Raw genomic sequence first — 54,797 nt, forward strand, 5'->3', positions numbered from 1 at the left:
ACCGCGTCGCGGCCCGCTTGTTCTCCAGGACGTCGACCATACAGGAGTCACGGGAGTCGCAGGTAAAAATACCACCGACACTGTCAGGCGACATAATCGGCTGTGGCCTGGCCACCTGCGAGGTGGCCCGCCGCCGTGACCGACAATATAAGCCTCGCCGGTGCTGACTGAACGGCGATGACAGCTAGCTACGACGACCGGGCGCTCCTGCTCGGGGAGACGCTCGTCGTCGCGGACCTCCACGTCGGCCGGGGCACCGGCGGGAACCTCGAACTCCCGGTCGGGTCCGGCTCCGACATGGTCCAGCGGTTCCAGTCGCTCGTCGAGCGCCACGAACCCGAGGAGGTCGTCGTCGCCGGCGACCTGCTCCACTCGTTCCAGACGGTTCCCCGGTCGGTCGAGAGCACCGTGGCAGGGCTCAAAAGCGCCTGTCAGGCGGCCGGGGCACGCCTGCTTGTGACGCCGGGCAACCACGACACGATGCTCGACAGCGTGTGGGACGGCCCGACCGAGACGGCGTATCGCGTCGGCGAAACCGTCGTCTGTCACGGCCACGAGGCACCCGACGTTGACGCCGAGCGCTACGTCGTTGGACACGACCATCCGACGATCAGCATCGAGGGCCAACGCCAACCCTGCTACCTCGTCGGCAGCGGTCAATACCGCGGCAGCGACGTGGTGATGCTCCCGTCGTTCAACAGGCTGAACGCCGGCGTCGAGGTCAACGAGATGCGGGCCAGCGACTTCCAGTCCCCGCTGATCACCGACGCCGACCGACTGGAGCCGGTGGTCTGGGACGAGAGCGGGCGCGAGACGCTGTCATTCCCGCCGCTGGGTGAGTTCCGCCGCATGCTATAACGGTAAGTATTTGAGCCGCGACGGTGGACGCTGGAATATGGTTCAGACAGAAATCGCGCTGGGTCTCATCGCGATTACGCTGCTCTCGCTACTGCTGCTGTACTTCGCGACGATAAAGTACGTCTCTGAAGTCCTCGAAGGGGAGGGGCACGAACAAGAGGGAAACACGAATAGCGGCGGTCCGGCCGCATAGACCGCCGGCCCTCTTCTGGAGTCGTATCGGCGTTTCTCTTATCGAAGCAGATCAGCAGCGACTTTGCCGCTTTCCAGTGCGCCCTGTATCGCTGACCAGCGGGTGTAGTCGCCGGCCAGAACGGCGTTGCCCTCCGGCGCTGTCGGGTCCGGGAGCGACTCCCGATACCCCGGCGGCTGGGCGAACTGCGAGAGCGGGACGCGGTCGGTCCGGAGCAGTTCCAGCGCCTCGAAGCTCGCGTTCGGATACCACGACTGCAGCGCCGCCCGGACTTCAGCGGCCAGTTCCGCATCGCCTTCTTCTGGCGTTCCGAGGAACGTGGCGCTGTATAACTCCATCCCAGCGGGCGCGTACTCGCTGGCGACCGCCGACAGCGGCGCGACGGTGTTCGGTCGGTCGTCCGCCGCGTTGAGGATGATGCGCTGTCCGGTCGTCGGGGCGCGGTTCGTCGGGAGTGCGAAGTACTGGGTGACACAGCCGACGGGCTCGGTCGGGATGGCGTCGATGTCCGTCAGCTCTGCCGCAGTCTGTGGGTCCGTCGCGATGACGGCGCTCTCGGCCGTTACCGTCTCATTGCCTACCTCGGCAGTAACCTCTCCCTCGTGGGTCTCCAGCTCTGTCACGGGCGCGTCGGTTTCGATGGTCGCGCCCACCGAGCGAGCGCGGTCGGCGAGCTGTCGCGGCATCGCCTGCATCCCGTCGGCGGGGACGAATATCTCGCCCTCGCTCAGCATCTTGTAGGTGTATTCGAAGATGCTGCTGTCCGTTCCCAGCGAGCGGTCGAGGGTGATGCCGCCGTAGAACGGCGCGGCGAACCGCTCGACGAACCGCTTCGAGAATCCGTAGTCAGCGAGGTATTCCCGGATGGTCGTTCCGCCCCGGGAGAGCAGTTCGACGGGTTCGACGCCGGCCAGCTCGCGCTGGAGCCGGAACAGCCGGAGCTTGTCGGCCGTGCGAACGTCCGTGTTGAGTAGCGTCTGTGGCGCGGCCGATGGGTTCCGGAGGGGGTCCGACAGCACCGAGCGGTGGTTCGGGCTGGCGATAGTAGCTCCGGGGGTGAACGTCCGTGGAGAGAGCGCCTCAATGTCGAGCTCGCGCTTTGCCGCGGGGTAGGCGGTAAACATGACCTGAAACCCGCGGTCGAACGTGTAGCCGTCCTCGTGGGTCGTCCGGACGCGGCCGCCCACGTCCGAGCGCTGCTCGAAGACTGTCACGTCCCGGCCTGACTCCGCCAAGTGACGGGCGGCGACTAGCCCGGCGAGCCCCCCGCCGGCGACGACGACATCTGTCATACCCGCCAGTTCGACCGCCCGGGACAAGAGCGTGCTGAAGCGGGACCGGACCACACTTGGTCGTCCCGTCCACAGATGAGCACATGGAGACGACTGCGGCGTTTCGTGGCCTCATCTGCACGGCGTGTGGCGCGGAAACCGACAGCACGGCCGACCGCTGTCCCGACTGCGGTGCGGTCCTCGTCGGCGACTACGACGTTCCGGACCTGACACCCGCAGAACTGCCCGATGTGACGGGGCCGGGCCGGTACGAGCCGCTTCGGTCGTTCCCACAGGACGCGACGGTGACGCTTGACGAGGGGGCGACACCGCTGGTTCCGGTGCCGGAGCTGGCCGACGAACTCGGTGTCGAATCGGTGTACGTCAAAGATGAGGGGCGCAATCCGACGGCCTCGCTGGGCGACCGAAAACTCTCGCTCGCTGTCACCGCTGCCGCTCAGCGTGGAGCCGAGCGCGTCGCGACGCCGTCGACTGGCAACGGCGCACAGTCCAGCGCCGCCTACGCGGCTCGCGCCGGCATCGACTCGAAGGGCTTCGTCCCCTCGCGCTGCCCGTTCCTCAACAAGGCGATGGTGAACGTCCACGGCGGCGATATGCGCGTCGTCGAGGGTCGGTACGACGACGCCGTCTCGGTGTTCGACGAGGAACTCGCCGACGCGTCCGACGGCTGGGCCTCGGTCGCGCCCGGCCACCCGTTTCGCATCGAGGGAGCCAAATCAGTCGCGTTCGAGACGGCCGACGACCTCGACTGGACGGCCCCCGACGCGGTGGTCCACCCCACCGGCCACGGCGAGACGCTCGTCGGTCTCGAGCACGGTTTCCGGGCGGCAGCCGAGAGCGGCCTCACGGACTCGACGCCGCGAATCTACGCCGCACAGCCCGACTCGACGGCCGCCATCGCTGATGCCGCGAGCGAGGGCGCAAGCGAACCGGCGACTATCGAGCACCCCGACACCATCGTCGGCCCGCTTGAGGTCCCAGATCCTGCCGCCGGCGCTGCGGCGCTCGACTCGCTCGACCGCTCGGGCGGCGACGGCGTCGCCGTCTCTGACAAGGACATCCTGGCCGGCGCGGTCGACGGCTGCGAGATGGGGCCGGAAACCGGTGCGACCGGCGGGACGGCAATCGCCGGCGCGCGGGCACTGGCTGACGATGGGGCCCTCGACGATGACGATGTCGTCGTCCTGGTGAATCCTGTCGCCGGTAGCAAGGAGGCAGACCTGCTGCGCAGTCACCTCATGAGCCAGGGCATCTGAGAAATCGACCGGCAGACCCGAGAGCGGGTCCGATACCGCCGCCGATCAGGCAGGTATCCCACACTTCGATGTTGTTTATACGGCTCTGACCCATTCACGAACCTAATGCGCGTTGCAGCGTTCAGCGAACTCACCGGCCCGGACGGCGTCTCGGTTATTGACCAGGCAACCCCAGAACCCGAACGCGGCGAGGCGGTGGTCTCCGTCGAAGCGTGTGCGATCAACCGCCACGACCTCTGGGTTCTCGACGGGGATTCCGCGATGGTCGACACGGACGACTTGCCGTTTGTCAGCGGCCTCGACGTTGCCGGGACCGTCGACGCCGTCGGCGATGGCGTCATGGCTGTCGAACCCGGGGACCGCGTGGTCCTCTGCCCGAACGAGACTTGCGGGACGTGTCGCTACTGTCGCGAGGGACCGGAGAACCTCTGTGAGAACTTCTCGCTGTACCATGGCGGCCTCGCCGAGGCGGCCCGCGTCCAGGCCGACCGCCTCGTCAGGCTCCCCGACAGCGTGGCGACGGTCGACGCGGCCGCGCTTCCGACGGCCTACATGACGGCCTTACATATGCTCCGCCGAGTCAACGCCGGGCCGGGTGATCTGGTGTTCATCCCGGGCGTCACCGGCGGCGTCGGCGTTGCGGGCGTACAGCTTGCGACCGCTCTCGGCGCCCGCAGCGTCGGGACCTCTTCTTCAGCGTCGAAGCTCAACCGCGTTGAATCGCTCGGTCTGGACTACGCTATCGAGAGCACCGATCCGGACGAGATTCGGGCGGCAGTCGACGATATCGGGACGGTCGATGGCGTGCTTAATCACCTCGGTGGTGAGTACACGCAGCTTAGTCTAGATGTCCTTCGACGCGGCGGCCGGATGGCGGTCTGTGGACGGACAGCCGGTGGCACATCCGAAATCAACATTCCCGATCTGTTCCTCGGTCACAAACGCGTCATCGGGAGTACGATGGGGACACAGGGCGACCTAGAGCGGCTCGTCAGTCTCGTCGCTGACGGCGAACTCTCCCCAGAAATCGATGCAACGTACCCACTCGAAGAGACCGGTGCGGCGTTTGCAGCGATGCAGGACCGTGATAGCGTCGGCAAGCTCGTCGTGACGCCGTAGTCACTCCTAAGCCCGCGAGGGGTGTTTCTTGCCCTCAGCGACCGCCACTCACCGTGCGATGATGACTGGCACAGGCGAGTTACGGAACACTTTCTGGGCGACGTTCCCGACGACCAGCCGATCGGCCAACGAGCCGCCGTGGGTTCCGAGCACGACCGCATCGAAGTCGCCGGCTCTATTCAGAACCGCTCGCGCCGGGTGGCCCAGTTGTACCTCGGTGGTTATTTCGGCATCGTACTCGGCAGCGAGTTCGCGAGCGTCGTCGAACACCTTCTCCGCACGCTCCTCGGCGGCCGCTTCGATGTCATCTGCAAGAGCAAGTGCGGTGGCTGCTCCCCCCAACGGTGAGGGTCCGCCCACGACGTGTAAGACAGTAATCTCCGCGTCGGGATGGTTCTCAAGGGTGTACTTGAGCGCTTGTTGGGCCATCTCCGAGTCGTCCATCGGGACGAGAATCTGTGCGATCATACCGCGACTACGGGCAGACTGTGGATAAAATGGTGGTGCGCTTGCTTCAACAACCCATTACCACCGGCTGTGAACGACCTTCTATCTCGCCGGCAGTTGCTGGCGGGTACGACATCCATTGAGCGAGGCAGGCAAGATACAGTACACGTATGCAGCGTAGGCTGGGCCCAAATTCACTCTATAACAGTGTGATGGGAATCGAACGTAGTGTTAAATCAATAGCCTGTCAAACCGTGACTATGAGTCAAACGATCAACTCGATTCTCGTGCCGACCGACGGCAGTGACGGGGCACAGATAGGGGCCCGGAGAGGCATCGACCTCGCTGCCACAATCGGTGCCGACCTCCACGTACTGTCAGCGGTTGACACCCGTGACATCGAACCGGATCTGAATTCTGACGGGCAGACCGACCGGGAGCAGCTCCTCGAAGAGGAGGCAGAACGGGCGGTGGATTCCATCGCCAGACTCGCCCGGGCACATCTCTCTGGGCATATCACGACCGCCGTCGAGTCGGGTATCCCGTTCCAAGCGATCAACGACTACGTCGACGCTCGCGACATCGATCTCATCGTTATGGGGACGCAAGGACGGACAGGGTTCGAACGGGTAGTCCTCGGGAGTGTTGCAGAAAAGACGCTCCGCACCGCCGATGTCCCGATTGTCACGGTAACTCCGGACGGGGACATCGTCAAAATCGGCGATCACCTGTACGAGAACATTCTCCTCCCGACTGACGGCAGCGAGGGAGCAGAAATCGCGGTCGAGTGGGGAATCACGCTAGCTGAGGTGTTTGACGCAACGATACACACGGTCTATTCTGTCGATACGAGTCGATCCGGCGGCGCTGAGGGGTCAGCAGAGATTCACGACGCGCTTGAGCAAACCGGTCAGGCGGCACTCGAGACGGTCCATGAGCGTGCCAGAGACGCAGATGTCAGTGTCGTAGGCAACATCGCAAGCGGTCCAGCTGCACGCGCGATTCTCTCCTACAGCGAGGAACATGATATCGACCTCATCGCAATGGGAACACACGGCCGATCCGGCCTCACGCGATATCTAACCGGCAGCGTCACCGAGACCGTGGTACGTAATGCGGCTGTCCCGGTCTGTTGTGTCCCGATGCAGTGACACGCTTTTCGGGGAAACAACGCGTTCGAGAACTCTGTCTGATAGTTATGATGCACGCTGTCTCGACGCACCGGACGCGTGCTGTTTCGCAGTCGTGTACGCCTCTCTGACGCGCTTGAACTCGTCCTCGTTGCCGCCGTGGTCCGGGTGGACCTCCTTGACGCGTTCGCGGTAGGCCGATTTCACGTCGTCCAGCGACGCGTTCTGTGTCAGTCCCAGTTCGCTGAACGCCTGCACTGTCGGGTGTGGTTCATCCTCAGGGTCCGGGCCGAGGTTGACTTCAGGCGTCTCAAAGGGCAGGCGTGCGCCGAGATAGACTCCCGGCATCTCGTGTTCGACCAGTACGGGAACGGTCGGCGACCGTTCGATGCGGTAGTACGCCCGGGCGTCGAACGTGATCGCCACGTCCCGTTTCGGCAGGTAGAAGGCGACGTGTTGCCCCTCGACGAAGTGGTTCTCGGCGAACTGCTCGTCGATGGCGGTGAGGTACTCGCGAAGCTCCGCCCGGCGTCGCATCTCCCCGCCGTCTGTCGCCTGCCGGTTCGGCCGCTCGGCCGGAAACACACGGTTCGCGAGGACGAACAGTCCAGCGACGACGAGAGTCCCAGCGACACCTAACACAAGCCCAAGGACTAGCCACTCCGGCAGCATGCCCGGTTGTGTCTGCACGACCCTCCGTTAGGCTCCAGTGGTAAAGAAATTCCCGCTCTCCGGTAGCACAGCCCCGAGGTCGCCAATACCGGGACACAGGGCCCCAATCCGTATCAGCCGATGTACCTGAGGTCCTCGTCGGCGGGCGACGGGGAGTTCTGCTGTTCCATCTCCTGGATCTTTCGGACGACTTCCTCCATCTCGTCGGCACGGTCTTCTAGGGAACTGTAGTCGACTTCGAACCCGATGACCTCCTGCAGGATTTCGAGGACGGCCTGTGCGCTCTTGGGATCGACCAGATAGCCCGACGTCTCGCCCATGAGGCAACTGGCCGGCACGTCGCGGCGTTTGCTCAGGCCCAGCAGCAGGCCGGAGACGCCGACGATACCGCCGGCCGGTTCGTCCTCGCGGAAGGCCACGCCGGCGTCTCCAAGCGTCTCCCGGAAGTCTTCGGTCGTCGTCGCGCCGAGCACGTCGTACTCTTCGATGAGTTCACCCGTCGGGACGCCGCCGAGGGCGAACACCCGCTGGACGCCGAACTCGTCGGCGATGTCGAGGAACGCGTCGGTCAGGCCGTAGTGCCCTTGATTATCCTGCGCTTGATGATCCCCGGAAAGTACGAGCAGGTCCTGACCTTCTTCTGGTGTGACAGCGTGGAACTCGGCGCAGGCGAGCTGTGCCTGGCCCTCGTCGATGCTGACCTGTGGCGGGAAATGCGTCGAGTAAACGCGGCGGACGAGCTCGCTTTCGAGCTCCTCAAGCAGGTGCTCTGCGGCGAGTTTACCGACGTGGCCGACGCCGGGCAACCCCTCGACCAGCACTGGTTCGTTGAGGTCGGGGTCCGCTACGCGCTCGATGTCGAATTCGTCCATACGGCTTATTCGCGGCGGCGGCGCTTAAGAGAACGTCGATACTCGCCGTAGCTGTCTTCAGGGGAGAACGGTGCGGGTGCGCTGTTGACCGCTTCGCCCCCGCATTCCGGACAGGTATCGTCCAGCGTGTACACCGGCCGGTCGTGTTCGGATTCCCAGACGGCACAGACGTGTATATCCGATTTCATCGGTGGTGAATCACTGGAGCGACAACCGGTTTACTCGTCTTCTTCGCTGCGCTCGCGGTGGAACTGCCCCGACCCACCGTGTTGCTCAACGACTTTCGCGGCGCGGTCCGCGCTCTCTTCGAGCGCGTCTTCGGCGGTCTTGTAGTCAGGCGCTTGCACCTGAACCCGGTACTCGGGCGAGCCGACGTAGGTCACTTCGAGTTCAATCTCGTCGGGGACCTCGCCGTTGCCCTCCGCGGCCTGGAGCGCTTCCTTGATGACGTCGACGCCGTCGCTTTCGGGACAGGACAGGTCGACGTAGCCGGTGACCTGCACGTACGGCACCGAGACGTTGTTCCGGGCCGTCTGGACGATGGCGTCGATCTCCTCTTCGGAGAGGTCGACGTCTTCGAGGGCGTCCTTGCCGTGGATCGCCGCTGACTCGAACCCATCGTACATCGAGCCGAACTCCGACAACAGCTCGTTCGCGATGGCGGCGTACGTCTCGTCGTCCAGATCCTCGCCGAAGGCCAGTTCCATCCAGTTGTCGGCCTTCTGCTCGTTTTTCCACTCCTGAATCTTCTCTTTTCGCTGGTGGTCGTTGACGTCCTTGATCGAGAGGTCGATCTGCTGGGCACTCTCGTCGACGTCAAGTACCTTGGCAACGACTGTCTGCCCTTCGTTGACGTGGTCGCGGACGTTCTTGATCCATCCGCTGGCGACCTCGGAGATGTGACAGAGGCCACGCTTCCCCTCGTACTCGTCGAGGTCGACGAAGACGCCGAAGTCTTCGATCTCGTCGATCTTGCCGACGACGAGTTCGCCCGGTTCGGGCCAGCCGCTGTATTTCATCCTATCGGGCCTCGACGACGGCGGTCACTTCGCCTTCGATGTCGGCCTTGCCGCCCGTCGGGCGGGCGATAGTGTGGCCACAGACGGCACACGAAACTTCGCTCGCGGCCTTCTCGAAGAGACTCTGTTCGTTCTCGCAGTCGGGGCATTCGACGGTGATGAAGCTTCCTGCCATCGTTACTCCTGGAACTCCAGTCGGCCAGCGCGCCATCCTTCGCGGAGGTGGGCCTTCCCACACTCGCCACAGCGGTACTTGAGGTCCGTCTTCTTGGTGGGCTTGTCGCCACCCGGGACCTTCGAGAACTTCCCGTCGTTCCCGATACCGGAGTTGCGTTCGCGCTGGCGGTCGATCCACTTCATGCCCGTCTGGCGGCCACTACGGACTTTCTCGACCTCGTGTTCCTGGTGCTCGTTACAGTGCGGACAGTACGTATTGAATCGTCGTGGCATCTGCATAGATATCGGCCTTACCGAGCGATTTGACGTGCCCGCTTAAAACCCGTTTGGTTCGCACCTGCTGTGTGCCCCACAGTACCGCCCCTGCCCCGTGACTAACCACCATATTCAGTCCGTCCCCACCCCGCCACAGTGCCGGCTACTGGAACCGGGCTGACGGTCCACTAGATTCGATTCGGACCGCACCGAACACACCAGACTCAGAACCCGAGAGCAGTTCGAGATTCACCGCTTCTCCAGCAGAGAGCGACCGGAGCTTCGTCGCCAGTTCGCTGTCGATGTAGTCAACGACTTCGTAGGTCTCGTCGGCTTCGACGTCTCGGAGCTCCATCCGTCCGTCGTTGTCCATCGAGCTGACGACGACTGAGGCCCGCTCGCACGACCGCTGCTGTTGTTTCAACATATATGACTGTCGCTATTCCGGATATATAAATCTCGGCTATCAGGCTGTTAAGCATCTAGACACGATCGGTAAGAATATAAGGACATTCTAGTTACAGGTGATTCCTCGACGCTCGCTGTCGGTTACTGTGCTGTGTCGCATTCGCCTTCGAAGTCACTAAGTACGCTGTTGGCAAAGGAACGGGCATGAAGAAGCTCATTATCCACGGCGACCCGGGGCTGCGAAAGGGCGGCCGCATCGAGTACGAGGACGAGGAGTACGAGGTGTTCTCGGTCTCGCGGCAGGGCGACTGGCACGGTCCGGACCGGCCACAGCTCTGGTGTACTATCGGCTCAGAAGACGAGGAAGAGACGTTCAAGAGACAGGAGTACATCCCGATGCATCTGGACACGGACGATATCGAGGCCGAAGCCGTCACCGTCCTCCGCGAGCGCGCGCCGCCGAACGCCGAGTCCTGATCGGCCCGTTTCGCTTCTTGGAGAGCCGTCGTTCGCCCACAGTAATCCGCTTCTTTTTCAGAAGTACTCCGGCCGGACCTGATAGATCGTGACGCCGCCGGCTCGTTTCGCGACGGTGACGCCCTGTAGCTGATCGACAGTCACCTCGTCGTAGCGGGCTCGTTCGGCCGGGCCGACGTAGACGTAGCGCACGTCGTACGCTTCGAGCAGACGGCGCTGTTCGGATGCGTCGCCGGTGTAAATCGTCTCCACGTCGTCGACGCGGCGGTCGTACACCGTGTCGTTGCGGTACTGGGCCTCGTGGGTCCAGCCTGCAACGGTCGGCAGTCCGGTCAGACTCGACGGCGCGCTCGCGCCCTTGCCCTCGCTGGCGTCCCACTCGTAGTCAGCCGGGGCGGCCGTGACGATGGTCGGCCGCCCGGTCGTCGTCTCGCCGAGCCACCGGATCGCCTCGGCTTCCTCGGGATGGTCGTCGTCGAGGTACGCCAGCCCGTCCAGCGTAGGCTCGCCCGCGGCGTCGACGTGGTTCGAGAGCGCAAACACGCCGTACAGCGATGCCGAACAGATCAGCAAGGCGACGAACGCACGGACACCCACGCTCGTCCACGCTCGTCCCCGCTCGCCGCTCGGCCGCCAGCGGGTGAGCAGCCACGCCAGCACGGGGCCGGCGGCGACCCCCCAGAGCACCCACACCTGCATGTACGTCTTGAAGACGGTGTTCATCCGCCCGATGTTCTCCCTGACGAAGATGAACTCGACGAGGAAAACGAGGCCTGCGCCGGCGAGAATCAGCACGGCCTCGAAGCCGACGGGCCGGTCGCCACCGTCAGCGAGCGCCGGGACCGCATCGACGGTGCGGTCAAGCGTCGGCGAGCGCGCGAACAGCCACGCGCCCACCAGCAGGGGAACGAGCAGGCCGACGGCCGCGACATCAAGCGTCGCTGCCAGTGCCGCCGTACCCACAGTCACAAGGCCGACAATGCGGGCTGTACTCCGCCCGACGGCACGGCCGGTCTGGGCGTACAGGTACAGCCAGAACGGGGCGATGAACAGGCCGTGAACGGCCAGCAGCTCAATCAGCGAGGTCCGGTCGGGGAGAACCGCTATCTCGCGGCCGCTCGCCGGGCCGAGCCAGAACGGGAGCGACCAGAGCAGTCCCAACGCGAGGACGCCACTGGCGACGACCAGCCCCATCCCGATTCGGACCCCCTCCTGACCCGGTCCGTTCAGTCGGAGCCGCTGTCCAGCTGTTTTCGGTAGGAGCGTCGTCGGGTCTGCCGGTGCGACGGTGACAGTCAGCAGCGCCAGCCCGCCCATCGATGGGAACGACCACGTGTTCGTCACGGCCATGATGCCCGCGACGGCCGGGAGCGCGCCGAAAAGCAGTGCGAGCCGCCGTCGACGCTCGGCGGCCGGTGTCTGATAGTAGCTGAAACAGAGCGCGGCGGCAAGCAACAGGAAGCCCGTGCTCATCATATGGGCGTGCATGTCGCCGTTGAGCCAGGAGAACAGCGGGAATTCGTCGATGACCAGCGCAGCACCGGGCTCGTACGTGCCGAAATCAGCTGCCGTGTCCTCGATGACGCGGCTCGCGTCCCAGTAGCTGAACGAATCCGGCCCCGCTGCAAGCCCCTTCAGTTCGTAACCCGCCCGCTCGGCAACGCTCTGGCTCAGCCCGCCCGGCAAAAGCCAGACGACGAACTTTGCGGGTGTCGATAGGTTGCTGGCAAACCCAATACAGAACACAGTGAGCCCGGCGGCCAGCCGCCGCGGGAGGCCGCGCTCGCTCGCGACAGCGCCCGCCAGTCCGTACGCCGCCGTGACCAGCGTCGCATAAAAGCCCGCCAGCGAGAGATTGTACGCGAACTGTCCGGCGGTGCCCGTTATTCTGGTGAGAATCGCCGCAATGAGATGCCCACCGTAGTAGTACGCGACCGGCTCGCCGGCGAACCACATGTCCTTCAGTGGGAGGCTGTCAGCCCGTACGAGCGACTGCAACAGTCCGAAATCGAGGAACTTCTCGCCGCCGATTGGGACAATTGCTGGGTCGAGTGCCCGGATACCGACGACGAACAGGAACGCGACTGTGAACACGCCGGCCGTCTCGGCGTACGCTTTCAGATCCGGTGCGCTGTCGACCCGCCACATAGCTACCGTAGCCGTTGCGAGCACGGCGACACCGAGCCAGATGCCGAGCGCCAGCGAGAGGCGACCGACGAAATAGGTGACCAGCCACAGTATCGAGACGGCGACCGGGACGCCGAAGGCGAGTCCGCGGTCGGCAAAGCGTGGGAACAGCAGTCCGGCGACGGTCCCGCCAGCGTACAGTAACAGGAGGTAGAGGACGAGCCAGGTGGCGAGGAGCCCGTATTCCATCACTGAAGGGACCGGTTCGCTGGCCTATACGCTTTTTCGTTGCTCCCGCGATTATCGACTGACTAGGGACCGGTAGCTTCGAACTGTTTTTACTTCCGCCTGTCCGACTACTCGGCAATGTCGCGTTCCGTCGGGGTTGTCATTCCAGCCTACCGTCCCGACATGGATCAGCTCGGGACCTATATCGCCGCCATCGACGATGTCCTTGCCCCGCAGACAATTGTTGTCGAGCTCGATGCACCACGGGATGGCGTCCCTGTACAGCTCCGTTCGCTCCCAATCGAAGTCCACACCGTGCCCTATCGCCGTGGGAAAGGCGCAGCGATCACCGCTGGGTTCGAACGGTTGGAGACCGATGTGCTGGCGTTTGTCGATGCCGATGGGTCGACACCCGTCCGCTCGCTCGAACGGATACTGGACCCGGTCACCGACGGCCAAACGGACCTCGCTGTGGGCTCCCGTCGTCACCCGGACGCGACGGTTGCCACCCATCAGACGTTCGCTCGGCGGTTCCTCGGCGACGGCTTCGCGTGGCTCGCAGGCCAGCTGCTCGACGCGCGGCTGTATGACTACCAGTGCGGTGCGAAAGCCATCGACGCGGCCGCCTGGAACCGGGTCCGTGACCACCTGTACGAGCCTGGCTTCGCGTGGGACGTCGAACTGATCGCTATCATCGCGGCGATGGACTTGCGTATTGAGGAAATCCCCATCGAGTGGGAGGACAAGCCCGGCTCGACGGTGTCGCCGATACGAACGTCGATGGACCTGCTCGAGGCGCTGCTGACGGCTCGCCACCGATCGAAGCAACTGCGCGATGATCGCCTTCATACGGCTCTGGCTGAACACCTCGACGAACCAACCGCCCTTATCGAGAAGGACCGATGATGGACATCGAACAGCAGGTTCGACGCATCGTTCCCGACCGGTTCGAGTCGCTTGTGTCGGGCGTCCGGTTCGGCCAGTTCGTCTCCGTCGGCGTCGTCGGCGCAATCAGCGACAACACGGTGCTCGCCGTGCTTGGGCTCGCTTTCGGCGTCAGCGATATGTGGGCCAAAGCCGCCGGCGTCGAAACGGCGATTCTCGTGATGTTTCTGGTCAACGAACACTGGACGTTCTCCGGTCAGGGTGCCACCGGCCGCCGTTCGTTCGCCAAGCGACTCGGGAAATCACACCTCGTCCGGTCCGGCGGCGTCGCGGTCCAGCTTGCTATCTACTGGCTGCTCACGCAGTGGCTGACGATTGAACTCGTTGTCGCCGGAACTGATCTGTGGTTCATTGCCGCGAGCCCACTCGCCATTGGCGTTGCGATGCTGGTCAACTACGTCGCCGAGAGTATCTTTACCTGGCAGGTCCATGCGGACGAGTGAGCATAGCGCGTTACTAACTCACGGACGGCACTCGAATCACAACCCTTAATGAGGGGACCGAACTACGAGATAGTAGCGGGATGGGATAGCCAGGAGATTCCGGCGGGCTCATAACCCGCAGATCGGTAGTTCAAATCTACCTCCCGCTATATTCTGTCGCTCACAAATTCGTGAGCGACTGGTGTAGTCCAGTATATTTGAAGAAGGTCACGAGCGATCGAAGAGAGTGACGTGAACGTGGTTCAAATCTACCTCCCGCTATATTCTATTGCTCACAAATTCGGGAGTGACTGGTGTAGTCCAGTATATTTGAAGAAGGTCACGAGCGATCGAAGAGAGCGACGTGAACGTGCTTCAAATCTACCTTCTGGGACATTTCTCACGCCGTAGACTGCTTTCAGCCTGTTCACCGCTATTGCTCATTGCTGTGGAGGTACCCTTCTCTGGCCGCCGTCAGTATCCGGTATAGTGTGGCAACCAGCGCAACAACGAGCAACACGCCAAGGACCTGTACAGGCGTGTTTTGCGTCTCGAATGCCCATGGGAGCGACAGCGCTACAAACCGAACGGAGACGATGAGTCCGGCGAGGGACGTAACGGCGACCAACAGATACCGGGCAACGCGCTGCAATGCGTCGCCGCGGTCCATCGTCTCGAGCCCGTATCGCTGTACCATCGCTCCTTCCAGTGCCAGCCAGAGCGCCAGCAGTGCGGCCACACCGAATCCGACGGTTCCGAGCGGGTCCGGAAGCGTGAGCCCCGTTAGTCCGGCAACAATTTTGCTCGCGCCGACGAGCAACCCGAGCGTCAGCGGCCCAAGTAGTACAAGCGAACTGAACACGGCGGCGAAATCCCCTGCAAGGGATCGAATGGAGGGAGACACAGCAGCTAGTGTCGATTCAATCTTTTGTAAGCCTACTGGTAACTGCTGGCGGCCCGCTTTCGATTGCTACGGAAACCGTATCAACAACCGCTCTAATCGTCGCCGTGCTCGTCGACGATGGTGACCTCGCCGTCGATGACCTGAACGTTGATCAGCGTCTTGGCGTCGTACCCCGCTTCGTCGAGCTTGTTCGTCCCGTCGGCTTTCTTGATGACACAGACGATGTCGCGGATGTCCGCGCCGATGTCTTCGAGCGCGCCCGTGAGTCCGGCCAGCGTCCCGCCGGTCGAGAGCACGTCGTCGAGGACGAGCACTTGGTCGCCCTCGTACACGTCGTTGACGTACATCTCGCTCTCGGAGTAGCCGGTCACTTGGGACAGCGACACTTCCCCGTCAAGCCCGTACTGGCGTTTGCGGACGACGACGAGCGGGATGTCGGTCATCAGCGAGACGGCTGTGGAAATATGGATCCCCATCGCCGCCGGTGTGACGATCTTGTCGACGTCGTCGAGCTCTGCCTTCCGGATGATCTTGATGACGATTTCGCGCAGAAGTTCCGGTCGAAGCATCGGGACCCCGTCGCTGATGGGGTGAACGAAGTAGTGATAGCCTTCCTTCTCGATAATTGGTGCTTCGAGTAGGGACTTCTTGAGTCGGTCCATGCTGGCGGTACTACAAGCCCGTACTAAAATTCTCCGTCACCGACTCAGTAGAGCGTCAGCAACTCACCGAGTGCTCGCATCATGGGCAGGAGGTGTGTATCACCCAGTGCGTAGTACTCGACGGTCGTCAGCAGTAGAAACACAGCCGCCACACCCGTTGCAGCACCGAGAAGCACTGTACCGATCTGCCCGGCTCGGCCTTTGGAGCGCCCACTCAGTGCCCAGATGCCGAGTGGAACAGCGCTCCCAAGCGCGAGCAGCGCGTGCAACTGGAACGCTTCGCCGATGCCGTTTACTGTCACCGCGACGAGCACCACGGTCACTTGCCCGCCGATCAACACTGTCCCCGCAACTGTCCAGAGGAACAGGCGCCAGTGATCCGTGAGGCTCTTGCGTACCGCCGGGAGCCGCACGAACAGATATACGCCGAGCGGATAGAGCGGAAACAGATACCGGGCAGTCACCTGTGCGTGCAGTGGCAAGCGGCTGTTGTACAGCAGGACAACGCCGACGAAGGTCGTTATGGCGAACGCGTCCACGACGCGGTCGGCGCTGAGTGTCCGGTCAGCCATCGACGATGGCAACCGTAATCGTCGGATGACTGGGAGTGCACCGACCATGGCGACGAGAACCGGTGCCGATTCGAGCAGTGAGAGATTGACGGATTCCTCACCGGTGTTGTCGAGCGCACCGCCCGCGCTTCCCGACCGGACGAACGCGTGATACACGTCATTTGGTTGCTGCTGGAGCGTTTCGATTCCCGAAACGAGTTCTCCCCCGAGCAGCAATAGCGGCTGCATCCCACTTTCGAGGGTCCCGAGCAGAGGTGCCAGCGGCGTGAGCAACCCACCAGATCCACTACTACCGCCACTGCCACTACTTCCTCCACTCCCGCCGGCACTGCTCGCAGCATTGCTACCGAGGGAGCCGCCGCCGGAAACCAGTCTCGGCGGTTTAATCGGGGAGCCGGAGATGGCGAGATTAGTGATAATGAACGGCAGCAGGGAGAGGGCGAAGATGACGCCAATACGAGCGAGCGTTCGTGGACTGTTGTCCCGGGCTGTCGGAATATCGACCAGCGGTAGGGTGACACAGAGCAGGAGCGCTTCCGGAGCGTGTACCCACGCGTACACTCCCACCAGTGCGTAAGCGAGTGCCCGGAAGGTCTGCCGCTGCGTAATAACTGCTCCGTCTGCTGGCGTGTGGCTCCGATAGAGGCAGTACGCGATACAGACGACCACCGTCCCGGTGACGGCGTGTCGCTTCGGCACGGATGCCCAGAAAGCCAGCGGTGTCCCAGCTGTGAGCACAACAGCGCTCAGGAGCCCCAGCCGACGTGTGTGCACCCGACTGAGAAGGCGATAGAAAACCACCGGGGTAAACGCTGCGATGAGGAGATGTGTCAGCTGCAGCGCGTACAGATGGGTTCGGCCGGCGTCAAGTGGCTGTGCCAGTGTCACATTCAGCCCGAACAGCCCTAGGACTGCGACGGCACCGCCATAGAGGACCCAGTCGCCGTCGGTGTAGTAACCACACTCCACCACCAGCGCCAACAGCGCGAGCGACCAGAGCGCGACCAGCGCAATCCGGAGTTCGACGACGGCGGCGAGCAGGTCAAGTACGAGCACGAGCGGCAGCGAGAGGACAACGACGCCGTAGTTGCGTGCGTACCACTGGCCGTCGTATCTGCTCGCCCCCGGCGTCTCTAGTCCGGGGCCGTAGACCGCCTCGGTCATCGCTAGCTGTCCGTTCGAGAGGCTGTACAACCCATTCGCCAGCGTGTAGGAGTCGTTTATCAGGAACGCTGTCCGCCACAGCAGCCCGAACAGCACAACCGTCGCGAGAAACACGGTCAGGCCGAGCCGGTCGCCAAACAACACCGCGTACACCGTCTCACGGGTGTTCGACAGTACGGGCGTCCGCTGTCGGAGACGCCCGACGAACTCCGTCGCTGTCATTCGACCACCGATATCGTGACGTTGCGCATCGCCACCACGCCGTGGCCCGACCCGTCACGCTTGCTTACCGTCACTGTCCCGTTGTACTGTTCGCGTTCTATCTCCCCGTCGGTGAATGTGTCCGATGCCAGCGTCAGCGTGTACGTGTCTCCAGTCGAGTCGTCTAGAAAGTGATTCGTCGTCCGCGTGTAGCCCAGTTCCTCGATTGTAAGTTCGTAGATGAGTGTCGGCCGTCCGGTACGATTCGCGAACTGTACGCGGACCGGCGGTGTATCGAGGTAGTAGCTTGCCGCGCCGTAGGACCCTTTCTCAAGCGTTACGTCCTCCGACAGTTCGACTGCGGACACCGTGACATTGCCCGTTTCAAGTGCAACCGGTTCTGGTTCCGTTGCCAGTGTTACACCGGGGAACAGCGGGCCAGAAAGCAGTGTAACGCCGAGAATTATGGCGACCACACTGGTCATAACAGCCCGCGTTCTTTCCATTGTTACCAGCCACTAGATATCGGGCAATAAAAGTGTCGTGGCGAGATTTCTCTCGCTTGTCAGCTAGAAAAAATAAAACGAGATGATAGATTATGTCTGCGGACCAGAGTCTTGTACGGGCGCTACTGAGGAATCGCCTTCTGCCGTCTGATAAACAACTTAGGTCATAATCGTCTACTCGAGTAGGAGTCCTCTATACATCGAAAGACTTTCTTACTGGTCGTGGAGTGTGTTGACTCAACTCTAGAGGTGTCAACTATACTCACAGTACGTTTTAACCGTGAAACGCCGCCTTGAAAACCATCAAGGCTGACTGTATCGCCAGAATTCGCTGCGGCGGCGTTTGGTTATTTCAACGACAAATCAGACAAACAAAACAACCTAAGGACGCGAAACAAACTGCGTGCTTTAGTCGTCGGAGCCGGCTTCCTGCGCCACATACTCAGTCAGTGTCATCTCACGACCGCCGTAGGTATGATAGCCCGCGGAGACGCTGAGTACAACCGCGATCAGCGTGGCCCAGACCAGCGGCGGAATTGCTGTGAACGGATAGACGCCGACCCAAAGGATCGTCACGACTGCCAGGCTGACCGCACCGAGCGAGAGGTAGTACTCACGCCAAGGGAACTCGCTTCCCGGCACGATTTCGAGATAGATAGTGAGTTCCTCTGTGTGTGCAGTCTTGGAAATCGTCCCGTTCTCGTCATCGTAGTCGATGATACCCGTCTCATCCATCCGCGGGAGATGAGACTGCTGTAACGTGGTGTAAACGCGCTTCCGTTGCGCGCTCGTGACTGCAGTGTTTGGGCAGTCGTACTCCTGTGCTGCGACGTGTGACGCAAGATCACCGAGCTGTACTGGCCCGTCGTGTTCCCGTAGATACTGTAGCGTGTAGCGACGCCGTTCGTTCTGCAGGACGTCGAATATCTCGCCTTTGGAAAGGTCATCGTCCGTAGTGGATTCCGACCGTTCTACCTGCTTACTCATATTATATTCTCCAGTTCCCCACCACCCATCGCAGGGAATACAGCAGATATCAGAGTGTTCATCAGTTATAAAATCACGGGTTTTACTGTCGGAAAAAACGGCGACTACGTGAGTTTATGCGCTTGGTCCGGACGCAGTGGCGAGGGTCGCCGAGTTGTCACCTGTCGACGACTCATACACCACGCTAAAGTCGTACCCATCCCCGGTGACAGCAACTACAACCCGGTCTCCAGCAACAACTTTGCTATTGTCTGCGCTGGATGCGTAATTAGGCCATGGTTGGTTGTTATCGTTTATGTCCGCATCTTTATCTTCCCCGACATTGACATCGCCATCAAAGCCGCTGCCGCGGAAGACGAGGTTACTAGCTTTGATTGAATCTCCGCCGTCGTGAGTCACAGCGACTTCATCTACGTTCGAATCATATTCCGTACTGAAGCTAGCCTGTGGGGCCGTGTTGCTGACCTGATCGCCCAGACCGAGGACGAATGTTGCGATAACGGCTGCGAGGATGACCGTGATTGCGACCATCAGGATGACCCCGATGACCGGCGACACAGCATCGTCGTCGTTGAAGAATCGTTTGAGTTCCATTGTTGTGTCCGCACGCATCAACAGGTTCCCCTGTTATGCCGTGCTTATCGAATCGTGGCTATGGAGATATATAAGTCTGCACCTGTATTATCAGAGCCTGTAATTGCCATATTTGTTAACAGCTATTCTGGGGTGCTTGAAACCAGATCTAGCCGACCTGGTCCGCGATTATCACAGAAGATGTTTTTAGAACATCATGAAAGGGCCAGCAGTGCTACCGTAACGAAGACCGCGAGGATGAGGATGCTGAGTCCGATGCCGGCCCGCATCGGATGTACGAGGGTGTCGTCGTCGCGGAGCCGCGCAATCACGTCGTTCGGGGACGTCACCGTCCGCGTGACGATGCCCGTGGTCTGAACCACTGCGCGGTCGACGGCGGCGTACAGTTCGGTCACACCGACAACGAGCCCGCGGAAGCCATAGAAGAGGGCGGGGTTGTACACTGAATCGATGTCGGGAACGCGGCCGAGCTTCGAGAGGGGCTTCTTCGTCACCGCGAAGCCGATCAGTCCGAGGACGGCGAGGACGACTCCTTCGATGAGGTGGGGAATGGTGTAGGTCTTGTAGACGTGGTGGACGACAGCCTCGCTCGTAACGTCGAATGGAAGGATGGCGAACAGCGCCGTGTCGTACACACCGTAGATGACACAGAGCGCGGCTACGGACACCATTGCCACGCTCTGCAGACGGTTCGCGTCCGGCACACTGCCGTCGTACTCGCCGTGGAAGAACGCGTAGTAGCCGAACTTGATGAACGACATGAACGTGCCGACCCCGCCCAGCAGCAGTAGCCACTCGAGCGTATAGAACTCACCCAGCGGGAGCGGCCCCTTACCGAAGGTATAGTGGCTCCCGGAGATGATGATCCCCTTACTCACGAACCCGTTGAAGCCGGGGAAACCGGCGATAGACAGCGCTGCGATGGAGAATGCCCCCGCCGTGATCGGCATCTCCCGCCAGAGACCGCCGAGTTTCTTCAGGCTCTCCGTCCCAGTCCGGTAGATGACGACACCTGCGGTCATGAACAGCAGGCCTTTGTACAGGATGTGGTTGAACACGTGGGCGAACGCGCCAGCCTGTGAGAGGGCGCTCCCGATACCGACGCCGGCGACCATGTATCCGACCTGGGATTGGATGTGATAGGAGAGGAGCCGCCGCATATCGTTCTGGAACAGCGCGAACAGCGCGCCGAAGACTGCCATCCCGCCGCCCATGTACGCGATGGCCTCGTGGCCGTTGGGGAACGCGCGGTACATCCCGTAGACCCCGGTCTTGGTCGTGAACACGCAGAGGAACACGCTGGCGGCGATGTGTGGGCGCGGATAAGTGTCTGGCAGCCACGCGTGCAGGCCGATGAAGCCGACGTTGACACCGATACCGATAGCGGCCAGGGCGGCGGCCAGCCCGGACGTGATTCCAGCCGTTTCCGGACCGCCCGGCACTGACGCGAACAGGAACGTCTCCACCTCGACGTAGTGCCGGAGGATGGCGGCCATCAACAGCGTACCGCCCAGCCCGTGCAGCAGGGCATACCGGAAGCCGGCCCGAACCGCCTTGCCGCCGTAGTGCCACACCAGCAGCGTGCTGGTGACGGCCATCAGCTCCCAGAAGAAGATGAGCGTCAGCCAGTCACCGGCGAACACAGCCCCGAAGCTGGTCGCAACGTACGAGAGAGCGTATCCGGTCTGTGTCGTGTCGGCCTCGCTGGCGTAGGAGTAGAGCACGGCGACCGCGGCAATGAGCCCGAAGATGATGCCCATCAGCCGTGAGAACGGATCGACGTTCAGTAGCACAGCGTCGAACCCGAGGAACTGGGTCTGGAGATGCGCGCCTTCGGGAACCATAACGGCCCACAGCACCGCCAGCGCGGGCACGAGTACACCGACGGCGTGTCCGGCGCGCCGTGGGAGCTGAGACACAACGATTGCCACCGCCAGCAGTACGACGACTGGCGGAACCGCTGTAAGCATCGACATTAGGCCACCACCCCCGGCAGATTACTGACGATAGTATCGACGATTCGCAGGAAGACAGCTGTGTACGGCACTGTTCCCAGCAGGAGCGACAGCGTAGCCGCGGTGAGTATCGGCCCGAGCATGAACCACGTGCTTTCGCCGCCGCGCCAGCCGCGGTCGTCCCAGCCTCCTGCGGGCGGGCCGCCGTGGTGTTCGTGCTCCTCGTGGTGTTTGCCGAGGTGGTCGACGTGCTGTGGGTCCGGAACATCGCCCTCGCTGGGATGGTCGTCGGTATCGTCTGAATCGTGGCCCTCACCGCCGTCGGCTCGAACCTCGTCTCGCCCACCGAACGGTCCCCCGATGAGTGGCTTCTCGTCGTGGCTCTCCGGCGATTCGAAGTACGCCTGATAGACGATTGGCCAGAAGTACGCGATGTTGAGGACACCGGAGACCAGCAACGCGCCGGCGAATACGAGACCGCCGCTTTCGAGGTTCAGCGCCCCGATAACGAGATACCACTTACTGACGAAACCAGCGACTAGCGGAATCCCGGCCATCCCAGCCGCGGCGACGGCGAAGGCGGCCATCGTCAGCGGCATCCGTTTCCCGATGCCGGCCATATCGCTGATATCGTCGGTGTGAGTTTCGACGTGGATCGCGCCGGCACAGAAGAACAGGGTGAGTTTCATGAACGCGTGGGCGGGGATGTGGAGCAGACCGCCGGTTAGAGCGTTCTCTTTGAGCAGTGCTAGCCCGAGCACGATATAGGAGAGTTGGCTTATGGTCGAATACGCCAGCCGCCGCTTGAGGTTGTCCTGTCTGAGCGCAATAATACTCGCGGTCAGCAAGGTGAAGGCCGCAATCGCGGCCAGCGGGAGGGCGACGCCGAGTTCCTTCATCGTTACAGGGCCGTACACGTCGAGGACAACTCTTGCAATGCCGAAAACGCCGCTTTTGACGACTGCGACGGCGTGCAGCAGGCCCGATACCGGCGTCGGAGCGACCATGGCATCCGGAAGCCAGGAGTGCATCGGCATCAGCGCGGCCTTGACGCCGAAGCCGGCAGCAAGCAGGGCGAACGCTGCTCGTGCCAGCGCCGGGTCGGCCGTCGCGAGTTCTTCGATGCCGCCGGGGGTAAACGCGGTCGTCCCAGCGAGGACGAACACCAGAACTGTGCCACCTAGCACGGCGACCCCACCGCCGAAGGTGTACGCGAGGTACTTCCGGCCGGCTGCGCGGGCCTCGTCGGTCTCGTCGTGGGTAACGAGCGGATACGTCGACACTGTCAGCAGTTCGTAACAGACGAACAGCGTCAGCAAGTTCGACGCGAAGGCGACGCCGACAGCCGACGCGAGGCTGGCGGCGAAGGAGGCGAAATAGCGCGTCTGTGCGTGTTCGTCCAGACCGCGCATGTAGCCGATGCTGTAGAAACTGGTGACGATCCACAGCAGGCTCGCAAGCAGGCCAAACAGCAGCCCGAGTGGGTCGACGTTGAACGCCAGTTCGATCCCGGTGCCAAACTGCCCGACGACAAACTCGTACTCTGTCCCGCTCAAGACGCCGGGGATCATACTCGCAATGATACCGAACTTCGCGAACGCGACGGTTAGGGTCACCCCCTCTCGCAGATTCGGCCGCCCTTTGAGCGAGAGAATCACGGGGATAGCCACTGCCGAGACGAGGATTGCCAGGATGGGTCGTAATTCAGTCATTGGTTTAGAACGGGTATAAGCGTCTCTCGAAGCACGTGTTCAAGCGTTGGGACGGCCGCGGTCAGCACGACCGCGAGCGCAGCTGCGATAACGACGACGGCGATCATCCCGAACGAGACCGCCTGTCCGCTCCCGTCTGTTACGGGAGCTTCGTCAGGCTTCGAGTGGATGGTCGCCTCGGCGAAGTAGAGCCGCTCGACGAGGCGGGCGAAGTACGCGAGCGTCAGCAGCGTACTCGCGAGCAACACGGCCACGACGGGCCAGTTCTCGGCGTTGACCGCGCCAAGTACGATGTACCACTTGCCGACGAAGCCGACCGCCGGCGGAACGCCGACCATCGCCAGCGAGAGTACGGCGAAGGCAAACGCCGAAACCGGGACGCGACTTCCCATCCCGGCGTAGCCGTTCACCGTCGTCGCGCCCGTCTTGCGCTCGATGACCCCCGTCGCGGCGAACAGCCCGCCTTTCATCACTGCGTGGCCGAGCAGGTGGACGGTCGCGCCGACGACGGCCAGCGGGGTTGCGATAGCGAATCCGGCGACGACGAGGCCGAACTGTGATACCGAGGAGTACGCGAGCATCCGCTGGACGCTGTCTTGCGAGACGGCGAGCGCACTTCCCGCGACGATACTCACGCACGCCAGACCGACCAGCGCCCAGCGCGCGACAGGCACAGCGGTCAGGAAATCCACCGTGAACACGGAAAACAGCAGCCGAGCGAGCGCGTACGCCGAGACCGTCGAGACGAGCGCAGAAATGAACGCGCTCACCGTATCCGGGGCGTTCGCGTAGGCGTCGGGCTGCCAGGTGTGCAAGGGGAACAGAGCGACTTTCACCGTCAGCCCGCCGACCATCAGCCCGAACGCGGTCAGGACGAGCGTCGAGTCGTAGGCCGCCATCTCCCCGAGTTTAGTCGCCAGGTCGGCCATGTTGAGCGTCCCTGTCGCCGCGAGCAGGTAGCCCACGCCGAGCAGATACAACGAGGCCCCGACGGTCCCGATGATGAGGTACTTCAGTGCCGCGACGGCAGCGCTGGCGTCCCGACCACTGGCCACGAGGCCGTATGCCGCGAGCCCCGTGATTTCGAGGAACACGTAGAGGTTGAACACGTCGCCGGTGACTGTCATGCCGGTCAGACCGGCGACCAACAGCAGGTACAGGCCGTAGAAGGGGCCTGAGTGCGGGCCGGCCTTCCGGGCGTACGCGAGCACGCCGAGAGAGATGACGGCGACGAGCAGCGCGACCGCGGCAGAGAGCCCGTCGACGACGAGTTCGATGCCGTACGGGGCGGCGAAACCACCGACCGCGTAGGAAACGGTCCCGCTCGAACTGACGGTCCACGCGAGCAGTCCGGCCAGGCCGGTCTGGCCCACGAGGGTCAGCGTCGCGACTGGCCACCCTGCCCGGTCGCTCACTAGACTGGCGGCCAGCGGTATCGCGCCGCCGACGATCGGCAGGACGACCAACAATACGGGGAGGTGTTCAATCATAGTAGAGCTGTTTGAGTTTGTCTTCGTCCAGCGTGCCGTACTCGGTGTAGATGCGGATGATAAGTGCCAGCGCCACGGCGGTCAGGCTCACCCCGACGACGATAGCGGTCAGGATGAGGACGTGTGGCAGCGGGCTGACGTAGGGGCCCCCGCCCTCCTTGATGATCGGCGGGTTCCCGCCAGTCCGGAACGCGAGCGTGATGAAAAACAGGAAGATGCCCGTCTGGAAGATATTCATCCCGATGACTTTCTTTACGAGGTTCCGGGACTCGATGAGCATATACAGGCCAATACCCAGCAGGAGCATCACCGCGAAGTAGTTGTAGTGTGAGTTCAGCAGTTCAAACATTAGCTCTCATCCTCCGGTGCGTCGACAGCGTGGCCGAACCCTGCCGCGAGCAGGAAAAAGAGGCCAATGGCAACGCTGGCGACAATGCCACCGATGCCGAGTTCGACAAGCTCGATGCCGTAGGCAGTCGCGTGTGAGAGGAACTGTTCGTACAAGTGATATTCGAGGAAGTTCCCGCCTAGGAGAATCGTTCCCAGGCCGATTGTCGCGAACGTGAGCACGCCGCCGGACGCGAGCGTGGCGACGACACGGACATCGAGCCACTCGCGCGCGGCGTCAATCCCGTAGGCGAAGGCAAGCATCATGACGACCGACCCCGCGATGACCCCGCCCTGGAATCCACCGCCCGGAGAGTCTGCCCCGTGGAACATCACAAACAGGGCGAAGGTGAGGACGAACGGCGCGACGACGCGGACCGTCGTCATGATGATGGTGCTCTCGACGTAGAGTCCGGTTCGCTCGTCGCTACTCATGCGAACACCTCCTGCCTGAGGACGGTCAGTGCTGCGACCCCGGCCGAGAACACCACGACCGCCTCACCCAGCGTATCGAACCCACGGTAGGCCGCGAGCACGGCTGTCACCGCGTTCTTGACCTCCGTGTCCGCGTACGCGTTGTCGATGTAGTACTGCGTTACCTCGCCGCTGACGACGGGGTTTGGGTGTACCGTCCCGTCCGCCCCGACGGGGGGCAGCGACGGAACCGTCGCAACCATGACGACGACGAACGCGCCGACCAGCACGACGGTCCGAACGCTGAGCGACTCGAACAGGCCGTTTTCCTGTGGGCGAACGGTGTTTGCCAGCGCCAGGATGAACAGGATCGTCATGATGCCGGCCCCGACAGCCGCCTCGGTCAGCCCCACGTCAGGGGCTTCGAGCATCACCCAGATGATGGAGATGCCGAGGCTGTAGGCGGCAAACGCCATCAGTGACGCCAGCACGTCTCGGAGTACGGCCGCGCCGATAGCACAGCCCAGCACGAACACCAGCAACAGTCCTTCGATGAGCGAGAGCGTCATGACTTGCCCTCCTCATCGCCGGCAGTCCACGGCTCGATACCCTGGTCCTGTGCCGCCCGGGCGATGGCGTGAGCGGCGGTTGGGTTCGTCAGGAACATGAACGTCAGCAGGAAGACGGCTTTGATTGTCGCGAGGTCGGTCTGAATCGCGAGTGCAGCGGCAGCGATACCGAGAACGGCTCCCAGCGTATCGCTTTTCGACGCTGCGTGAGCGCGCGTATACACGTCAGGAAGTCGGACAATGCCGATCGAGGCGACGCCAGCGAAGAACGCGCCGACCAGTGCGAGCGCAACGATGCCCCACTCAAGCGGCGTCATAGCACACCCCCGTGCTCGACGTTGAACTTCGAGAACGCTATCGAGAGCAGGAAGTTCAGCAGGGCGTACACGAGCGCGATGTCCAGGAACAGCGGCTTATCGAGCGCGCCGGAGACGAGCGCGATAGCGATGACAGTGTTTGTCCCCATCACGTTGACCGCGATGACCCTGTCGTGGTCCGTCGGCCCGGCGAACACGCGGTACAGCGACACGATAGCGAACAGGACGAACGCGCTAGCGATTGCCAGCAGCGCCGCTTCGAACTCAATCATCGTCAGCCACCTCCGGATCGCTGATATCGCCTTCGACCGTGCCGTCGTCGTCTCCCTGCCCCCGTTCGCGCGGCGAAGGGATCGCCGCGGCCTCCCGGCCGTAGAAGACGAACCGGACGGCCCGTTCGAGGCCACCGTCGAACAGGTCTTCGCGCGCACTACCAGTGAGTGAATGGATATCGAACGCCCGCTCGGAGACGCTGACGGTGAGCGTCCCGGGCGTCAGCGTGATGCTGTTTGCCAGCGTCGTCACCGCTCCGTCACCCCAGATGGCGGCCTCCAGTTCGACCATCTTCGGGTCGATTGGCAGCGACGGGTGCAAGACGACGTAGGCGATTTCGAGGTTGGCGATGGCGATTTCCTTGAGCAGATACGGGACGTACATCGCGAACCGAGCGACCTGTCTCGGAATCCGAGTCAGCGACGGCTGGCGACTGAACGCGATCGGTGCAAGCAACGCCGTGACGATCGTCGCGGTTATCGCGCCAGTGAGGAAATCAAGCGGTTTGTACGAACTCAACAGCAAATAAAACAGATACGACGCTCCGAAAATGGCGAGATACTTCGGAAGCGTCGCGGCGCGAGCGAGCGCGGTCGACCGTGCCGGTCGTTCGACGGGTGCGGTCTCGACCTCGATATCGCCCCGGACGAGTTCGACTTCGAGCGGCCGAAGCATCGGCGTCGTGCCGCCCGGATTGAACTCCGGATCGAGGACGACCCGTTCGATGCTGTGTTCGTCGGCGTAGGCCAGGATCGCGTCGGCGTAATCACCGGGGCTGAACAGGTAGCGGTCGGCACCGATAACGCCCAACTCGATGTCGAGGTTCGACGGCGGGTCAGCACCCAGATCTTCGTCAAGCCAGACTTCGATACGGTCGAGCAGGTCCTTGGCCTGGCCGAGTTCCGTCTGCGCGTCGGGGTCGACGGCGCGCGTGCTTGCGACGGCGACGAGGTGCAACGACACCTGTTGCTGTCCCTCTCTGGCCGCCGATTCGGCCTGTTCAATGGCGTAGGCAACGGTGTTACGGACCGTCACCGAATCGGCTACTGGCACGAGCAGGCGACGGGGTGGTAGTACAGTCACAGTCTCTGTTTAGAAACTCCAAATAGCGGTTCGTCGGGCAGTACTATCGTTATCGGACCGGAGCAACGGAACACGCAAAACTATTTCGTAATCGGTTACGCGGTCAGCCACGACTGGACAGATGGTCACCGAGTTCGTCGGCGACACGAGCGCCCAGCCCTTCCTTTTCCCCGGCGTACTCTGTGGCCGTGTCCGCGTCGACAAGCAGGGCGCGCGTCTTGTCGGCCCCCATCACGCTCGCGTCGTTGGCGACCACGAAAGCCAGCCCGGCCCGCTCGCGGATCTCGCGGGCACGTTCGACTAACGTCTCGTCGTCGCCCGCTGTTTCGACCTTGAACCCGACGATAGGGAGGTCGGGGTGGTCTGACCGAACGGTGTCGATGAGCTTCGGCGTCGGCTGTAGCGTCAGTGTCAGCTCCGCCTGCCCGCTCTTGATCTTCTCAGGTGCTTGCTCGACGGTGTAATCCGAGATGGCGGCTGCCGAGACCAGCGCATCGGCCGAGTCGGCGACCTGACGGACGGCCTCAGTCATCTCCGCAGCAGATTCGACCGGCTCGACGGTCGCGTAGGGAACCTCCGGCCCGTCGTGAACGAGTGTCACGTCGGCCCCGCGGGCGTAGCAGGCCCGCGCGACTGCCCGGCCAGTCCGCCCCGAGGAGCGGTTCGAGAGCGTCCGCACGGGGTCGACCGATTCCGTCGTCGCACCTGCAGTCACGACGACGTGCTCGCCTGCAAGCGGTCGGTCCCCTGCGGCCCGGGCGGTCGCTGTGACGATAGCCTCCTCGGTCGCGATCTTGGCTTTCCCTTCCTCGATTCGCGGGTCCACGAACTCGACGCCCCAGGACTCGACGCGGTCGATAGCGTCCAGCACGCCAGGGTGGTCGTACATCGGCTCGTGCATCGCCGGGGCGACGACGACCGGGACGTCAGCGCCGAGGGCGGTCGTCACGCACGTCGTTACGGGCGTATCGTCGATTGCTGCGGCGACCTTGCCGACGGTGTTTGCCGTCGCTGGCGCGAGCAAGAGCACGTCGCCCCAGCCCGAGCGCCCGCAGAGGTCGACGTGCTCGACACTGCCCGTGATTTCGGTAATCACCTCGTTGTCTGTCGCGAACTCGAGCGCCCATGGGTGGATGATACCTGTCGCGCTGTCGGTCATCACGGCCCGGACGGACGCCCCCTGTCGTCGGAGTTCGTGTGCGAGCTCCACCGTCTTGACGGCCGCGATAGACCCAGACACCCCCAGAACGACGTTGACTCCGGTCAACATACCTGCCGGTTCGCGGCGCGGGGGTAAAAGTCCCTGTCTCCCCGGCGGAACTAGTCGCTGTCGTTGGCGGGCCGCTCGCTCCGCTTGCCGCTCCTGTCACTGCTGGTACGTGGCCCGCCGTCGTGTGCGTTCAGTGCGAGGGTGAACGCGGCTATCGCCAGCAGAACCAGCCCGAGCGCGACCACTGAACTGAGCGAGAGGCCGGTCGCCGTGGCCGGAACTGCGACCGGGATGAGCACGTACCGAACGAGTAACACGAGGAGGATCGCTCCGATGAGGACGGCCGCAGTTCCGGTGACGTGGACGAACTCGCTGTCGGTCGTCTCGGCGTCACGTCCCAGTTGCTGCCCGATGCTGCTGGCGTGCGCGCCGGCGTCCCAGACCAGCAGCGCCGCCGCACTCCCAACGAGGACGAGTATCGGTGCGAGTCCGCGCTCCGCTCCGAGCAGCGTCATGAGGAACAGGAGCCCGCTCCCGGCCGCGAATCCCGCCACACGTCTGGACAGCAACTCCGCCCCGACTAGCTCGGAAAACAGCGTGACGAGTCCGCGGAGGACGACGATCGAAATGAGGACGCCGAGAAGCAACACAGTAGCCGAGCCATAGTGACCGGCCCCGGCATACGTGGGCGCTACTCGCCGGGTCACGCCAGCGGCTGTGAGGATTAGCGCGCCCAGCAGCAGTCCCACAGGAGCTATGATACTGCCGGTCTGCCGCGCCAGCGACCGTCCGGGGTCGTCCCCCAGCCACTGTCGCAGCCACTGCCGGAGCCGTTCGACGATGAGGACACTCAATAACGGCACGAGTCCGGCCGCAAGGACGAGATGGAGCGGGCCACTGAGGGCAACCCGTAGCGCCGACCCGAGTACCGGGAGGCTATCGAGGAAGCGGTCGAACAGGCTCTGTGCTGTCGGGGCAAACGCCACGAGCGACTGCAGGCCAACGGCGGCTTTGACGTAGCGGTCGATGTCCCACCAGCCTGTCCCCAGCCAGTCCAGCCGCCCGAGCGCCCGGTCGGTCGTCGCTGTGGGTTCCGGAATCCACGACTCCAGCGTCTTCGTGGTTTTGTCCAGCAACAACAGGGCGAGAAGGACTCCGGCCTGTAGCGTCACGAAGCCCACCAACGGATGGACCGAGAAGCCGGCGACGACACGGATGAGCACCCAGGGCAGCCTGACGGCAGCGGCGACGGCACAGACGATTGTGACGCCGATGCCGACTGCCAGTACCACGAAACTCTCGTCGAGCATTGCCGTGAGTTCGTCCGTCGCGTCGGTCGGCGGCACCAGTCCGCTACTCGCGTCGATGACGACGAGTGTAGCGGCCAGCGGGAACCCGAGCGCCATGACAAGCGACCAGTAGTCAGTCGCCAGCAGCGCGGTTCCACAGAACACGCCCGCACCGATGACGATGGCGACGCTACCGCCAGCGATGCGCTCGTGGGCATCGCTGCGGAGCGCCCAGGCCCCAGCTGCGATACAGAGCCCGCCGACGAAGCCGGCCAGCACTGGCATCGGGTCCACGACAGCGACAGCGAGAACGAGCGAGGCGAGCACCGCGATCGTTCCGGCCAGCGCCGCGCTCGATGTCGCCGGTCGACTGTCGAGGTCCGTCATGCCCACCGCTCCGTGGCGCGAATGAGGGCTTTCGCGAGCGGTTCCGCGGGCGTCCAGTCGACGACTCGGACCGTCCCTCGAAGGCTGTCGAGGCGAGCTGTTCGGTCGATTCGCTCGACGGTACTGCCCGGACTGTCATCGGTTGTCATATCCGGACTGATGACTGTGACAGCGTGTCCGTACGCGGCGAGCCGTTTCGCCGCATCTACCGCCCGGTCGTCGAGCAAGGGCGTGCAGAACACGACCTGTGACTCGCTCGGTATCGAGCGGTCGAGCGTCGCCACCGCGTCGCCGCCGTCGGCGATGCCGTACCGGTCTCCCATCTCGGTCGGTGACTGCATTCGCCGGGTTCGGGTGTTAAGGTCGAGTAGCGATGAATCACGGTTCTCCGACGACCCACTCACAACCCCTTCCAGAAACGCCTCCAATCGCTGTTCCTGTGCTCGATTGGCCGACGGCTGCAGCGTCTCGCAACTGTCGTAGACTGCAGCACCCACGCGGTTGTCCATGTCCAGCAGCGCCGAGCCGACCTGCTGGGCCGCGTAGGTACAGAACTGGACGGCGGTAGGCGCGCCTGCGTTGCCCGCAACGGTGTGTCTCGAATCCACCAGCGTGGTGACGGTGGCCGCTCGCGTCTCCTTGAATTCGACAGTCGCTAGCTCGTTCGTCTTCGCGAGGCGGTTCCAGTCGACGCGACTCATCGGGTCCGAAGACTGGTGTTCACGGATGGCGTAGAAGGCAAGCCCGTTCCCGCCGGCGTCTGTCGGGATACGCCCGGACTGGGAGAGCGTCTGGCCCGAGAGCGGGACCGTGTCCACACTGGCACTGCACGACACCGTCGTCTCGACGGTGACCTGCTCGGCGAACTCGACGGTCCCAGTCAGGTTCCGGCAGACCACGGCCACGCCGGTGAATGCGTGGTCACCGCGCCGGGATTCGACGGTGTAGGTAACCGAATCCGACGTTCCGGCTTCGAGGTGGGTCCCGAATCGTGGGGACCCGTCGACGACTTCCAGCCGCTCCGGGACGCCGTCGAGGACGCGAACGTCGGGCAGGGTCGCGTCCCCGTCGTTCGTGAGCGTCAGCGTCACTGTCACCTCCGAGCCGGGGAGCGGGTCGGCCGGTTCGACGTGGCGCTCGACCGTGAGCGTCGGTTCGGGGTCGCCGATGGCCGCCTGATAGGCCGCATACACCAGCGCCACCGCCGCGACCATGAACACCGTCGGGTTTCCGGTGACGATGCCGGCCCCGCCAGCCACCAGTGCGGCCGAGACGCCGACGTTGCGCTGGGTCGTCTCGCGCGTGCTCACGCGCGGTCACCCCGCTGAAGCCGTCGTATCTCGGCCGTCGCCGCCTCGACCTTCCGGTCGAACCCCTCACCGCTGGCCCAGTCCCGGAGCTGCATCTCGATTGGCGGATCGGGCGCGTCCGGGCCACCGAGGAAGGCAATCGCTCGGCGGTCGTCCGTCCACGACCCAGTGCGGACTTCTTGGGCTGCTGCCTCTGTCGACATATCCGCCGTTTCGACAAGCATCTGTCGCGCGGCCTCACGGAGCCTGTTCCTGATTTCCGACGCATAGCTCGCTTCGAGGCCGTTGTACGGGTCGACCTGCCCATCGATTTTTGTGAACAACTCGTCGATGTCGTCGCCAACCAGCTCGCCGGATTCCGACGGTATCGCTTCCGGCTCCAGTAGCTCATCGAGCAGTTCCGACGACTCGTCGCTTTCGTCGGCATGATACGGGTCACGCGGCTGTCTCCCTTTTATCGGCGGCAGCGTCGAATCCTCTGTCCGGACAACGGTGTACAGGCCGAAAAGGCCGATTACGACAGCACCGATGCTTGCCCCGAGTTGGAGCCGTCTGGCCGTTCCGCTACCAACGTCCGGAAGCACCGAGGGGAAGGTGACGACGAACACCGCCCCGGCAAGCGCGGCGAGTCCCAACAGGGTGTACCGGACGAATCTGCGCCCTGGTGTCGGCCGTTCGACACTGACGTCGATGGTCGCCCGAGCAGTTTCCCCCTGCCCATTCCGAGACTCCGCGTCGCTCATCAATCCTCACCTCTTCCAAGCAGCCTTTTGAGGGCGGTCCGAGCCGATTCTGCCCGGTCGCCGGTCGCCGGCCGCCCGCCGTATTCGACCTCCCGAAAGAGGGTTGTTAGCCGGCGGACGGGCTCGGCTGGCAGCCCGCTGTCGATAGCCCGGCGAGCGTACTCTCCGGGCGTCGCTGTCTCGGGATCTGATACAGACACACGGTCAGCCAGCAGCGCCCAGGCCTCCTGCACCGACAGTGAACCGATGTCCGGCCCGTCGTCCGCCTCTGCCGTCGATTCGGTGGCCGCTGGCTGGCTGGACTCTGCGTCCGATGAGCCAAACAGCGACGGGCTGTCGACGCCACTTCGAACTGAAGCAAGGAGGCCGCCGCTCCCACCGAAGCCGCTGAGGGCTTTGAACGGCGCGACTGAGAGCGACCCGAGCGCACTCGGCAGGCCGGCGGCTCCCCGGAGAGACATCGTGCCGACCGATCCGATTCCAGTTGTCAATCCAGTCAAGATACCGCCGGAGACGGAAGTGATACCGGCCCCGACTCGCGCGAGCGCCGATGACCCCGAGAGCAGCGCGGCGGTCGTTACCTTTGGAATCCGGCCGATAGTCCGCCCCACCGCGCCGTTCGAAACCGCCGAGACGACTGTTCCGACCAGTGTATCCAGAATCGGGGGCAGGGGGAGCCAAGTGCCTGCCGACCCGTCTCCCTCCGCGTTTGATGCGGCTCGAATGACACTGACTGCGACGACGCCGAACCCGCCGATCAGCGCCAGCCCGAACAGTTTCACCAGCACGGGGGACCCACTGTCTTCGCTCTCGCCAGCTGCTGGCGTTTCTGTCGCCGTCTCCGTCGGTGTTGGCGTCGCTGTCGCCGCTTGCTCATCGCTCGTCGACCGCGGCGTCGTCTCCGCCCCATCGCTCGTCGCTACCGGTGTCGGCTCACCGTCGACATCGTCAGGCGCTGTTCCGTCGGGTGTGGTCGGCTCGCTTGCTCGGCTGTCGAGGGGGCCGCTCGACTCGAACCCGACGCCGAGTGCGCCAGGAAACAGCGCCGTGCCGAACAGGACAGCGACCGCACAGAGGAGGGTGAGGGCGGCACGTACCAGCTTTGTTGACACTACGGGAGCGTTTCCGGCGGCAGAGTAAATACTTTCCCTCACTGCTGGACTGTCTGAGCAGAAAACCTTTCATTCGCTGTGGGTATAGCAGAACTATCCCTATGCGGACACTGACCCGCCGTATGCTGTGGACCCTCCTGCTGCTCCTCGCCGTCGACATCGCTCTGGTCGCGACCGCGGCGGTGCTTCTGACGCCCTGGCTTGCGCCGGTGCGGGCCGCCGTTGCCGCCTCCCTCCCGTTCGGTGGGGCGTCGGCACGTATCGCCTGGTGGGTAGCCGTTCTCACTCCTGCCCTCGTGGCGTTCGTCTGGGCACAGCTCCGATACACCAGCGCGCAGACGATGGCCGAGGTCGACGCTCGCATCGTCGGCCCCGACGAGTACCCCGCCCTCCACGACCGAGTGCAGCGGCTCGCGCAACTGGCCGACCTCACGCCGCCACGGATTGCCGTCGCAGACGCCGACGTACCGAACAGTTTCGCAATCGGGACGCTTAGCGGCGCGACGGTGGTCGTCAGCGAAGGGCTGCTGTCGACCCTCGACGGCGACGAACTCGACGCCGTACTGGCCCACGAACTCATGCACGTCGCCAACCGTGACGCGACCGTTATGACGCTGGCCAGTTTCCTCCCGTCGCTGACAAACGGCGAGTACGACCCGATTGCAGACCTGCTCCCGGGCGGGAGCCGCTACGCGCTCGGGCTGGTCGCGCTCGGTCTCGCCTACGTGTTCAGCGCCCGGGTGCTTGAGGCCCCCTTCGGAAGCCGTTCGTTCACGCTGGGGTTTCTGTTCCTGTTCGCGACGACAGTCCTGTTCGGCGGCGTCGCGCTGGGCGTGTTCACTGCCCCCGTCGTTGTCCTCGGCCGGTCGCTGTCGCGCGCTCGGGAGTTTGCCGCCGACCGGAGCGCGGCCCAGCTGACCGGCGACCCCGCCGCACTCGTCGGGGCGTTAAAAACACTCGATGGAGATGACGACCGGCCGGGGACAGACAAGCGCTACGCGTACGCGGGCGTTCGCGGACTATGCTTCCTCCCACACGGGTTCGATACGGGGGCGTCGAGCGATTCGTCGTCCATCGAAACACGGTCCCATCCACCGACAGCCGAGCGGATCGAGCGACTGCAGTCAGTCGCACGCTCGCTTGAACAGCCTCAGTCCGACTCCTGATCGACGCTCGGATGCATCGTCGGCTCGCCCGGCATCGGCTCCTCAAAGTACCGTCGCATAACCTCTAGAGACTCCTGTTCGCGCTTCTTGCGCTCCGCCTCGTCGATCTCCTCACAGCCCGGCGGAATCGGTCGGTCGCGGCCGGTGAAGTACCCCTCCGGTGCGGTCCAGTCGTGATAGAAGTCGATGTCGGCGTCCTCTAACAGCGTGAGCCCAACCTGTGCGCCGTGGCCCGCGGCGACGATGGTCTGGTGGTGCTGCTCGGCCAGTCGGCCGGCCGCGTACAGCCCCTCGACATCGGTTCGGCCCTGCTCGTCGGTCGAGATGAACTGTTTCGACCCGCGGTCGATGAGCGAGAGATCCAGCCCTTCCAGATACGACGGGTCCGACCAGGAGGCGGCGATGAGGTACGTCGAGTCGTAGGACTGGCCGTCAGCACAGGTCACCTCGAAGCCTTCCTCGGTTTCCGCCACCTGCTCGGCTTCGCCGTCGATGAACCAGACGCCGGCGCGCCGCGCCTGTGCTCGCATGAGTTCGAGCAGGAGCCGGGGGTTGATTCCCGCCGGGAATCCGGGGTAGTTCTCGAGGTGTGCGTTGCGGTTCAGTATCGACTCACCGGTCGAGATGATGCGTGTCGACAGGTCGGCGCGAGCGGTGTAGATCGCCGCTGACAGGCCGGCGACGCCGCCGCCCACGATGATGACTTCTTCGCGGTCGGTTGGCATGGACGGATGTTTCCAGCGGGGACCAAGAAACGTGCCGGTTTGATACCTATAGACGGAGAGCGGCCAGTAACGGCCCCCTCAAGGCATATGCCGGGCGATACAGTTTCTGAGACTACCCGAAGCCTCATAACGATACACCTACTAAAGGCATCGTAATGACCGACACCGTCGACGAGGTCGATATGCCGTACGACGATGACGCGTCTCAGCAACAGAAGATCGAGGCGCTGCAGGAGCGGCTAGAGGTGCTCGAATCGCAGAACGAGGAGATGCGCGACAAACTGCTGGACGCGAACGCGGAGAACAACAAGTACCAGCAGAAGCTCGAACGGCTCACGCACGAGAACAAGAAGCTCAAGCAGTCACCGCTGTTTGTCGCGACCGTTCAGGAGCTCTCCAGCGATGGCGTGATTATCAAGCAGCACGGCAACAATCAGGAGGCCCTGACAGAGGTCACCGACGAGATGCGCGAGGATCTCGAACCCGACGACCGCGTCGCCGTCAACAACTCGCTCTCTATCGTCAAACAACTCGACGACGAGACTGACGTCCGGGCCCGCGTGATGCAGGTCGATCAGTCGCCGGATGTCACCTTCGCCGACATCGGCGGCATCGAGGAGCAGATGGAAGAGGTCCGCGAAACCGTCGAGATGCCGCTGAAGAGCCCCGAAATGTTCGAAGACGTGGGCATCGACCCGCCGAGCGGTGTCCTGCTGCACGGCCCGCCCGGCACCGGGAAGACGATGCTGGCCAAGGCCGTCGCCAACGAGACCGACGCGACGTTCATCAAGATGGCCGGCTCCGAGCTGGTCCACAAGTTCATCGGCGAGGGCGCGAAACTCGTCCGGGACCTGTTCGAACTGGCCCGCCAGGAGGAGCCCGCCGTCGTCTTCATCGACGAGATCGACGCTATCGCGGCCAAGCGGACGGAGTCGAAGACCTCCGGCGACGCCGAGGTCCAGCGGACGATGATGCAGCTGCTATCGGAGATGGACGGCTTCGACGACCGCGGTGACATCCGAATCATCGCCGCGACGAACCGCTTCGACATGCTCGACCGCGCCATTCTCCGCCCCGGCCGCTTCGACCGCCTCATCGAGGTTCCGAACCCCGACCTCGAGGGTCGCAAGCAGATCTTCCAGATCCACACCCGCAGCATGAACGTCTCCGACGACGTGGAGTTCGAAGCCTTGGCCGAGGAGATAACGGACGCGTCCGGTGCTGACGTGAAGGCCATCTGTACTGAGGCCGGGATGTTCGCTATCCGCGATGACCGGACCGAGGTCACGATGGCGGACTTCCACAACGCTTGGGAGAAGATCCAGCAGGAAGAGACCGACGACGAGGACGTCTCCCGGACGTTCGCCTGATTTCGGTAGCGCTTCTCTCCGATTCTCCGCGCTTTTGCAGGTCAGTAGTCACCGGTTCGACCTGCAATTTCGCTGTCGTGCTCGCCCGTTTCAGAACACAGTTACCACTCCGGTCCTGAATCATGGGCATGGCCGTCGCAGACTCACTCCAGTCGCGTGCCCGCGCTCGTCCGCGGCTCGTCACCGCCGTCGTCTCGGTTGTTGGCTACGCGCTCGTGTTCGGCGCATTCGGTGGCGTGTTGCCGCTGCCTGAGTTCTCGAAGGACATCGTCATCCTGCTGGGTGATGCAATCGCCGTCGTCAACAGTATCGCCCTGCTCGCAATCATCGCCGGCGTCTACTTCATCAAGAACAATCAGGTACAGAAACACCGCGCGGCCATGCTGACCGCGTTCACGCTCATCATGGTGTTTCTGGCCCTGTACATCCTCAAGGTCGGCGGCGGCTTCGAGAAGGAAATCGTCGCCGAGGGGTTCGTCTGGACAGCGTACATCGTGATGCTCGCTATCCACATCCTGCTATCCGCGGTGTCTGTGCCCGTCGTCGTTCACGCCGTCGTCCTCGGGCTGACCCACTCTCCCGCCGAACTCAGAGAAACAATCCACGCCCGTGTGGGTCGTATCGCGGTCTCCGCCTGGGGGCTGAGCCTGTTCCTCGGGCTCGTCACCTACGTCATGTTGAACCACATCTACGGCTGGGTCCCCCGCTAAGCGCGTATCGGGTGGCGAACGATTTTGCCGGCCGCCGCCGTAGGCCGTAGCAATGACCACAATCAAGGACAGCGTCCACGACCATATCGAGGTTCAGGGCGTCGCGGCGGCGTTGCTCGATACGCCGCCGGTCCAGCGGCTCCGGCACATCTCACAGCTCGGCACGGTGACGCTCGTCTACCCCTCGGCGAACCACACCCGATTCGAGCACTCGCTGGGTGTCTATCACCTTGCAGACCGGGCGCTGTCTCACCTCGGCATCGAGGGCCAGCAGGCCGAACGGGTCCGAGCCGCGGCGTTGCTCCACGATGTGGGGCATTCGCCCTACAGCCACAACGTCGAGGCGCTCATCCACCGCCGAACGGGCAAGTACCACGACGACGTGGACGAACTGCTCGGCGACGGCCCCGTTGCACGCGTACTCACCGAACACGGCCTCAATCCGGACCGCGTGGCTGGCCTTGTCGCCGGTGAGGGCGAACTGGGCCAGCTCGTCTCCGGCGAGCTGGACGTCGACCGGATGGACTATCTCGTCCGCGACGCCCACCACACGGGCGTTCCGTACGGGACGATTGACCACGAGCGGCTGGTCCGGGAGCTGTGTTTCGTCGACGGCGAACTCGTCTTAGACGAAGGGAACGTCCAGACGGCCGAGTCGCTCCTGCTCGCGCGGGCGCTGATGAACCCGACTGTCTACCAGCACCACGTCGCCCGAATCGCCAAGTCGATGCTCCGCCGCGGGACCGAAGAACTGCTCGCAGCGACTGATACGACCGCCGAGACGCTGCGCCGGTGGGACGACAACGACCTGCTCGTGGCGCTCAGACAGTGCGAGGCGACGGCAGCGTACGCGCGGCGGCTGACCCAGCGGGACCTGTACAAGCGCGCGGTCTGGGCGGAGTGGCAGTCCGTGCCCGACGAGGTGCTGGCGGCCGACCACGACACGGTCGGCGCGATGGAACAGGCTATCGCCGACGAAGCGAACGTCGACAGCGATGCCGTCGTGCTCGATGTCCCGCCCGAACCGTCGATGACCGAGTCCAGTAGCCGCGTCCTCGTCAACGGCGAAGTTCGTCGGCTCGGTGAGCAGTCGACGCTGGTCAACGCCATCCGCGCCGCCCAGCGCGACCAGTGGCGGCTCGGCGTCTACGCGCCGGAAGACGAGAGTGAGCGGGTCGGTGCGGCCGCGATCCGCGAACTCGGACTCGATCTCGACGGGGCCAGAGTCCAGGACGTGCGGACGGGTATCCATGCGACCCTCGATGAGTTTAACTGAGAGAGCGGGCGAACAGGGAACATGATTCTTGAAGGGACGATTCTGACGGGACGGTCGTTCGATGCTATCGAGGGCCGCGTCGTGGTCGAAGACGGAGAGATAGTCGCCATCGAGGAAGCTGCGGTCGATAGCGACGACATCGTGGTGCCAGCGTTCGTCAACGCCCACACGCATATCGGCGATTCCATCGCCAAGGAGGCCGGCGAGGGGCTCTCGCTGGAGGAACTGGTCGCGCCCCCGGACGGTCTGAAACACCAGTTGCTCCGCGATGCGAGCCGGGACGAACTGGTGGCCGCAATGGAGCGGACGCTGTCGTTCATGGAACAGTCGGGAATCGGCGCGTTCATCGAGTTCCGGGAGGGCGGCGTCGAGGGCGTCGAGGCGATTCGGGACGCGCTGTCCGAGTCAGACCTCGAAAGCGTAATTCTCGGGCGCGAGACGACCGACGCGATGGAGCTGGCCGACGGGTTCGGCGCGAGCGGGGCCAACGACAGTGAATTCGGGGCGGAGCGACGCGCGACGCGACAGGCTGGGAAGCTGTTTGGCATCCACGCGGGCGAGGTCGATAGCTCCGATATCAATCCCGCCCTTGACCTCGTCCCGGACTTCCTCGTCCACATGGTTCACGCCGAGTCGCTGCATCTCGAACGGGTCGCCGACAGCGAAATCCCTGTTGTGGTCTGTCCCCGGTCGAACATTGTCACCGACGTGGGCCGCCCGCCGGTCGAAGAACTGGCGGACCGGACGACGGTCGCGCTCGGGACGGACAACGTCATGCTCAACAGCCCGTCGATGTTCCGCGAGATGGAGTTCACCGCGAAGCTGTACGACCTCTCGGCCCGCGAGGTGTTGCGGATGGCCACAGTCAACGGGGCCGAGATCGTGGGGCTTGGCGGCGGGCTAATAAAGACCGGACAGCCAGCACGCCTGCTGGTACTCGACGGGGATTCTGACAATCTCTCCGGGGCACAGAACCCTGTTCGGGCCGTCGTTCGCCGGGCGGGCACGGCTGATGTCCGGCACGTCGTCCACTCCGGGGCGGAATAATTCTTATCACTCCGGGAATAGTATTCTCGGGTAATGCCCTCCACCACCGACCGCGGCCTGAGTACACCGCTGAAAATACTCCTGTATGGCCTGCTAGGGCTCGTCTCGTTCCTTGTTCTTATCGCGGCTGTGAGACTTGCGTTCGGACTGTTCTTCGGTCTCATCGGCATCATACTGGGACTCCTCTCTCTGGCCGCCACCATTGGGTTTCTAGCGGCTGTCGGCTACGCCGTGTACTGGGTCGTGTCGAACGTCTTCGGTCAGGACGAGACGACGGCATCGACTACTGATATGTCACGAACGCAGGTCACCCGCGCGACAGATGCGGCGAGTGATAGCGAGACAGACCCCGTCGAACGGCTCTCCGAGCGCTACGCCAACGGGGAGATAACCGAAGCTGAACTCGAACGACGGCTCGAACAGGCCCTCGATGGGCCCTCTCTGGACGGCTCCGGGGCACCAGAGTCGGAACGGGACCGGGAGCTGAACTGAGCCTCACCTCGCTTAGTTGTTGTATGTTGTCTGTTACCAAACTATATCCTTACAGCCAGTCAATAGTACAGTATGTACGACAGGATACTGGTGCCGACAGACGGATCATCGGGGACGCGAGCGGTGCTCACACACGTTGAAACGCTTGCAACAACCCACGACAGCGAGATGCACGCGCTGTACGTCGTTGATACCGGTCGGTTCTCCACGCTCCCGCACGAACCGACGTGGGAGAGCGTCACCGACTCGCTCCACCGCGAGGGCGAGATGGCGCTGGACATGGTCGAGCGTCTCGTTGCCGACGACCTGACTGTCACGCGAGCTACGGCTGAGGGAAGCCCGAGCCGGGAAATCGTCGACTATGCGAGCCAGCACGGCTGTGACCTCATCGTGATGGGGACCCACGGACGCGGCGGCATCGACCGACTGCTCTTGGGAAGCGTCGCCGAGCGGGTCGTCCGGTCGGCCCAGGTCCCAGTCGTCACCGTTCCGGTAGAGACGACGCCGCAAGATGTCTCGGAGGACGAGCAGCCTGCCGGCGTCCCACAGTAACGTGTCCCCTGCCGTCGCGCTCACTCCGTAATCGGACGGAGGTGCTCACAGTCCCCCGCCGAGACGACTTCTCTCCCTGATTCTGTCTCGATGACAAGCGCGCCCGGGAACTCGACGTCCACGGCTTCGCCTTCGATAGTCCCGTTGGGCGTCTCGACCCGGACCTGTTTACCCAGCGTCGTCGCGTACTCCCGCCATGCTTCGACGACGTTCGCTGGGTCCTGACGGAGTGCGTCGAACTCCTCCAGTAGCCGCTGTGCGAACAGCCGCCTGTCGACCGGCTCGTCCCGTTCGGCCGAGAGGCTGGTCGGATTCGCGTCGTCGGGCAAGTCCGCGGGGTCGACGTTCGCGTTGACACCGATGCCGACGACGACCCAGGAGACGCGGTCGGACTCACCTTCCATCTCGGTGAGGATGCCGACCAGTTTGCGCTCCTCGTCGCCGTGGCGGACGAGCACGTCGTTGGGCCACTTGATGCCGGCCTCGACGCCGGCCTCGCGGGCCGCCCGCGTTACCGCGACAGCGGCCGCGAGCGTGAACACCGGCGCGTGGGCCATCGGCACGTCCGGCCGGAACAGCACAGAGAGCCAGATCCCGCCGCTCGGCGAGTGCCACTCGCGGTCGAGCCGCCCCCGGCCGCCGGTCTGTTCGTCGGCAAGCACCACGGTATCTGACGCCCCATCTGCCGCAAGGTCTCGGGCGCGGGCGTTCGTACTCGGGATGCTGTCGTGGTATTCGACCGAGAAGGGTGCGTTGAGCCCGTATTCGACCGCGCTCGCCCCGAACTCCGGGACCGAATCGAGGACGTAGCCTGCGTCGTCGCTACGGATCTCGAACCCCTCGTCGCGAAGGGCTTCGACGTGCTTCCAGACTGCGGAGCGAGAGATGTCCAGTTCGTCGGCGAGGGTCGGCCCCGAGACAGGGCCGTCAGCCAGTGCATCGAGTACCCGTTGACGTGTCTCGTTCATAGACGGGGCTTCGACCGGCCGGAATAAAAGGCGTCTGTCGCGCGGCGGTCAGTCCGCTCGCTCACCCGATCACGAAGAGCAAGTCGCCCATGTCGACGGACTCGCCCTCACCGACGGCCACATCGTTGATTGTGCCGCCGCGCTCAGCGACGATGTCGTTCTCCATCTTCATCGCTTCGAGCACACAGAGGACGTCGCCGGCCTCGACCTCGTCGCCTTCTTCGACGTTGACCTCCAGAATCGTCCCCTGCATCTCCGCGGCGACCTCCTGCCCTTCGGCGGTGGTGGCACTGCCGCCGCTGTCGGAACTACTGCCGCCCCGTGGCCGCTGTGGCTGGCTCCCACCGTCGGCGTCCACGTCGCCAACGTTGATCGGGGGTGCGCCGCGCTCTTCGAGGTCGACCTGGAAGCGCTTGCCGTTGACCTCCACGGTAAATTCGCGCTCGACGACCTCCTCGTCCTCGTCGCCGTCGGATTCGGTGACAGTACCCCACTTCTCCTGTGCCTCTTCGATACGCGTCCGGTCGAGTTGTTCGTCGAGGTACTTCGTCGTGTGTGTCCCAGTGACGAACTTCTCATCGGTAAGCATCAAGCGGTGGAACGGGATGACGGTCGGGATGCCCTCGATGTCGAAGTCTTTGAGCGCCCGTTTCCCGCGCTCGATACACTCCTCGCGATCCCCGCCGTAGGTGATGAGCTTCGCGATCATCGAGTCGTAGTCGGTGACGAGGTCGTCCCCCTGCCGGAGCGCGTCGTCGAGGCGGACGCCGATACCGCCCGGTGGGTCGTAGGTGTCGAGACTCCCGCCGGTCGCGGGCGCGAAGTCGTCGGCGGCGTTCTCGGCGTTGATGCGGAACTCCATCGCGTGACCCTCGATTTCCACATCGTCCTGCTCGAAGGTGATCTCCTCGTCCATCGCCACCCGCAGTTGCCATTTGACGATATCGATGTCGGTGATCTCCTCGGTGACGCAGTGCTCGACCTGAATGCGGGTGTTGACTTCCAGGAAGTAGAAGTTCGCCTCCTCGCCGAGCAGTTCACCTTGCTCGCGGTCGGTGTCCTCTTCGACGAGGAACTCGACAGTTCCGGCGTTGTAGTAGTCCGATTCGCGGACGCCGCGTCGGGCAGCGTCGCCGATCTTCTCGCGGAGGGCGTCGTTCAGGGCTGGCGACGGTCCCTCCTCGATGACCTTCTGGTGGCGGCGCTGGAGCGAGCAGTCGCGTTCGCCCAGATGTCGGACGTTGCCGTGGTGGTCGGCAATGATCTGGACTTCGATGTGGCGGGGGTTCTCCAGATAGCGTTCGAGATAGACGGAGTCGTTCGAGAAGTACGCTTCCCCCTCCCGCTTTGCGCTTTCGAGTTGCTCCTCGGCTTCCTCGGGGTCGTGGACGATTTTCATCCCGCGGCCGCCACCACCGCCTTCGGCCTTGATGGCGACCGGGAAGCCGTTCTCCTCGCCGAACTCGACGACTTCCTCGGGGTCCTCGACGGGGTCGGTCGTCCCCGGGACGATTGGCACGTCGGCCGACTGCATGATCTTGCGGGCCTTCGTCTTCTCGCCCAGTGCTTCCATCGACTCGCTTTCGGGGCCAACCCAGGTGACGCCCTCCGTCTCTTGGACGCGTTCGGCGAAGTCGGCGTTCTCCGCGAGGAAGCCGTACCCGGGATGAATGGCGTCGGCGTCGGCCTGCTTGGCCGCGTCGATAATCGCTTCTTGATCGAGATAGGAGTCTGCGGCACGGGCCGGGCCGACGTTGTACGCCTCGTCCGCGTACCGGACGTGCCCGGCGTGCTTGTCGGCGTCAGAGTAGACGGCCACTGTGCCGATGCCCAACTCCTCGCATGCGCGCATCACGCGCACCGCTATCTCCCCGCGATTAGCGACGAGCACCTTATCGAACATACGCCCTCATACTGAGAGTCGGCCCATAAAACTATGCGCAGATAGTGGTAATCTTACATATATAATCATGTTAGTGTGGAACATGGCCACAAATCCAGTCAGGACGCTGCCGATCAACTGACAGAAGAACTGTGCGCGGTTAGAACCGTTCGGTGCGCCCGGCGGCACTCCAGGGATCGGTTGGCGCGTCTGAGCGAACCCGAACAGACCGCTTCTGCGTGGCTTCCACGCGCCCGGAGAACGACCACTGCTTGCCATCCCAGGAGTCGCCGTCGTCTGCCGCCGCAGCCGCCGCGGCCGCCGCTGCCGCGCGCTGGCGGTCGGTGAGGTGTGCGCCGATAGCGACGGCGATCGCAGCCGCTTCATCCGTCGACGCGTCGTCGAGCTGGGCAGCGATCTCCGCGACCAGGTCCGCATCGACAGCCGACTCAGTATCAGCCGCCATCGTTACAGTGGGATGTTGCCGTGCTTGCGGTCGGGCTGGTCCTTGCGTTTCCCCCGGAGGAGGTCCAGATCGTCGATGAGCCGCGGGCGGGTTTCCTGGGGTTCGATGACGTCGTCGACGAAGCCCCGTTTGGCCGCGGTGTAGGGATTCGCGAAGGCGTCGCGGTACTCGTCGATGAGTTGCTGCCGGCGGGCCTCCACGTCGTCCGCGTCCTCCAGTTCGTCGTCGTAGAGGACGTTGACCGCGCCTTTCGGCCCCATCACGGCGATTTCCGCGGTCGGCCAGGCGTAGTTCATGTCCGCGCCGATGTGCTTCGACGCCATCACGTCGTAGGCCCCGCCGTATGCCTTCCGCGTGATGACGGTCACCAGCGGCACAGTGGCCTCGGAGTAAGCGTACAGGAGCTTCGCGCCGTGGTTGATGATGGCGTTGCGCTCTTGATCCTTGCCGGGCATGAACCCGGGCACGTCGACGAACGTGAGAATCGGGATGTTGAACGCGTCACAGAACCGGACGAAGCGTGCGCCCTTCCGCGAGGCATCGATGTCAAGCGTCCCGGCGTTGACCCGCGGCTGATTGCCGACGACGCCGACGCTGTGGCCGTCCATGCGGGCGAACCCGATGACGATATTGCGCGCGAAGTCCTCGGCGACCTCGAAGAAGGAGTCCTCGTCGACGATACGCCCGACGACATCCGTCATGTCGTAGGGTTTCTGTGGCGCGTCGGGAACAGCCGTCTTCAGTGCCTCGTCCCGGCGTTTGGGGTCGTCCCAGGGGTCGACCCGCGGTGGGTCCTCGACGTTGTTCTGCGGGAGATACGAGAGGAGGTAGCGGATGTCGTCCATCGCGTCCTTCTCGTCGGCGGCCGTGAAATGGGCCACCCCGGACTCGGAGGCGTGGGTCTTCGCCCCGCCGAGTTCGTCGAAGCCGACCTCCTCGCCGGTCACCGTCTCGATGACGTCGGGCCCGGTGATGAACATGTGGCTGGTCTCCTCGACCATGTAGACGAAGTCCGTAATGGACGGGGAGTACACCGCGCCGCCAGCACACGGCCCCATGATGGCTGAAATCTGCGGGACAACACCGCTGGCCTGCTGATTGCGGTGAAAGATGTCGGCATAGCCCGCCAGCGAGTCGATGCCCTCCTGAATACGCGCGCCGGCGGAGTCGTTCAGCCCGATGATCGGTGCGCCCGTCTCGATGGCCTTGTCCATCACCTTACAGACCTTCTGTGCGAACGCCTCACCCAGCGACCCGCCGAAGACGGTGAAGTCGTGGGCGAAGACGTACACCCGGCGGCCGTCGACTTTGCCGTAGCCGACGACGACGCCGTCTCCCGGTACTTTCTTCTCGGCCATGTCGAAGTTCGTCGAGCGGTGTTCACGGAGCGAGTCGATCTCGACGAAGGTGCCATCGTCGAGGAAGTAATCGATGCGCTCACGCGCGGTGAGTTTTCCGCGATCGTGTTGCGCCTCGATCCGTTCCTCGCCACCGCCTCGTTCGGCCTCGGCTTTTCGTTCTCGAAGGTCCTCGACACGGTCATCGTGGCTCACGCGATATCACTTCTCCCGGACCGGAGCATATCCGACTCCTTGCGGGCATCCGAGAAAAGCGTTATCAAACTTAACCATTATTTCTCGTATTCGATAACCGAAACCGGCGGAGTTTTGAGCGATGGCCCGTTGCTTTCGCGCGTGAAGAACGTCACGGCCCGCCAGCACAACCCCTTCGGCTTTGACGCCCCGTGTGAGCCGTTTGTGCCTGGGTACGGCGACGCCAATGCCCACTTCCACGTCATCGGGGACTACCCCGGCGTCCACGGTGGCGCAACGTCTGGTATCCCCTTTACGGACAACCCCGCGGCCGAACGTCTCCAGCGGGCGCTCGTTGAGGCCGGACTGCTCGCCGAGGTCGGCACGCCGCCAACCGTCGAGAAGACGTACCTGTCGTATCTGTATATGTGCGGCGGCGATCCGCCGACGGAGGCGGACTACGACGAGCTTGAGCCGCTGTTCGACACGGAACTCCGGGCCATCACCGCCCACGTCCTCCTGCCCGTCGGCGAGCGGGCCACCCAACACGTGTTCGCGAACACGACATCGGAGCCGACCGACTCCATAGACATGGACGCGCGCCATGCCACGGAGGTCGTCGGCAGCGGCTGGCTCGTCTACCCGATCAAAGAGCCCGCGGAGTGGAGCGACGACGACGAAGACGCCCTCGTCGACGTGCTGACTGCGCTGCTGAAGACCGACTATCGCCGCGAGGCGGACCTCGGGCGGTTCCTGCCGAACGACGATCCATATCTGGTCCGGTAGCTGCGTCGCAGCTGATTTTTACAGCGGTAACGGCTTCGGCGGCTCGAAACAGGGGTGTTACAGCGCCCACTCGTCCGACAGCGGCTCCGCGGACGCCCAGTACGCGTCGAACGTCTCGATAGCCCACTCGCGGACGGCCGGCGCGGTCGTATCGATCGACGCCTGCAGGACGCCACTGTCGTCCCGCAACAGCAGATGCACCACGTCGTCGGCGATCATCACTGCGAGTGGCACACCGTCGGTTCGCACCCGGACTGACGCGTCCGGTTCGGCACGCAGCGATTCGAGCCGATCCCGGAGCCGGTCGTCCGCTGCCAGCGCGTCTATCGCGCCGGGTGAGAACACGCCCGAGAACCGCTGCTCGCCGGCGCTGACTCGCTCCTGAACGACCCGGATCGCCTGGTCGTTGAACGCATGGGAGAACGTTCGGACTTCCTCGGCGTCCCGAAGCAGATCGAGCAACCGCTGGACCGGCGCGTTCGGGCGCGTCTGGCTCGGAACGGTTATCCTCGCGTCGGCCAGGTGTTGCAGGTCGAAGTCCATCGCATCGGTAGGGAGATACTGGACGATGTCGCGCAGCCGCCGCTCGGTTTCGAGGCTACCGAGGAGGTCGGTGAACCCGTCAGCAACGATGCGGCCCGTCGCCGTGGCGACGTACTCGCCCCCTGTTCGGCGAATCCACGACCGCTCCTCGAAGTCGGCGATGATACGCCCGAGCGTCGCCTGTGACGCGCCAGTTTCGGCCGCCAGTTCCCCGCGTGAGTGCGGTTCCGATGCGAGGAGCCGTAACACCTCGACCCGGTTCGAGGAGAGCGCGAGGAACTCGATCTCTTCGAGCGCCGATTCCATACCGCCGTATTGGGAGTTCCATCCTAAAGCGCTTTCGCACTATGAAAAAATTTCATACCGTGAATGTCCGCCACGGGTGTTCGGCCGTTTCGCGTTATGTAATATTTTCTAAACGGGCCTATAAGTCCCGATATCATACTGTAGAGTACGATGACTCAGGTTTCTAAACGTGCTCTCTCTGTCGGCTGTGCAGTTGTTTCAGAAAAAATATACGAGGTGGTGGTATGATTTCGCGCCGGACGTTCGCCCTCGCCGCCGTTGCCAGTGTCCTACTCGGCGGGACCTTCGTCGGCGCGAAGGCCGGACTGTCGTACCTCCCGCCGCTTCTGTTCGTCTCTCTCCGGTTCGATATCGCCGCCGTCGTGCTCCTCGGCTACGTCGTCGTGACGCGATCCCGGGACGAACTACTCCCACGGACCCGCGGCGATGTGCTGGGGATTCTCTCGACGGGCCTGTTCGCGCTCGGTCTCGCGAACGCACTGATATTCGTGGGCCAGCAGTCCGCTACCAGCGCAGTTGCCGCTATCATCTTCAGCCTCAATCCGATACTGACGCCAGTGTTCGCCGCTCTCCTGCTCTCCGACGAACGGCTCTCTGCCCGCGGCGGTCTCGGCATGGTCATCGGCCTGCTTGGCGTCGGCCTCGTCGTCAGTCCCGACCCAGCGATGCTCCTGAACGGTGGCATCGGCAAGCTCATCCTCTTCGCTGGCGCGACCAGCGCGGCGCTGGGCAGCGTGCTTATCCGGTGGTCCGGTGGCGACCTGTCGAGTACGGTCCGGACCGCGTGGGCGCTCCCCGTCGCCGCCGCGCTCTGTCACTCGCTAAGCATCGGAATGGGCGAATCGGCGGCCACGGCGGTCTGGTCCCCGACCGCTATCGCGGCCCTGCTGTACGTCGGCATCTTCGCCGGGGCGATTGCCTACATCGCCTACTTCGGCCTGCTCGATGTCACCGGGGCAATTCAGGCCAACCTCATCTTCTACGTGGTCCCCGTCGTGTCGACGCTCGGCGGCTGGGCCCTGCTTGGCGAGGCGATCACCCCGACTGCAGTGGCAGGCTTCCTGACTATCTTCACCGGGTTCGTGGTACTCGGCAGCGAGTCGGTCGACATCCGCGCACTGCTCCCGGGGACTACCGACGAGGCTGACACCGCATCTGAGAGCCTCGGGATTGCGGACGAACCGCGCGGGTTCGAGTCTGACTGAGATAGCCGGTCAGGGCGTCATCCCTGCTGGCAACCTCATCATAAGTAGGTAGTCCACTGGACCCGCTGGCCACAGCGGTTCAGTAAAGTATTCACCACGCCGTCATATACCTGCAGAGAAATGAACGTCGGGGAAAATACACGCATTCGACGACTGTTGATACCGATAGGCGGACTGGCGCTAGTGCTCCAGTCGATAGCGTTTGAGGGTACCTTCGGACTTATCGAGAGTCCCGGTGTTTCCGGGATTCTCAGGGACGCGCTGAGCGGTGGTCTACTGCTGGTGGCAACAGTCTCTCTCCTCGGTGGCGTGTATCTACGCCATCGCGATTCGTGAGAGACATCCGGCCCTGCTCCACGTACATATAATCTACCACGGCTGAAAAACAGCCCGCAAAAAGTTGTCTGATTCGCTGGTGGACTACTGTGACTGTTTCCCGCGACGACCGCACACATTGAGCGGTCACTGCGAACTGCCGAGAAGAAGATCCGCGGGAAACGGTTGCCGTCCGTCGTTTAGATCGGCGGGATGATCGCGGGGTCCTCAGCGAGGAACAGCGTCTGCAGGCCGAGGGCCAGCGTCAGGATGACGCCGAGGATGACCACCGTTCGGACCATCCAGAGCCAGGTCGGACCGAACGCCCGGAGCCCGCCCGTCCCCTGTCGGAGTTCGGCAACTGCGTCCGAGGAGAGCACCCAGCCGACGAACACCAGAATGAGCAGCACTGACAGCGGGAGGAACAGCTTGTACGCGAGCGTGTCGAACCAGCCGAACCACGCCAGGTCCCAGGCCGACGGCAGTCCCAGAACGAACAGCCCAACCCCGAGCATTGCCGACAGTGACACTCGTGAGTACGACGTGTTGTCGACGCCGTAGGAGACTGCGACCTCAAGAAGGCTGATAGCGGAGGATATCGCGGCGATGAGGACAACGCCGAAGAACACGACGCCGAGGAGTCGCCCTCCGGGAAGCTGTGGGAACGCCGACGCCATCGCGACGAAGATAGCCGACGGACCGCTGGTGTCGGGGCTGACGTTGATGGCGAAGAGAATCGGGAATACGACTAGCCCGGCCAGCACACCGACGAGCGTGTTCGTCACGACGATGATGCCGCCGTCGACCGGGAGGCTCTCGTCGTCACCGATGTACGAGGAGTAAGTGATCATGGCCGCCATCCCCAGTGAGAGGGTGAAAAACGCCTGTCCAACTGCGAACGGGATCAGGTCGCCGGCGTTCGCCGCCAGCGTGGAGAAGTCCGGTGAGAGGAAGTAGCTGTAGCCAGCCCCTGCTCCCTCAAGCGTGGTAACCCAAGCCGCCATCCCGAGCATGAGGAGGACAATGCTGGGGACCATCACCTTCGTCGCCTTCTCGATACCGTCCTCGACACCCACTGCGACGATGCCGACACAGATCAGCAGGAACAGCGCCTGTCCGACGACAGCTTCTGGACCACTGGAAATAGCGCCGAAGTACTCCGCGGAGTTTCCGAAGTATGCGCCGGTTGCGCTACCGAGGATATACCGCATGACCCATCCTCCGACGACGTTGTAATACGAGAGAATCCAGAAGCCCGTAAAGACGCCCAGGCCACCGACGACTCGCCACTGTTTGAATCCGAGTTCACCGAACGCGTCGACGGCATTACGGTTCGTTCGCCGTCCGATGATGAACTCTGCCAGCATCGCCGGGAAGCCGATGAGCAACACGGCGACGAGGTAAAAGACGAGGAACACTGCCCCGCCGTTTGTCGCGGTCTTGAACGGGAACTGCCAGATGTTCCCGAGACCGACTGCGCTACCGATCGCTGCGAGAAGGAACCCGAGCCGTGAGGCCCACGTTTCTCTGTCACTCATTGTGATGCGCCATATTATGTTGGGGTATAAAAACCACCGTGATTCCGATTCGCAATACTATGCCGTAATGTCAGGAGAAGGACAGTATTTGCGGAGCCAAACAGCAGCGGAGAGATCAACACGGACACTTCTTTGCCGGCCGTTCCTCGACAGCGCGGATCTGTGACTATGAGAAACGCGGGGTTGTGGCCGAGCAGCAGACAGACCAGCTACTGCCAACAGTCTCATGCCTCGCCGTACACCGGCACCGCCGCCCCGCTGGTCACGGTTGTGGCGTCAGAACAGAGGAACAACAGTACGTCGGCGATGTCTTTCGGGTCGACCCACGTCTCGAAGTCAGCGTCGGGCATCATCTCGCGGTTCATCGGGGTGTCGATGACGCTGGGCATGACGGCGTTGGCTCGTACGGACCCGAGGTTCTCCGCCGCGATGGTCTCCGTTAGCAGTCGGACGCCGGCTTTCGACGCTCGGTAGATCCCGTCACCTTCACCACCCTCTAGCGACGACCGCGCGGAGACGGAGACGATAGCGCCCTCGCTAGCCCGCAAGTGTGGAATCGCGTGTTTCGACGCCAGAAACATCGTCTTCAGGTTCACGTCGAACAGGAAATCGAACGTGTTAGCATCCGTCTCGTGGATCGGTGTGCCGCCGCGCCACGTTCCGGCGATGTTCAGCAAGTAGTCCAGTTGCCCGTGTTCGTCGACGACCGCGTCGATGGTGTCAACGACGTCGTCTTCGTCGCTGAAGTCCGCCTGGTAGAAATCCACACTTTCGGGGTCGGAAAGCAGGAAGTCCTCGGTGTTCGGTTCGATAATATCACCGCCACAGACGGTCGTTCCGGCTTCGACGAAGGCGTTTGCGACCGCACTGCCCAGCGCTCCGCCGACGCCCGTAATCAGTGCTACCTTATCGTCGAAATTAAATTCTACTGACATACATGTGTCAACGGATGGCAGGGAAATAAAAGCTCATCCCCAGAAACCCGAAATCTGAGTCCGTGACCCGCCGACGAACGTTAACGCCGGCCGGACGACGGCGTGACAATGAGTTTGCCGAGGAAACTGTCGTTGAGTACGTCGTCGTGAGCGGCTGAGACCTCCGCAAGGTCGTAGCGGCGGGCGATGACCGGCGTCAGCTCGTCGTCGGCCATAAGCGTCGCTAGCCGGTCCAGTACCGCGCCGAACTCGGGCGTGTTGAACATCGAGACGTGGTGGACGCTGAGTGCTTTCGCCCGGCAGCGCGGGACGTTCTCGAACGTCGCCGCGAGGTCGGTGTTTCCGATGGCGGCGATTCGCGCGCCCTGGGCGGCCACCTCGGCGTCGAACGCGAGGTAGTCGTCGAGGCGGTGGTCGAGAATCACGTCCGGCGCGCCGGCATCGACCACGGCGTCGGCGAGGTCGTCCCGGCTGTAGTCGAACACGTTGTCCGCGCCGAGGTCGGCCAGCCGGTTGTGGTAGGCCGGTGATGCTGTCGTCGTCACCTGCGCCCCGTTCGCCGCAGCCAACTGGACCGCAACGTGGCCGACACCGCCGCTCCCGCCGTGAATCAGCACCCGCTCAGCCGGCTCCAGCGCGCAGGCGTCGACGAGCGTCTGCCAGGCGGTGACGCCGACGAGCGCGACGGCCGCGCCTGCCTCGGCGGACACTCCTTCGGGGAGCTGTGCCAGATGCGATTCGGGAACAGTGACGTACTCCGCACAGGTCCCTTGGAGCCAGTTGCCCAGCCCTGTCGCGAACGCCCGGTCGCCCTCGGTGATGGTAGATACGCGCTCGCCGGTCGCGGCGACGGTCCCGGCACAGTCAGAGCCCGGTATCCAGGGCAGTTCTCCCGGTTCGTAGTCACCGGTCCGGAAGTACGTGTCAACCGGATTGACCGCCGCTGCCTCGACTTCGAGCAGGACCTCCTCCGGACCTGGTGTGGGCCCTTCGATGTCGTCGACGCGGAGCACGTCCGGTCCGCCGTATTCGTGGAATCGTACAGCACGCATTGGGACATGAGTCAGGTGGTATCGGGAAAACCTTTCCCCACAGACCGGACGGCCCCGAATATGGGACTCAACATATCACGGTACGTTGAGTGACATCGCCGACAGCGAACAAGCTCGGTCACTGTTCACTTCGGCGACTATAGGTGTGTTATCAGAGCAACAGAAAGCCCCATGGTAGCTGTTCAGAGGCGATAGATGTCCACAGTTGGGTGCAGTGCTTATCATCGGTGAGAATTGCGTAACAACCCTTTATTAGCATGTTTGTGTAAAATTGGATGATGGAATCAGATAGGGACTCGCCACTCCCAAGTTTTATTGCTGGCAGTTACGCTGCCAGGCTCGGGTTGGCGCTTTCATTCGCGATAATTGTCATTATCGCCGCCGGAGTCCTGACAAGCGCACAGGCGTCCGCCACTCTCGAGGAAGACGTTGCGGACGACATCACGGCGCTGTCAGAGACGCAGGCCGCACAGTTAGATGATTGGCTGACGACATCGCGCCGGGATGCCCGGTCGGTGTCGCGACTCCCTGTGTTCACTGACGGGACGAACACGGAGAAACAGCAACGACTGGAGGAGTTACGGTCCAACGAGGAACTACCGCCCGGTGTCGTCGCAGTGCACTACTTCGACACCGAGACAAACGAGATTCGCGCCAGTTCGAATCAGGACTTCATCGGGGTCAACGCTGCCGAGCAGGGCGCACCGTTTGCTACGGACCCGCCGCAGTTCGACGGTCCCGACGACACGCACGTGACGGAACCGTTCTCTGTCTCGGTCGTGGACCATCCGATAGTTGCCGTCGTTTCGCCGGTCCCCGGAGACGACGACAGAGCGCTCGTGTATATGATCGACCTCCGGGAGAAAGCTGATCAGATATCGAACCAGCGCGATGGGTCGTTTACTACGGTCGTCAACACTGACGGCAAGTTCGTTTCCCATCCCAACACCTCGACGATCGGGTCGACAGCTCCGATCTCACAGATGGAGTCCAACCCGTTGGGTACGCTCGAACCCGGCGAGAGTGCCTTCCACGAAACAGACAGTACGCTGATGGGACTGACCCGACTCGAATCACAGGACTGGGTCGTTATGGTTCACGCTGATCGCCAGAACGCGTACGCCCTGAGCGACCAGATCAACTCCGACCTCATCGCGCTCATTTTGCTTGCCGTCGTCAATCTCGGACTCATCGGTGTCACAATCGGCGGGAACACGATCGCCTCGCTGCGGCGGCTTTCGGTGAAGGCCGAGGCGATGGCCGACGGTGAACTCGATGTCGACCTCGATACGTCGCGGGAAGACGAGTTCGGAACGCTGTACGCGGCCTTCGATAATATGCGGGCGAACCTCCGGACACAGATATCCGAAGCCGAAACTGCCAAGCAGGAAGCCGAGGAGGCCAAAGAGCAGGCACAAGCGGCCCGTGAGGACGTTGAATCCGAACGCAACGAGATGGAAGCGCTGACCGGGCACCTCGAACTGAAGGCACAGCAGTACAGCAACGCGCTTGAGGCCGCCGCCAACGGCGACCTCACCGCGCGGGTGGACACGGACAGTATGAACGACGCGATGGCGGAGGTCGGTGAGGACATCAACACGACGCTGGATGCGCTCGAAGACACTATTGCCGACATGAAGACGTTCGCGACCAACGTCATCCAGTCCAGCGACCGTGTCAACTCGAACGCGGAGCGGGTCGACCAGGCCAGCAAGCAAGTGTCGAAGTCCATCAACGAGATCTTCGAAGGGACGACCGAGCAAAACGAGGGGCTCGAATCGGCGGCCGCCGAGATGCAGAACCTCTCGGCGACCGCACAGCAGGTCGCCTCCTCCGCACAGCAAGTCGCCGACACGTCCCAATCGGCCGCGGAAGTCGGTGAAGACGGCCGCGAAGCTGCACAGGAGGCCATTGCGGAAATGAGCGCCATCGAGGACGAGACCGGCGAGACCGTCGAAGAGATCAACGCGCTCGACGACGAACTCGACGAGATCGGCGAGATCGTCGGCGTCATCACGAGCATCGTCGAGCAGACGAACATGCTCGCGCTGAACGCGTCTATCGAGGCCGCCCACGCTGACGGGGATGGAGAAGGCTTCGCCGTCGTCGCTGACGAGATCAAGGGCCTCGCAGAGGAGACCAAAGAGGCTGCTGCCGACATCGAACAGCGCATCGAAGGCATCCAGGAGCAGG

The 54,797-nt window shown here is 63.3% G+C and carries 58 protein-coding genes and 1 tRNA gene (2 of these 59 only partly in view); 19 read left to right on the top strand and 40 right to left on the bottom strand.

Translation table 11 applies throughout. The features are described 5' to 3' along the window. A protein-coding gene (locus IEY38_RS12030) for a DUF7839 domain-containing protein (RefSeq protein WP_188978076.1) crosses the window boundary here: on the bottom strand, window positions 1-40 show its start. The gene continues 728 nt to the left of window position 1, outside the view; the window shows 40 of its 768 coding nt (coding positions 1-40); its start codon is at window positions 38-40; its stop codon lies beyond the left edge, outside the window. A gap of 137 nt (window positions 41-177) precedes the next feature. Between IEY38_RS12030 and IEY38_RS12035 the strand changes: the two genes are divergently transcribed. Together IEY38_RS12035 and IEY38_RS12040 are read left to right on the top strand one after the other, a co-directional pair. Further along, entirely contained in the window at window positions 178-858 is a 681-nt protein-coding gene (locus tag IEY38_RS12035; RefSeq protein ID WP_188978078.1) for a metallophosphoesterase, read from the top strand. 37 nt (window positions 859-895) lie between these two features. Next, window positions 896-1,051 carry a hypothetical protein gene (locus tag IEY38_RS12040; protein WP_004593663.1) on the top strand — a complete coding sequence of 52 codons (156 nt, stop codon included), beginning with the start codon at window positions 896-898 and terminating at the stop codon, window positions 1,049-1,051. A 38-nt stretch (window positions 1,052-1,089) separates the two neighbouring features. On the opposite strand, the gene IEY38_RS12045 is transcribed toward IEY38_RS12040, so the two are convergent. After that, on the bottom strand, window positions 1,090-2,343 hold the full coding sequence (locus IEY38_RS12045; RefSeq protein ID WP_188978080.1) for an NAD(P)/FAD-dependent oxidoreductase: 1,254 nt from the start codon (window positions 2,341-2,343) through the stop codon (window positions 1,090-1,092). A gap of 83 nt (window positions 2,344-2,426) precedes the next feature. On the opposite strand from IEY38_RS12045, the gene IEY38_RS12050 reads away from it, so the two are divergent. Next, window positions 2,427-3,599 carry a threonine synthase gene (locus IEY38_RS12050; protein WP_188978082.1) on the top strand — a complete coding sequence of 391 codons (1,173 nt, stop codon included), beginning with the start codon at window positions 2,427-2,429 and terminating at the stop codon, window positions 3,597-3,599. 105 nt (window positions 3,600-3,704) lie between these two features. Continuing rightward, a complete protein-coding gene (locus IEY38_RS12055) occupies window positions 3,705-4,718 on the top strand; it encodes an alcohol dehydrogenase catalytic domain-containing protein (RefSeq protein ID WP_188978084.1) in 1,014 nt (337 codons plus the stop codon). Window positions 4,719-4,766: 48 nt separating this feature from the next. On the opposite strand, the gene IEY38_RS12060 is transcribed toward IEY38_RS12055, so the two are convergent. Next, window positions 4,767-5,186 (bottom strand): universal stress protein, encoded by a 420-nt coding sequence (locus tag IEY38_RS12060; RefSeq protein ID WP_188978086.1) that lies wholly within the window; start codon window positions 5,184-5,186, stop codon window positions 4,767-4,769. Window positions 5,187-5,425: 239 nt separating this feature from the next. On the opposite strand from IEY38_RS12060, the gene IEY38_RS12065 reads away from it, so the two are divergent. Further along, the gene (locus tag IEY38_RS12065) at window positions 5,426-6,316 is read left to right on the top strand and encodes a universal stress protein (RefSeq protein ID WP_188978088.1); all 891 of its coding nucleotides are present in this window, start codon (window positions 5,426-5,428) and stop codon (window positions 6,314-6,316) included. A 45-nt stretch (window positions 6,317-6,361) separates the two neighbouring features. Here the strand turns inward: IEY38_RS12065 and IEY38_RS12070 are convergent, their stop codons facing one another. From IEY38_RS12070 to IEY38_RS12100, 7 genes are all read right to left on the bottom strand, one after another. Beyond that, entirely contained in the window at window positions 6,362-6,985 is a 624-nt protein-coding gene (locus tag IEY38_RS12070; RefSeq protein WP_188978090.1) for a J domain-containing protein, read from the bottom strand. Window positions 6,986-7,080: 95 nt separating this feature from the next. After that, window positions 7,081-7,839 (bottom strand): proteasome assembly chaperone family protein, encoded by a 759-nt coding sequence (locus tag IEY38_RS12075; RefSeq protein WP_188978092.1) that lies wholly within the window; start codon window positions 7,837-7,839, stop codon window positions 7,081-7,083. 5 nt (window positions 7,840-7,844) lie between these two features. Beyond that, window positions 7,845-8,027, bottom strand: coding sequence for an RNA-protein complex protein Nop10 (locus tag IEY38_RS12080; protein ID WP_188978094.1), 183 nt, complete (start codon window positions 8,025-8,027; stop codon window positions 7,845-7,847). Between the two features lie 30 nt (window positions 8,028-8,057). Next, window positions 8,058-8,858 carry a translation initiation factor IF-2 subunit alpha gene (locus IEY38_RS12085; RefSeq protein WP_188978096.1) on the bottom strand — a complete coding sequence of 267 codons (801 nt, stop codon included), beginning with the start codon at window positions 8,856-8,858 and terminating at the stop codon, window positions 8,058-8,060. A 1-nt stretch (window position 8,859) separates the two neighbouring features. Then, window positions 8,860-9,033, bottom strand: coding sequence for a 30S ribosomal protein S27e (locus tag IEY38_RS12090; RefSeq protein WP_004963588.1), 174 nt, complete (start codon window positions 9,031-9,033; stop codon window positions 8,860-8,862). Window positions 9,034-9,035: 2 nt separating this feature from the next. Continuing rightward, window positions 9,036-9,314 (bottom strand): 50S ribosomal protein L44e, encoded by a 279-nt coding sequence (locus IEY38_RS12095; protein WP_004593654.1) that lies wholly within the window; start codon window positions 9,312-9,314, stop codon window positions 9,036-9,038. Between the two features lie 139 nt (window positions 9,315-9,453). Next, a complete protein-coding gene (locus IEY38_RS12100; RefSeq protein ID WP_188978098.1) occupies window positions 9,454-9,717 on the bottom strand; it encodes a hypothetical protein in 264 nt (87 codons plus the stop codon). A gap of 185 nt (window positions 9,718-9,902) precedes the next feature. On the opposite strand from IEY38_RS12100, the gene IEY38_RS12105 reads away from it, so the two are divergent. Further along, window positions 9,903-10,175 (top strand): HAH_0734 family protein, encoded by a 273-nt coding sequence (locus IEY38_RS12105; protein ID WP_004593652.1) that lies wholly within the window; start codon window positions 9,903-9,905, stop codon window positions 10,173-10,175. Between the two features lie 57 nt (window positions 10,176-10,232). Here the strand turns inward: IEY38_RS12105 and IEY38_RS12110 are convergent, their stop codons facing one another. Then, window positions 10,233-12,551 (bottom strand): DUF2298 domain-containing protein, encoded by a 2,319-nt coding sequence (locus tag IEY38_RS12110; RefSeq protein ID WP_188978100.1) that lies wholly within the window; start codon window positions 12,549-12,551, stop codon window positions 10,233-10,235. A 117-nt stretch (window positions 12,552-12,668) separates the two neighbouring features. Between IEY38_RS12110 and IEY38_RS12115 the strand changes: the two genes are divergently transcribed. The 3 genes from IEY38_RS12115 to IEY38_RS12125 all read left to right on the top strand — a co-directional run bounded on the left by IEY38_RS12115 (window position 12,669) and on the right by IEY38_RS12125 (window position 14,067). Next, window positions 12,669-13,436 (top strand): glycosyltransferase, encoded by a 768-nt coding sequence (locus tag IEY38_RS12115; protein WP_188978103.1) that lies wholly within the window; start codon window positions 12,669-12,671, stop codon window positions 13,434-13,436. After that, entirely contained in the window at window positions 13,436-13,918 is a 483-nt protein-coding gene (locus tag IEY38_RS12120; RefSeq protein WP_170098550.1) for a GtrA family protein, read from the top strand. Before IEY38_RS12115 ends, IEY38_RS12120 begins: the two co-directional genes overlap by 1 nt. A 74-nt stretch (window positions 13,919-13,992) precedes the next feature. Further along, window positions 13,993-14,067 (top strand) — tRNA-Met (locus tag IEY38_RS12125). A 263-nt stretch (window positions 14,068-14,330) separates the two neighbouring features. Here IEY38_RS12125 and IEY38_RS12130 read toward each other — a convergent pair. The 20 genes from IEY38_RS12130 to IEY38_RS12225 all read right to left on the bottom strand — a co-directional run bounded on the left by IEY38_RS12130 (window position 14,331) and on the right by IEY38_RS12225 (window position 33,738). Further along, entirely contained in the window at window positions 14,331-14,801 is a 471-nt protein-coding gene (locus tag IEY38_RS12130; RefSeq protein WP_188978105.1) for a hypothetical protein, read from the bottom strand. 92 nt (window positions 14,802-14,893) lie between these two features. Next, the gene (gene hpt / locus IEY38_RS12135) at window positions 14,894-15,463 is read right to left on the bottom strand and encodes a hypoxanthine/guanine phosphoribosyltransferase (protein ID WP_004518711.1); all 570 of its coding nucleotides are present in this window, start codon (window positions 15,461-15,463) and stop codon (window positions 14,894-14,896) included. 44 nt (window positions 15,464-15,507) lie between these two features. Then, a complete protein-coding gene (locus tag IEY38_RS12140) occupies window positions 15,508-17,421 on the bottom strand; it encodes a hypothetical protein (protein ID WP_188978107.1) in 1,914 nt (637 codons plus the stop codon). Further along, a complete protein-coding gene (locus IEY38_RS12145) occupies window positions 17,418-17,906 on the bottom strand; it encodes a hypothetical protein (RefSeq protein WP_188978110.1) in 489 nt (162 codons plus the stop codon). Before IEY38_RS12145 ends, IEY38_RS12140 begins: the two co-directional genes overlap by 4 nt. 408 nt (window positions 17,907-18,314) lie before the next feature. After that, a complete protein-coding gene (locus IEY38_RS12150; RefSeq protein WP_188978112.1) occupies window positions 18,315-18,893 on the bottom strand; it encodes a DUF7344 domain-containing protein in 579 nt (192 codons plus the stop codon). A 114-nt stretch (window positions 18,894-19,007) separates the two neighbouring features. Further along, window positions 19,008-19,487 carry a type IV pilin gene (locus IEY38_RS12155; protein ID WP_188978114.1) on the bottom strand — a complete coding sequence of 160 codons (480 nt, stop codon included), beginning with the start codon at window positions 19,485-19,487 and terminating at the stop codon, window positions 19,008-19,010. Between the two features lie 194 nt (window positions 19,488-19,681). Continuing rightward, window positions 19,682-21,463 carry a Na(+)/H(+) antiporter subunit D gene (locus IEY38_RS12160; protein ID WP_188978116.1) on the bottom strand — a complete coding sequence of 594 codons (1,782 nt, stop codon included), beginning with the start codon at window positions 21,461-21,463 and terminating at the stop codon, window positions 19,682-19,684. After that, window positions 21,463-23,154, bottom strand: coding sequence for a cation:proton antiporter (locus IEY38_RS12165; RefSeq protein WP_188978119.1), 1,692 nt, complete (start codon window positions 23,152-23,154; stop codon window positions 21,463-21,465). Before IEY38_RS12165 ends, IEY38_RS12160 begins: the two co-directional genes overlap by 1 nt. After that, a complete protein-coding gene (locus IEY38_RS12170) occupies window positions 23,151-24,644 on the bottom strand; it encodes a monovalent cation/H+ antiporter subunit D family protein (RefSeq protein WP_188978121.1) in 1,494 nt (497 codons plus the stop codon). Before IEY38_RS12170 ends, IEY38_RS12165 begins: the two co-directional genes overlap by 4 nt. Beyond that, a complete protein-coding gene (locus IEY38_RS12175) occupies window positions 24,637-24,993 on the bottom strand; it encodes a cation:proton antiporter subunit C (protein ID WP_004963545.1) in 357 nt (118 codons plus the stop codon). Before IEY38_RS12175 ends, IEY38_RS12170 begins: the two co-directional genes overlap by 8 nt. Continuing rightward, window positions 24,993-25,466, bottom strand: a complete 474-nt coding sequence (locus IEY38_RS12180; protein WP_188978123.1) for a Na(+)/H(+) antiporter subunit B — start codon at window positions 25,464-25,466, stop codon at window positions 24,993-24,995. Before IEY38_RS12180 ends, IEY38_RS12175 begins: the two co-directional genes overlap by 1 nt. Next, on the bottom strand, window positions 25,463-26,014 hold the full coding sequence (locus IEY38_RS12185) for a DUF4040 domain-containing protein (RefSeq protein ID WP_188978125.1): 552 nt from the start codon (window positions 26,012-26,014) through the stop codon (window positions 25,463-25,465). The genes IEY38_RS12180 and IEY38_RS12185 overlap by 4 nt, the downstream gene beginning before the upstream one ends. Beyond that, window positions 26,011-26,331, bottom strand: a complete 321-nt coding sequence (gene mnhG, locus IEY38_RS12190) for a monovalent cation/H(+) antiporter subunit G (protein WP_188978127.1) — start codon at window positions 26,329-26,331, stop codon at window positions 26,011-26,013. Before mnhG ends, IEY38_RS12185 begins: the two co-directional genes overlap by 4 nt. Then, window positions 26,328-26,603 (bottom strand): cation:proton antiporter, encoded by a 276-nt coding sequence (locus tag IEY38_RS12195; protein ID WP_005535719.1) that lies wholly within the window; start codon window positions 26,601-26,603, stop codon window positions 26,328-26,330. Before IEY38_RS12195 ends, mnhG begins: the two co-directional genes overlap by 4 nt. Next, window positions 26,596-27,639, bottom strand: coding sequence for a monovalent cation/H+ antiporter subunit E (locus IEY38_RS12200; RefSeq protein WP_229775286.1), 1,044 nt, complete (start codon window positions 27,637-27,639; stop codon window positions 26,596-26,598). Before IEY38_RS12200 ends, IEY38_RS12195 begins: the two co-directional genes overlap by 8 nt. A gap of 151 nt (window positions 27,640-27,790) precedes the next feature. Next, a complete protein-coding gene (coaBC, locus tag IEY38_RS12205) occupies window positions 27,791-28,957 on the bottom strand; it encodes a bifunctional phosphopantothenoylcysteine decarboxylase/phosphopantothenate--cysteine ligase CoaBC (RefSeq protein WP_188978131.1) in 1,167 nt (388 codons plus the stop codon). Between the two features lie 50 nt (window positions 28,958-29,007). After that, on the bottom strand, window positions 29,008-30,573 hold the full coding sequence (locus tag IEY38_RS12210) for a DUF7519 family protein (RefSeq protein WP_188978133.1): 1,566 nt from the start codon (window positions 30,571-30,573) through the stop codon (window positions 29,008-29,010). Then, entirely contained in the window at window positions 30,570-31,883 is a 1,314-nt protein-coding gene (locus tag IEY38_RS12215; protein ID WP_188978135.1) for a DUF58 domain-containing protein, read from the bottom strand. Before IEY38_RS12215 ends, IEY38_RS12210 begins: the two co-directional genes overlap by 4 nt. Next, a complete protein-coding gene (locus tag IEY38_RS12220) occupies window positions 31,880-32,626 on the bottom strand; it encodes a DUF7269 family protein (RefSeq protein ID WP_188978138.1) in 747 nt (248 codons plus the stop codon). The genes IEY38_RS12215 and IEY38_RS12220 overlap by 4 nt, the downstream gene beginning before the upstream one ends. After that, a complete protein-coding gene (locus tag IEY38_RS12225) occupies window positions 32,626-33,738 on the bottom strand; it encodes a DUF4129 domain-containing protein (RefSeq protein ID WP_188978140.1) in 1,113 nt (370 codons plus the stop codon). The genes IEY38_RS12220 and IEY38_RS12225 overlap by 1 nt, the downstream gene beginning before the upstream one ends. 101 nt (window positions 33,739-33,839) lie before the next feature. Here IEY38_RS12225 and IEY38_RS12230 point away from each other — a divergent pair, with 101 nt between their 5' ends. Continuing rightward, entirely contained in the window at window positions 33,840-34,904 is a 1,065-nt protein-coding gene (locus tag IEY38_RS12230) for a M48 family metalloprotease (RefSeq protein WP_188978142.1), read from the top strand. Here IEY38_RS12230 and IEY38_RS12235 read toward each other — a convergent pair. Then, complete coding sequence (locus tag IEY38_RS12235; RefSeq protein WP_188978144.1) at window positions 34,889-35,629, bottom strand: NAD(P)/FAD-dependent oxidoreductase; 741 nt, start codon at window positions 35,627-35,629, stop codon at window positions 34,889-34,891. The two genes, IEY38_RS12230 and IEY38_RS12235, sit on opposite strands and share 16 nt — an antisense overlap. Window positions 35,630-35,784: 155 nt before the next feature. Between IEY38_RS12235 and pan1 the strand changes: the two genes are divergently transcribed. The 6 genes from pan1 to IEY38_RS12265 all read left to right on the top strand — a co-directional run bounded on the left by pan1 (window position 35,785) and on the right by IEY38_RS12265 (window position 41,076). Beyond that, window positions 35,785-36,999 (top strand): proteasome-activating nucleotidase Pan1, encoded by a 1,215-nt coding sequence (gene pan1 / locus IEY38_RS12240; protein ID WP_188978146.1) that lies wholly within the window; start codon window positions 35,785-35,787, stop codon window positions 36,997-36,999. Window positions 37,000-37,127: 128 nt separating this feature from the next. Beyond that, entirely contained in the window at window positions 37,128-37,709 is a 582-nt protein-coding gene (locus tag IEY38_RS12245) for a DUF420 domain-containing protein (protein ID WP_188978148.1), read from the top strand. 52 nt (window positions 37,710-37,761) lie between these two features. Continuing rightward, window positions 37,762-38,985, top strand: a complete 1,224-nt coding sequence (locus IEY38_RS12250; protein WP_188978150.1) for an HD domain-containing protein — start codon at window positions 37,762-37,764, stop codon at window positions 38,983-38,985. A 21-nt stretch (window positions 38,986-39,006) separates the two neighbouring features. Further along, on the top strand, window positions 39,007-40,032 hold the full coding sequence (locus IEY38_RS12255) for an amidohydrolase family protein (RefSeq protein ID WP_188978152.1): 1,026 nt from the start codon (window positions 39,007-39,009) through the stop codon (window positions 40,030-40,032). 33 nt (window positions 40,033-40,065) lie between these two features. Beyond that, on the top strand, window positions 40,066-40,524 hold the full coding sequence (locus IEY38_RS12260) for an SHOCT domain-containing protein (protein WP_188978154.1): 459 nt from the start codon (window positions 40,066-40,068) through the stop codon (window positions 40,522-40,524). Between the two features lie 72 nt (window positions 40,525-40,596). After that, window positions 40,597-41,076: a universal stress protein gene (locus tag IEY38_RS12265; RefSeq protein WP_188978155.1), complete on the top strand. Its 480-nt coding sequence runs from the start codon at window positions 40,597-40,599 to the stop codon at window positions 41,074-41,076. Between the two features lie 20 nt (window positions 41,077-41,096). On the opposite strand, the gene IEY38_RS12270 is transcribed toward IEY38_RS12265, so the two are convergent. From IEY38_RS12270 to IEY38_RS12285, 4 genes are all read right to left on the bottom strand, one after another. Further along, complete coding sequence (locus IEY38_RS12270) at window positions 41,097-42,044, bottom strand: biotin--[acetyl-CoA-carboxylase] ligase (protein ID WP_188978157.1); 948 nt, start codon at window positions 42,042-42,044, stop codon at window positions 41,097-41,099. A gap of 61 nt (window positions 42,045-42,105) precedes the next feature. Beyond that, window positions 42,106-43,947, bottom strand: coding sequence for an acetyl-CoA carboxylase biotin carboxylase subunit (locus IEY38_RS12275; protein WP_188978159.1), 1,842 nt, complete (start codon window positions 43,945-43,947; stop codon window positions 42,106-42,108). Window positions 43,948-44,086: 139 nt separating this feature from the next. Next, window positions 44,087-44,392 carry an acc operon protein gene (locus tag IEY38_RS12280; protein ID WP_188978161.1) on the bottom strand — a complete coding sequence of 102 codons (306 nt, stop codon included), beginning with the start codon at window positions 44,390-44,392 and terminating at the stop codon, window positions 44,087-44,089. Between the two features lie 2 nt (window positions 44,393-44,394). Next, window positions 44,395-45,945, bottom strand: coding sequence for an acyl-CoA carboxylase subunit beta (locus tag IEY38_RS12285; protein ID WP_188978163.1), 1,551 nt, complete (start codon window positions 45,943-45,945; stop codon window positions 44,395-44,397). Window positions 45,946-46,086: 141 nt separating this feature from the next. Between IEY38_RS12285 and IEY38_RS12290 the strand changes: the two genes are divergently transcribed. Further along, complete coding sequence (locus tag IEY38_RS12290) at window positions 46,087-46,710, top strand: uracil-DNA glycosylase family protein (protein ID WP_188978165.1); 624 nt, start codon at window positions 46,087-46,089, stop codon at window positions 46,708-46,710. Between the two features lie 57 nt (window positions 46,711-46,767). On the opposite strand, the gene IEY38_RS12295 is transcribed toward IEY38_RS12290, so the two are convergent. Next, window positions 46,768-47,559 carry a helix-turn-helix transcriptional regulator gene (locus IEY38_RS12295; RefSeq protein ID WP_188978167.1) on the bottom strand — a complete coding sequence of 264 codons (792 nt, stop codon included), beginning with the start codon at window positions 47,557-47,559 and terminating at the stop codon, window positions 46,768-46,770. A 224-nt stretch (window positions 47,560-47,783) separates the two neighbouring features. Here IEY38_RS12295 and IEY38_RS12300 point away from each other — a divergent pair, with 224 nt between their 5' ends. Further along, on the top strand, window positions 47,784-48,764 hold the full coding sequence (locus tag IEY38_RS12300; protein ID WP_188978169.1) for a DMT family transporter: 981 nt from the start codon (window positions 47,784-47,786) through the stop codon (window positions 48,762-48,764). Window positions 48,765-49,279: 515 nt separating this feature from the next. On the opposite strand, the gene IEY38_RS12305 is transcribed toward IEY38_RS12300, so the two are convergent. The 3 genes from IEY38_RS12305 to IEY38_RS12315 all read right to left on the bottom strand — a co-directional run bounded on the left by IEY38_RS12305 (window position 49,280) and on the right by IEY38_RS12315 (window position 52,604). Then, entirely contained in the window at window positions 49,280-50,617 is a 1,338-nt protein-coding gene (locus IEY38_RS12305) for a sodium-dependent transporter (protein ID WP_188978171.1), read from the bottom strand. Window positions 50,618-50,841: 224 nt separating this feature from the next. Further along, on the bottom strand, window positions 50,842-51,552 hold the full coding sequence (locus IEY38_RS12310) for an SDR family oxidoreductase (protein ID WP_188978172.1): 711 nt from the start codon (window positions 51,550-51,552) through the stop codon (window positions 50,842-50,844). Between the two features lie 80 nt (window positions 51,553-51,632). Next, window positions 51,633-52,604: an NADPH:quinone reductase gene (locus IEY38_RS12315; RefSeq protein WP_188978173.1), complete on the bottom strand. Its 972-nt coding sequence runs from the start codon at window positions 52,602-52,604 to the stop codon at window positions 51,633-51,635. Between the two features lie 344 nt (window positions 52,605-52,948). Here IEY38_RS12315 and IEY38_RS12320 point away from each other — a divergent pair, with 344 nt between their 5' ends. Then, on the top strand, window positions 52,949-54,797 hold the 5' portion of the coding sequence (locus tag IEY38_RS12320) for a methyl-accepting chemotaxis protein (RefSeq protein WP_188978239.1). The gene runs 407 nt beyond the window's last position; the window shows 1,849 of its 2,256 coding nt (coding positions 1-1,849); the start codon lies at window positions 52,949-52,951; its stop codon lies beyond the right edge, outside the window.

The organism is Haloarcula sebkhae, from assembly GCF_014647415.1.
Classification (GTDB): Archaea; Halobacteriota; Halobacteria; order Halobacteriales; family Haloarculaceae; genus Haloarcula; species Haloarcula sebkhae.

What these genes read in the sequence shown, in the direction of transcription:
- pan1 (WP_188978146.1), top strand. Translation starts at nt 35,785, where the DNA reads ATGACCGACACCGTCGACGAGGTCGATATGCCGTACGACGATGACGCG.
- IEY38_RS12270 (WP_188978157.1), bottom strand. Translation starts at nt 42,044, where the DNA reads ATGAACGAGACACGTCAACGGGTACTCGATGCACTGGCTGACGGCCCT.
- IEY38_RS12250 (WP_188978150.1), top strand. Translation starts at nt 37,762, where the DNA reads ATGACCACAATCAAGGACAGCGTCCACGACCATATCGAGGTTCAGGGC.
- mnhG (WP_188978127.1), bottom strand. Translation starts at nt 26,331, where the DNA reads ATGACGCCGCTTGAGTGGGGCATCGTTGCGCTCGCACTGGTCGGCGCG.
- IEY38_RS12065 (WP_188978088.1), top strand. Translation starts at nt 5,426, where the DNA reads ATGAGTCAAACGATCAACTCGATTCTCGTGCCGACCGACGGCAGTGAC.
- hpt (WP_004518711.1), bottom strand. Translation starts at nt 15,463, where the DNA reads ATGGACCGACTCAAGAAGTCCCTACTCGAAGCACCAATTATCGAGAAG.
- IEY38_RS12295 (WP_188978167.1), bottom strand. Translation starts at nt 47,559, where the DNA reads ATGGAATCGGCGCTCGAAGAGATCGAGTTCCTCGCGCTCTCCTCGAAC.
- IEY38_RS12280 (WP_188978161.1), bottom strand. Translation starts at nt 44,392, where the DNA reads ATGGCGGCTGATACTGAGTCGGCTGTCGATGCGGACCTGGTCGCGGAG.
- IEY38_RS12305 (WP_188978171.1), bottom strand. Translation starts at nt 50,617, where the DNA reads ATGAGTGACAGAGAAACGTGGGCCTCACGGCTCGGGTTCCTTCTCGCA.
- IEY38_RS12160 (WP_188978116.1), bottom strand. Translation starts at nt 21,463, where the DNA reads ATGTCGATGCTTACAGCGGTTCCGCCAGTCGTCGTACTGCTGGCGGTG.
- IEY38_RS12150 (WP_188978112.1), bottom strand. Translation starts at nt 18,893, where the DNA reads ATGAGTAAGCAGGTAGAACGGTCGGAATCCACTACGGACGATGACCTT.
- IEY38_RS12040 (WP_004593663.1), top strand. Translation starts at nt 896, where the DNA reads ATGGTTCAGACAGAAATCGCGCTGGGTCTCATCGCGATTACGCTGCTC.
- IEY38_RS12220 (WP_188978138.1), bottom strand. Translation starts at nt 32,626, where the DNA reads ATGAGCGACGCGGAGTCTCGGAATGGGCAGGGGGAAACTGCTCGGGCG.
- IEY38_RS12245 (WP_188978148.1), top strand. Translation starts at nt 37,128, where the DNA reads ATGGCCGTCGCAGACTCACTCCAGTCGCGTGCCCGCGCTCGTCCGCGG.
- IEY38_RS12105 (WP_004593652.1), top strand. Translation starts at nt 9,903, where the DNA reads ATGAAGAAGCTCATTATCCACGGCGACCCGGGGCTGCGAAAGGGCGGC.
- IEY38_RS12140 (WP_188978107.1), bottom strand. Translation starts at nt 17,421, where the DNA reads ATGACAGCGACGGAGTTCGTCGGGCGTCTCCGACAGCGGACGCCCGTA.
- IEY38_RS12100 (WP_188978098.1), bottom strand. Translation starts at nt 9,717, where the DNA reads ATGTTGAAACAACAGCAGCGGTCGTGCGAGCGGGCCTCAGTCGTCGTC.
- IEY38_RS12110 (WP_188978100.1), bottom strand. Translation starts at nt 12,551, where the DNA reads ATGGAATACGGGCTCCTCGCCACCTGGCTCGTCCTCTACCTCCTGTTA.
- coaBC (WP_188978131.1), bottom strand. Translation starts at nt 28,957, where the DNA reads ATGTTGACCGGAGTCAACGTCGTTCTGGGGGTGTCTGGGTCTATCGCG.
- IEY38_RS12265 (WP_188978155.1), top strand. Translation starts at nt 40,597, where the DNA reads ATGTACGACAGGATACTGGTGCCGACAGACGGATCATCGGGGACGCGA.
- IEY38_RS12260 (WP_188978154.1), top strand. Translation starts at nt 40,066, where the DNA reads ATGCCCTCCACCACCGACCGCGGCCTGAGTACACCGCTGAAAATACTC.
- IEY38_RS12195 (WP_005535719.1), bottom strand. Translation starts at nt 26,603, where the DNA reads ATGATTGAGTTCGAAGCGGCGCTGCTGGCAATCGCTAGCGCGTTCGTC.
- IEY38_RS12050 (WP_188978082.1), top strand. Translation starts at nt 2,427, where the DNA reads ATGGAGACGACTGCGGCGTTTCGTGGCCTCATCTGCACGGCGTGTGGC.
- IEY38_RS12075 (WP_188978092.1), bottom strand. Translation starts at nt 7,839, where the DNA reads ATGGACGAATTCGACATCGAGCGCGTAGCGGACCCCGACCTCAACGAA.
- IEY38_RS12090 (WP_004963588.1), bottom strand. Translation starts at nt 9,033, where the DNA reads ATGGCAGGAAGCTTCATCACCGTCGAATGCCCCGACTGCGAGAACGAA.
- IEY38_RS12180 (WP_188978123.1), bottom strand. Translation starts at nt 25,466, where the DNA reads ATGAGTAGCGACGAGCGAACCGGACTCTACGTCGAGAGCACCATCATC.
- IEY38_RS12275 (WP_188978159.1), bottom strand. Translation starts at nt 43,947, where the DNA reads ATGTTCGATAAGGTGCTCGTCGCTAATCGCGGGGAGATAGCGGTGCGC.
- IEY38_RS12080 (WP_188978094.1), bottom strand. Translation starts at nt 8,027, where the DNA reads ATGAAATCGGATATACACGTCTGTGCCGTCTGGGAATCCGAACACGAC.
- IEY38_RS12235 (WP_188978144.1), bottom strand. Translation starts at nt 35,629, where the DNA reads ATGCCAACCGACCGCGAAGAAGTCATCATCGTGGGCGGCGGCGTCGCC.
- IEY38_RS12175 (WP_004963545.1), bottom strand. Translation starts at nt 24,993, where the DNA reads ATGTTTGAACTGCTGAACTCACACTACAACTACTTCGCGGTGATGCTC.
- IEY38_RS12035 (WP_188978078.1), top strand. Translation starts at nt 178, where the DNA reads ATGACAGCTAGCTACGACGACCGGGCGCTCCTGCTCGGGGAGACGCTC.
- IEY38_RS12300 (WP_188978169.1), top strand. Translation starts at nt 47,784, where the DNA reads ATGATTTCGCGCCGGACGTTCGCCCTCGCCGCCGTTGCCAGTGTCCTA.
- IEY38_RS12170 (WP_188978121.1), bottom strand. Translation starts at nt 24,644, where the DNA reads ATGATTGAACACCTCCCCGTATTGTTGGTCGTCCTGCCGATCGTCGGC.
- IEY38_RS12120 (WP_170098550.1), top strand. Translation starts at nt 13,436, where the DNA reads ATGGACATCGAACAGCAGGTTCGACGCATCGTTCCCGACCGGTTCGAG.
- IEY38_RS12315 (WP_188978173.1), bottom strand. Translation starts at nt 52,604, where the DNA reads ATGCGTGCTGTACGATTCCACGAATACGGCGGACCGGACGTGCTCCGC.
- IEY38_RS12255 (WP_188978152.1), top strand. Translation starts at nt 39,007, where the DNA reads ATGATTCTTGAAGGGACGATTCTGACGGGACGGTCGTTCGATGCTATC.
- IEY38_RS12155 (WP_188978114.1), bottom strand. Translation starts at nt 19,487, where the DNA reads ATGGAACTCAAACGATTCTTCAACGACGACGATGCTGTGTCGCCGGTC.
- IEY38_RS12060 (WP_188978086.1), bottom strand. Translation starts at nt 5,186, where the DNA reads ATGATCGCACAGATTCTCGTCCCGATGGACGACTCGGAGATGGCCCAA.
- IEY38_RS12045 (WP_188978080.1), bottom strand. Translation starts at nt 2,343, where the DNA reads ATGACAGATGTCGTCGTCGCCGGCGGGGGGCTCGCCGGGCTAGTCGCC.
- IEY38_RS12145 (WP_188978110.1), bottom strand. Translation starts at nt 17,906, where the DNA reads ATGGAAAGAACGCGGGCTGTTATGACCAGTGTGGTCGCCATAATTCTC.
- IEY38_RS12230 (WP_188978142.1), top strand. Translation starts at nt 33,840, where the DNA reads ATGCGGACACTGACCCGCCGTATGCTGTGGACCCTCCTGCTGCTCCTC.
- IEY38_RS12185 (WP_188978125.1), bottom strand. Translation starts at nt 26,014, where the DNA reads ATGACGCTCTCGCTCATCGAAGGACTGTTGCTGGTGTTCGTGCTGGGC.
- IEY38_RS12115 (WP_188978103.1), top strand. Translation starts at nt 12,669, where the DNA reads ATGTCGCGTTCCGTCGGGGTTGTCATTCCAGCCTACCGTCCCGACATG.
- IEY38_RS12055 (WP_188978084.1), top strand. Translation starts at nt 3,705, where the DNA reads ATGCGCGTTGCAGCGTTCAGCGAACTCACCGGCCCGGACGGCGTCTCG.
- IEY38_RS12210 (WP_188978133.1), bottom strand. Translation starts at nt 30,573, where the DNA reads ATGACGGACCTCGACAGTCGACCGGCGACATCGAGCGCGGCGCTGGCC.
- IEY38_RS12095 (WP_004593654.1), bottom strand. Translation starts at nt 9,314, where the DNA reads ATGCAGATGCCACGACGATTCAATACGTACTGTCCGCACTGTAACGAG.
- IEY38_RS12165 (WP_188978119.1), bottom strand. Translation starts at nt 23,154, where the DNA reads ATGACTGAATTACGACCCATCCTGGCAATCCTCGTCTCGGCAGTGGCT.
- IEY38_RS12085 (WP_188978096.1), bottom strand. Translation starts at nt 8,858, where the DNA reads ATGAAATACAGCGGCTGGCCCGAACCGGGCGAACTCGTCGTCGGCAAG.
- IEY38_RS12310 (WP_188978172.1), bottom strand. Translation starts at nt 51,552, where the DNA reads ATGTCAGTAGAATTTAATTTCGACGATAAGGTAGCACTGATTACGGGC.